The sequence below is a fragment of the Providencia sp. PROV197 genome (genome assembly GCF_028479625.1).
GTDB classification, from domain to species: Bacteria; Pseudomonadota; Gammaproteobacteria; order Enterobacterales; family Enterobacteriaceae; genus Providencia; species Providencia vermicola.
In genome coordinates, this window is the sequence record NZ_JAMPNZ010000010.1 from 1 (window position 1) to 57,671 (window position 57,671).

General features: G+C 37.6%; 55 protein-coding genes and 1 pseudogene (1 of these 56 running past the window's edge). 35 read left to right on the top strand and 21 right to left on the bottom strand.

Annotation, left to right across the window (positions count from 1 at the left end; genetic code table 11):
• Nucleotides 1-199: 199 nt before the first annotated feature.
• Nucleotides 200-739: a DUF2058 domain-containing protein gene (locus tag PR808_RS05240; RefSeq protein WP_206085172.1), complete on the top strand. Its 540-nt coding sequence runs from the start codon at nt 200-202 to the stop codon at nt 737-739.
• A gap of 147 nt (nt 740-886) precedes the next feature.
• Here PR808_RS05240 and PR808_RS05245 read toward each other — a convergent pair whose 3' ends face one another.
• Nucleotides 887-1,585 carry an RluA family pseudouridine synthase gene (locus tag PR808_RS05245; RefSeq protein ID WP_272538862.1) on the bottom strand — a complete coding sequence of 233 codons (699 nt, stop codon included), beginning with the start codon at nt 1,583-1,585 and terminating at the stop codon, nt 887-889.
• A gap of 178 nt (nt 1,586-1,763) precedes the next feature.
• Here PR808_RS05245 and PR808_RS05250 point away from each other — a divergent pair, with 178 nt between their 5' ends.
• The 7 genes from PR808_RS05250 to PR808_RS05280 all read left to right on the top strand — a co-directional run bounded on the left by PR808_RS05250 (nt 1,764) and on the right by PR808_RS05280 (nt 9,789).
• A complete protein-coding gene (locus tag PR808_RS05250; protein ID WP_206085170.1) occupies nt 1,764-2,249 on the top strand; it encodes a cold-shock protein in 486 nt (161 codons plus the stop codon).
• 772 nt (nt 2,250-3,021) lie between these two features.
• Entirely contained in the window at nt 3,022-3,342 is a 321-nt protein-coding gene (locus PR808_RS05255) for a helix-turn-helix domain-containing protein (RefSeq protein ID WP_206085169.1), read from the top strand.
• A 135-nt stretch (nt 3,343-3,477) separates the two neighbouring features.
• On the top strand, nt 3,478-4,086 hold the full coding sequence (gene ecpA / locus PR808_RS05260) for a common pilus major fimbrillin subunit EcpA (RefSeq protein WP_206085168.1): 609 nt from the start codon (nt 3,478-3,480) through the stop codon (nt 4,084-4,086).
• A gap of 92 nt (nt 4,087-4,178) precedes the next feature.
• Nucleotides 4,179-4,862 (top strand): hypothetical protein, encoded by a 684-nt coding sequence (locus PR808_RS05265; RefSeq protein WP_206085167.1) that lies wholly within the window; start codon nt 4,179-4,181, stop codon nt 4,860-4,862.
• A 19-nt stretch (nt 4,863-4,881) separates the two neighbouring features.
• Nucleotides 4,882-7,377 carry a TcfC E-set like domain-containing protein gene (locus PR808_RS05270; protein WP_206085166.1) on the top strand — a complete coding sequence of 832 codons (2,496 nt, stop codon included), beginning with the start codon at nt 4,882-4,884 and terminating at the stop codon, nt 7,375-7,377.
• Nucleotides 7,378-7,402: 25 nt separating this feature from the next.
• Nucleotides 7,403-9,019: a fimbrial protein gene (locus tag PR808_RS05275; protein ID WP_206085165.1), complete on the top strand. Its 1,617-nt coding sequence runs from the start codon at nt 7,403-7,405 to the stop codon at nt 9,017-9,019.
• Between the two features lie 92 nt (nt 9,020-9,111).
• A complete protein-coding gene (locus PR808_RS05280; protein ID WP_206085164.1) occupies nt 9,112-9,789 on the top strand; it encodes a fimbrial protein in 678 nt (225 codons plus the stop codon).
• 45 nt (nt 9,790-9,834) lie between these two features.
• Here the strand turns inward: PR808_RS05280 and PR808_RS05285 are convergent, their stop codons facing one another.
• The 10 genes and pseudogenes from PR808_RS05285 to PR808_RS05330 all read right to left on the bottom strand — a co-directional run bounded on the left by PR808_RS05285 (nt 9,835) and on the right by PR808_RS05330 (nt 19,510).
• Nucleotides 9,835-10,836 (bottom strand): fimbrial protein, encoded by a 1,002-nt coding sequence (locus PR808_RS05285; RefSeq protein WP_272538864.1) that lies wholly within the window; start codon nt 10,834-10,836, stop codon nt 9,835-9,837.
• A 13-nt stretch (nt 10,837-10,849) separates the two neighbouring features.
• Nucleotides 10,850-11,416: a fimbrial protein gene (locus PR808_RS05290; protein ID WP_206085162.1), complete on the bottom strand. Its 567-nt coding sequence runs from the start codon at nt 11,414-11,416 to the stop codon at nt 10,850-10,852.
• Between the two features lie 39 nt (nt 11,417-11,455).
• Nucleotides 11,456-12,070 carry a fimbrial protein gene (locus PR808_RS05295; protein ID WP_272538865.1) on the bottom strand — a complete coding sequence of 205 codons (615 nt, stop codon included), beginning with the start codon at nt 12,068-12,070 and terminating at the stop codon, nt 11,456-11,458.
• Nucleotides 12,071-12,080: 10 nt separating this feature from the next.
• Nucleotides 12,081-12,830 carry a fimbria/pilus periplasmic chaperone gene (locus tag PR808_RS05300; protein WP_206085160.1) on the bottom strand — a complete coding sequence of 250 codons (750 nt, stop codon included), beginning with the start codon at nt 12,828-12,830 and terminating at the stop codon, nt 12,081-12,083.
• A gap of 13 nt (nt 12,831-12,843) precedes the next feature.
• Nucleotides 12,844-15,375, bottom strand: a complete 2,532-nt coding sequence (locus PR808_RS05305; protein ID WP_206085159.1) for an outer membrane usher protein — start codon at nt 15,373-15,375, stop codon at nt 12,844-12,846.
• A 28-nt stretch (nt 15,376-15,403) separates the two neighbouring features.
• The gene (locus PR808_RS05310) at nt 15,404-15,949 is read right to left on the bottom strand and encodes a fimbrial protein (protein WP_241016864.1); all 546 of its coding nucleotides are present in this window, start codon (nt 15,947-15,949) and stop codon (nt 15,404-15,406) included.
• A 66-nt stretch (nt 15,950-16,015) separates the two neighbouring features.
• Entirely contained in the window at nt 16,016-16,579 is a 564-nt protein-coding gene (locus PR808_RS05315) for a fimbrial protein (protein WP_094960889.1), read from the bottom strand.
• An 82-nt stretch (nt 16,580-16,661) separates the two neighbouring features.
• Nucleotides 16,662-17,051 carry a helix-turn-helix domain-containing protein gene (locus PR808_RS05320; protein WP_206085158.1) on the bottom strand — a complete coding sequence of 130 codons (390 nt, stop codon included), beginning with the start codon at nt 17,049-17,051 and terminating at the stop codon, nt 16,662-16,664.
• Between the two features lie 938 nt (nt 17,052-17,989).
• Nucleotides 17,990-18,547, bottom strand: a complete 558-nt coding sequence (locus PR808_RS05325) for a tyrosine-type DNA invertase (protein WP_206085157.1) — start codon at nt 18,545-18,547, stop codon at nt 17,990-17,992.
• Between the two features lie 362 nt (nt 18,548-18,909).
• Nucleotides 18,910-19,510: pseudogene (locus PR808_RS05330) on the bottom strand (formate dehydrogenase subunit gamma).
• Nucleotides 19,511-19,658: 148 nt separating this feature from the next.
• On the opposite strand from PR808_RS05330, the gene PR808_RS05335 reads away from it, so the two are divergent.
• The 3 genes from PR808_RS05335 (at nt 19,659) to PR808_RS05345 (ending at nt 23,534) form a co-directional block, all read left to right on the top strand.
• Entirely contained in the window at nt 19,659-20,399 is a 741-nt protein-coding gene (locus tag PR808_RS05335) for a MurR/RpiR family transcriptional regulator (protein WP_206085156.1), read from the top strand.
• A gap of 193 nt (nt 20,400-20,592) precedes the next feature.
• Nucleotides 20,593-22,149, top strand: coding sequence for a PTS transporter subunit EIIC (locus tag PR808_RS05340; protein WP_219245279.1), 1,557 nt, complete (start codon nt 20,593-20,595; stop codon nt 22,147-22,149).
• A gap of 14 nt (nt 22,150-22,163) precedes the next feature.
• Complete coding sequence (locus PR808_RS05345) at nt 22,164-23,534, top strand: class-II fumarase/aspartase family protein (protein WP_272538866.1); 1,371 nt, start codon at nt 22,164-22,166, stop codon at nt 23,532-23,534.
• A 590-nt stretch (nt 23,535-24,124) separates the two neighbouring features.
• On the opposite strand, the gene PR808_RS05350 is transcribed toward PR808_RS05345, so the two are convergent.
• Nucleotides 24,125-25,927, bottom strand: coding sequence for an FUSC family protein (locus PR808_RS05350; protein ID WP_206085153.1), 1,803 nt, complete (start codon nt 25,925-25,927; stop codon nt 24,125-24,127).
• A 109-nt stretch (nt 25,928-26,036) separates the two neighbouring features.
• On the opposite strand from PR808_RS05350, the gene PR808_RS05355 reads away from it, so the two are divergent.
• Nucleotides 26,037-26,498, top strand: a complete 462-nt coding sequence (locus PR808_RS05355; protein WP_272538867.1) for a MarR family winged helix-turn-helix transcriptional regulator — start codon at nt 26,037-26,039, stop codon at nt 26,496-26,498.
• A 481-nt stretch (nt 26,499-26,979) separates the two neighbouring features.
• On the opposite strand, the gene PR808_RS05360 is transcribed toward PR808_RS05355, so the two are convergent.
• From PR808_RS05360 to PR808_RS05400, 9 genes are all read right to left on the bottom strand, one after another.
• Nucleotides 26,980-27,411, bottom strand: coding sequence for a hypothetical protein (locus tag PR808_RS05360; protein WP_272538868.1), 432 nt, complete (start codon nt 27,409-27,411; stop codon nt 26,980-26,982).
• A 23-nt stretch (nt 27,412-27,434) separates the two neighbouring features.
• Entirely contained in the window at nt 27,435-27,854 is a 420-nt protein-coding gene (locus PR808_RS05365) for a winged helix-turn-helix domain-containing protein (protein ID WP_206085150.1), read from the bottom strand.
• A gap of 311 nt (nt 27,855-28,165) precedes the next feature.
• A complete protein-coding gene (locus PR808_RS05370) occupies nt 28,166-28,639 on the bottom strand; it encodes a hypothetical protein (RefSeq protein ID WP_272538869.1) in 474 nt (157 codons plus the stop codon).
• Nucleotides 28,620-29,270 carry a hypothetical protein gene (locus PR808_RS05375; protein WP_272538870.1) on the bottom strand — a complete coding sequence of 217 codons (651 nt, stop codon included), beginning with the start codon at nt 29,268-29,270 and terminating at the stop codon, nt 28,620-28,622. The genes PR808_RS05370 and PR808_RS05375 overlap by 20 nt, the downstream gene beginning before the upstream one ends.
• Nucleotides 29,248-29,829: a hypothetical protein gene (locus tag PR808_RS05380; protein WP_272538871.1), complete on the bottom strand. Its 582-nt coding sequence runs from the start codon at nt 29,827-29,829 to the stop codon at nt 29,248-29,250. The genes PR808_RS05375 and PR808_RS05380 overlap by 23 nt, the downstream gene beginning before the upstream one ends.
• Nucleotides 29,804-30,553, bottom strand: coding sequence for a type III secretion system inner membrane ring lipoprotein SctJ (sctJ, locus tag PR808_RS05385; RefSeq protein ID WP_272538872.1), 750 nt, complete (start codon nt 30,551-30,553; stop codon nt 29,804-29,806). The genes PR808_RS05380 and sctJ overlap by 26 nt, the downstream gene beginning before the upstream one ends.
• A gap of 2 nt (nt 30,554-30,555) precedes the next feature.
• Nucleotides 30,556-30,852, bottom strand: a complete 297-nt coding sequence (sctI, locus tag PR808_RS05390) for a type III secretion system inner rod subunit SctI (RefSeq protein ID WP_272538873.1) — start codon at nt 30,850-30,852, stop codon at nt 30,556-30,558.
• Nucleotides 30,853-30,908: 56 nt separating this feature from the next.
• Complete coding sequence (locus PR808_RS05395; protein ID WP_272538874.1) at nt 30,909-31,241, bottom strand: EscF/YscF/HrpA family type III secretion system needle major subunit; 333 nt, start codon at nt 31,239-31,241, stop codon at nt 30,909-30,911.
• A gap of 23 nt (nt 31,242-31,264) precedes the next feature.
• Nucleotides 31,265-32,434, bottom strand: coding sequence for a PrgH/EprH family type III secretion apparatus protein (locus tag PR808_RS05400; RefSeq protein ID WP_272538875.1), 1,170 nt, complete (start codon nt 32,432-32,434; stop codon nt 31,265-31,267).
• Nucleotides 32,435-32,627: 193 nt separating this feature from the next.
• Between PR808_RS05400 and PR808_RS05405 the strand changes: the two genes are divergently transcribed.
• The 23 genes from PR808_RS05405 to PR808_RS05515 form a co-directional block, all read left to right on the top strand.
• Nucleotides 32,628-33,407 carry a helix-turn-helix domain-containing protein gene (locus PR808_RS05405; RefSeq protein WP_272538876.1) on the top strand — a complete coding sequence of 260 codons (780 nt, stop codon included), beginning with the start codon at nt 32,628-32,630 and terminating at the stop codon, nt 33,405-33,407.
• Nucleotides 33,397-35,094, top strand: a complete 1,698-nt coding sequence (gene sctC, locus PR808_RS05410; protein WP_272538877.1) for a type III secretion system outer membrane ring subunit SctC — start codon at nt 33,397-33,399, stop codon at nt 35,092-35,094. Before PR808_RS05405 ends, sctC begins: the two co-directional genes overlap by 11 nt.
• Nucleotides 35,085-36,182: a type III secretion system gatekeeper subunit SctW gene (sctW, locus tag PR808_RS05415; protein ID WP_272538878.1), complete on the top strand. Its 1,098-nt coding sequence runs from the start codon at nt 35,085-35,087 to the stop codon at nt 36,180-36,182. The genes sctC and sctW overlap by 10 nt, the downstream gene beginning before the upstream one ends.
• A gap of 15 nt (nt 36,183-36,197) precedes the next feature.
• Nucleotides 36,198-38,264, top strand: a complete 2,067-nt coding sequence (locus PR808_RS05420; protein WP_272538879.1) for an EscV/YscV/HrcV family type III secretion system export apparatus protein — start codon at nt 36,198-36,200, stop codon at nt 38,262-38,264.
• Nucleotides 38,265-38,281: 17 nt separating this feature from the next.
• On the top strand, nt 38,282-38,689 hold the full coding sequence (locus PR808_RS05425) for a type III secretion system protein (protein WP_272538880.1): 408 nt from the start codon (nt 38,282-38,284) through the stop codon (nt 38,687-38,689).
• A 16-nt stretch (nt 38,690-38,705) separates the two neighbouring features.
• Nucleotides 38,706-39,998, top strand: a complete 1,293-nt coding sequence (gene sctN / locus PR808_RS05430) for a type III secretion system ATPase SctN (protein ID WP_272538881.1) — start codon at nt 38,706-38,708, stop codon at nt 39,996-39,998.
• Nucleotides 39,995-40,438 carry a hypothetical protein gene (locus tag PR808_RS05435; RefSeq protein WP_272538882.1) on the top strand — a complete coding sequence of 148 codons (444 nt, stop codon included), beginning with the start codon at nt 39,995-39,997 and terminating at the stop codon, nt 40,436-40,438. The genes sctN and PR808_RS05435 overlap by 4 nt, the downstream gene beginning before the upstream one ends.
• Nucleotides 40,425-41,726 (top strand): SpaN/EivJ family type III secretion system needle length determinant, encoded by a 1,302-nt coding sequence (locus PR808_RS05440; RefSeq protein WP_272538883.1) that lies wholly within the window; start codon nt 40,425-40,427, stop codon nt 41,724-41,726. The genes PR808_RS05435 and PR808_RS05440 overlap by 14 nt, the downstream gene beginning before the upstream one ends.
• 2 nt (nt 41,727-41,728) lie before the next feature.
• A complete protein-coding gene (locus PR808_RS05445) occupies nt 41,729-42,655 on the top strand; it encodes a FliM/FliN family flagellar motor switch protein (protein WP_272538884.1) in 927 nt (308 codons plus the stop codon).
• Between the two features lies 1 nt (nt 42,656).
• Nucleotides 42,657-43,322 (top strand): EscR/YscR/HrcR family type III secretion system export apparatus protein, encoded by a 666-nt coding sequence (locus PR808_RS05450; RefSeq protein ID WP_206085134.1) that lies wholly within the window; start codon nt 42,657-42,659, stop codon nt 43,320-43,322.
• A gap of 14 nt (nt 43,323-43,336) precedes the next feature.
• Nucleotides 43,337-43,606, top strand: a complete 270-nt coding sequence (sctS, locus tag PR808_RS05455) for a type III secretion system export apparatus subunit SctS (RefSeq protein WP_206085133.1) — start codon at nt 43,337-43,339, stop codon at nt 43,604-43,606.
• Entirely contained in the window at nt 43,606-44,400 is a 795-nt protein-coding gene (gene sctT, locus PR808_RS05460) for a type III secretion system export apparatus subunit SctT (RefSeq protein WP_272538885.1), read from the top strand. Before sctS ends, sctT begins: the two co-directional genes overlap by 1 nt.
• A 20-nt stretch (nt 44,401-44,420) precedes the next feature.
• The gene (locus tag PR808_RS05465) at nt 44,421-45,509 is read left to right on the top strand and encodes an EscU/YscU/HrcU family type III secretion system export apparatus switch protein (protein WP_272538886.1); all 1,089 of its coding nucleotides are present in this window, start codon (nt 44,421-44,423) and stop codon (nt 45,507-45,509) included.
• Between the two features lie 128 nt (nt 45,510-45,637).
• On the top strand, nt 45,638-46,153 hold the full coding sequence (gene sicA, locus PR808_RS05470) for a type III secretion system translocator chaperone SicA (protein ID WP_272538887.1): 516 nt from the start codon (nt 45,638-45,640) through the stop codon (nt 46,151-46,153).
• Between the two features lie 12 nt (nt 46,154-46,165).
• On the top strand, nt 46,166-48,313 hold the full coding sequence (sctE, locus tag PR808_RS05475; RefSeq protein WP_272538888.1) for a type III secretion system translocon subunit SctE: 2,148 nt from the start codon (nt 46,166-46,168) through the stop codon (nt 48,311-48,313).
• A 16-nt stretch (nt 48,314-48,329) separates the two neighbouring features.
• Complete coding sequence (locus tag PR808_RS05480; RefSeq protein ID WP_272538889.1) at nt 48,330-49,652, top strand: type III secretion target, IpaC/SipC family protein; 1,323 nt, start codon at nt 48,330-48,332, stop codon at nt 49,650-49,652.
• Between the two features lie 2 nt (nt 49,653-49,654).
• Entirely contained in the window at nt 49,655-50,656 is a 1,002-nt protein-coding gene (locus PR808_RS05485; RefSeq protein ID WP_272538890.1) for an IpaD/SipD/SspD family type III secretion system needle tip protein, read from the top strand.
• Nucleotides 50,657-50,728: 72 nt separating this feature from the next.
• Entirely contained in the window at nt 50,729-52,285 is a 1,557-nt protein-coding gene (locus PR808_RS05490) for a hypothetical protein (RefSeq protein WP_272538891.1), read from the top strand.
• Between the two features lie 8 nt (nt 52,286-52,293).
• Nucleotides 52,294-52,548 (top strand): acyl carrier protein, encoded by a 255-nt coding sequence (locus PR808_RS05495; RefSeq protein ID WP_272538892.1) that lies wholly within the window; start codon nt 52,294-52,296, stop codon nt 52,546-52,548.
• Nucleotides 52,549-52,875: 327 nt separating this feature from the next.
• Nucleotides 52,876-53,664, top strand: coding sequence for an inositol monophosphatase family protein (locus tag PR808_RS05500; protein ID WP_272538893.1), 789 nt, complete (start codon nt 52,876-52,878; stop codon nt 53,662-53,664).
• 50 nt (nt 53,665-53,714) lie between these two features.
• The gene (uhpT, locus tag PR808_RS05505) at nt 53,715-55,112 is read left to right on the top strand and encodes a hexose-6-phosphate:phosphate antiporter (protein ID WP_206085123.1); all 1,398 of its coding nucleotides are present in this window, start codon (nt 53,715-53,717) and stop codon (nt 55,110-55,112) included.
• 250 nt (nt 55,113-55,362) lie between these two features.
• Nucleotides 55,363-56,748: an MFS transporter gene (locus PR808_RS05510; protein ID WP_272538894.1), complete on the top strand. Its 1,386-nt coding sequence runs from the start codon at nt 55,363-55,365 to the stop codon at nt 56,746-56,748.
• Nucleotides 56,749-56,818: 70 nt separating this feature from the next.
• On the top strand, nt 56,819-57,671 hold the 5' portion of the coding sequence (locus PR808_RS05515) for a LacI family DNA-binding transcriptional regulator (RefSeq protein ID WP_206085121.1). It continues 149 nt past the right edge of the window; only the first 853 of its 1,002 coding nucleotides appear in the window; it begins with the start codon at nt 56,819-56,821; its stop codon lies off the right edge, out of view.

Here is a 57,671-nt window from a genome sequence, read left to right on the forward strand (position 1 = left end):
GAGGAAAATCAATTCATTGATTTTCGGCTGATAACACAAAGCAGGAAAAACCACGCTTTTATCCTGCTTTGTTAACAACCTCAAATGGCATTTTTCACATTCACATACCAACCTCTTCCCTCGACTCGGTACACGCTCAAAAATTACAGGTATAATCCCCCATTATCTCACTGACAATTTTATTGATGCGGAAATAGAAATGGCAAAACTCACTTTACAAGAACAGATGCTACAGGCAGGGCTTGTCACCAGTAAAAAAATGGCTAAAGTTCAACGAACTGCGAAAAAATCACGGGTACAAGCTCGGGAAGCCAGAGAAGCGGTCGAAGAAAACAAAAAAGCACAGCTTGAGCGTGACAAACAGCTGAGTGAGCAACAAAAACAAGCTGCACTGTCAAAAGAATACAAAGCGCAAGTGAAGCAGCTGATCGAAATGAATAAAATTGAAATAGCGAAAGGCGATATCGCTTTTAACTTCACCGACAACAATGTTATTAAACAAGTGATGGTAGATAAAACCACACAAAAACAATTGATTAGTGGTCGCTTGGCGATTGCTCGTTTAATCATTGATAACAGTGATGTAAATGGCTACGCGATTATTCCTGCGGTTGTGGCCGATAAAATTACTCAAAGGGATGTGGATAGTATTGTATTAAATAATGCGTTGAGTGAAGAAGCTCAGGATGAAGATGATCCGTACGCTGAGTTCCAGATCCCTGATGATTTGATGTGGTAATACTCGTCATACTTCAAGCTGCAGCGTTGTTGACTGCGTTCATTCGCACTAGTCACATACTTATGTATGCTCCTAGCGTCTCATTCTCTTGTCGCCTAGCTGCAACTTGAATTATTTAGAGTATTAAAGTTTGGGCTATATAGAGTATTAGAACGGGCTATCATGAATAAAATGAAGTGGTTTGTGGCTGATCGGATGTATAAAACGTAGCTCGCTGGCGTGTAACATCAGCCTTGGTGCATGTTCTGTACCTGGTAAACACTCGCCGCCATATAAATCGCACCCCAAAATGGGATACCCCAAATATTGGCAATGAATACGTAGCTGGTGGGTGCGCCCCGTTTCAGGGGTGAGCTGCACTCGTGTTAATGGGACAGTTGTACCACCCACTATTTCTTGTTGAAAGCGTTCCAGTACCAAATAACGGGAACGTGCGGGTTTTCCATTCACTTTGCAAATAGACATCCGTGGAAATAACGCAGGGTCTTTTGCTATCGGCGCATCAATTATCCCTTCGTTATCATTCAAGTGCCCGCACAGTAGCGCTTGATAAACTTTAGCAACAGTACGTTGGCTAAACTGTTGGCAAAGTGCGGCATTGATGACTTTATTAAGGGCAATGATCATCAGCCCTGAAGTGCCAAAATCTAATCGATGGACAAGGGTACAATCTGGAAATAACTTCACCAGTCGATAATGTACAGAATCTAAATTCTGAGGGTTTTTCCCTGAAAGGCTGAGTAATCCCGAAGGTTTATTGATAATCAGTAAATGTTCGTCTTGATAGAGGACATCAACCTGCTCATAGCAAGGCGGGGCAATAAAGGTATCAATAATCGTAGACATCGACTTCTCTAAATAAAAAAGGGGAAAGAATAATAACTAATTTATCATCTGCCGTCGCCTTGGGGTGTTGTAAATTTATCATCCAGCTAAAAACCAAAGGCATGGTCTGAGCCTACATTGTGCTTTATACTGCCGTCAGAGAAACTGAGTTTAAAACGATTAATTAGGTGGTAATGCAATGAAAGGAACAATCACAACGTGGTTTGAAGATAAAGGCTTTGGATTTATCAAAGATGAGAACGGAGATAACCGTTATTTCCATGTGATTAAGGTTGCTAACCCTGAACTGATCAAAAAGGGTGCAGAAATCACCTTTGAACCAACAACCAATAATAAAGGCTTGTCTGCTTTTGCTGTTAAAGTGATCCCTGAAAGCAAGTATATTTTTATTGCGGGCGAGCGTTTGAAAATCACTTCAATTAAATCTTTCCTTGTATACAGTGAAGAAGTTCCCGCAGATGCGGGTATTGATAAAGCGAATACCGTGTTATCGGTAGGTGCGCTGATGAGCAGCATTCGTCCAAAAACGGAAATTAAACCTGGTGATATGCGCTCACTGAAAAAATTAGCTATCACTACGCTACATGGCACCACATTGACGTTTTCAGAAGATGAAATCGATATTGAAGAAACGGTAAAACGGTTGAATTCATGTAAGAATTAGTCCTTGGATAGAGCAGAAAATTGATGAGTACCAGAGCGCTATTTTATATGGCGCTCTTAGCTAGATAACGTTAATAAATTCCCATTGTTATAATATCGTTTGTTATTCTAGGTAAATCCACTTAATATCGATGTAGTGTGTTAAAGAGGCTGGCTTCTTTTTTGGGTTTAAACGCGTAATCGCCTAAATATCGATGATAAATTTAATTTACGCATACTCGTAATATTGGTAAAGGTAAATACATCACGAGAATAGGCTGATAGTCGCATTTTGCCTTACTTTTTCATTGGTTTATTAAGTTGAATTTTTATTTTTTTAGAGATAAATATTGGCTTGGCCATTACTTTTTATGGGTAAAACTAAAATCATCCATATTTATAGTTTATTGTTTCACTCATATTATGAGTTTTTATAATTAAAATTAATGTGTTTTGTGTCAATTTGTAATTCAATGTAACTTTATGTGTTTTAATCCTTATGAGAGTAATTAATCGTTCGGAATTACTCTCAATAATACACTCCATAAATTATAATATACTAATAATATTTAATTAATATATTTATCATATAGTTAATTATCCATTCCTTAACTTAAATACACATTAAATGTGTATATCAATCAGTTAAAGTGATCGATATTCATCATTTAATAGTCTATGCCTATCAAATAAAGCGATTCGATCGATATAAACGTTTTTACTCTTATTTTAATGTATTTATTATTAATAAAAGTTAAATGTTTAATTAATTATTTTATATTGGAGTGTGGTTAATGAAATCTAATATAATTAGTTGTCATGTCGGTATTTTTTTAAGACGTGCCCGTAAAGAAAGAAACATGACAGGAAAACAGATGGCTAAATTAATGAATATTAGTCAACAGCAAATCTCACGTTATGAAATAGGGACCACAGCTATCACGTTAGATCAATTAGAACAATTTTTGAGAATATTAGATAAAAGATGGATTGACGTACTTCGATTTCTTGAAGATGAATCAGTGATTGGAATAAAAACAGATAAAAACGAAAGTAAAAATAAATACCTTTCATGGAAAGGCTATTCTACTAAAAGCTTCATTAATAATTTCTAATTATTAGAACAGGCAGAATAAAATAATCAGGTTTTCTGATTATTTTATTGATTATATTTTATAAAAAGCACGGTTAAAAGTGTTTTTTATACTATGTAATTATTTTTTGATATAAATTAAATTAGAGAGAATAATATGTTAAATAAAAAAATGGCATCTGTTTTGCTATCAACAGTTATTGCTGCGTCTTTTGCAACCGTTGCTAATGCCGATACACGTACAGCTCAAGCGACTGCAACTTGGCAAGCAACCGCAATTAAAGATACAACAAGTATGTTAGTTGTTACTCCATTAAAAAGTTTAACGTTTAATTATGCTGAAGGCCAAAAAAGCTTTAACCAGCAAAATGGTGCGTTCGATATTGCAATTCAAGGGCAAGCAGGCGCTACAGACTTTAAATTAGCATCAAAAATTATTGCGAACACATTAGCAAGAACAACTGACGATTCTAAATTAACGGTTGGTGTTAAATGGAATGGTGAAGATCTTAATAAAAATACAGATTTAGTTTTAATTGATACATCAAAAGGCTTAACTTCTGGTTTAGATAACTTAGCTGCTGATGGTATCTATAACGGTTCTGAGCGTGCAACAGACCGCGGTGAATTCACCTTTGTTATTGCAAGCGCAGAAGCTGCTGGTGCAGCAACAGACTTTAAAGCACTGACCGATGGTACATGGGATGGTGATGTAAAAGTTCAATTTACCGCGACTTGGGACGGTACTTTTACTCCAGCTCCTTAATTATCCCTTTATTGGATAATTGAATACTACGATAAAGATACTATAGGGAAATAATATCTTTATCGTTATTCCTTTCTTAGAAATTTATGATTATGAAAAAAATAACATTAGCATTAATTTTATTATCATGGCTCCCATTAAAAAATAGCTTCGCTGTTAATGTGGGGAATATTACTGAGATAATACCATCCGATGAAGACACGATAGCGAAAGAAATTGAAAATACAGTTGATACAGCAAGGCTGGTAAATCTAACAATCGAAAAAATTGACTCTCCACTTGAAAATGGAAAGGTTATTCCTGTCAATGATCCTAATGAAATATTGTCAACACCAGCTAATTTAATTCTGCCAGGTAAAGCAAAAGATGTGTTTAAAATTATTTATCAGGGGCCAAAGGACGATAAAGAACGCTATTACAGATTGAATTGGAAAGATGACCCTATTGGTGAAAGTGGTGTTACACAAAGTTCAAAATCAGCATCAGCAACGACATCGGCAACAATTAGCACGATTTTAGTTGTCGCACCAAGAATTGAAAATTTTAATTACCAATATATTAATTCCCAAGTTGCGAATACGGGTAATAGTTCTTTTCGTGTTGTGGCTTCAGGACCGTGTTTAGCAGAAAAACAAAAATATGCAGTGGATGGTGTTTGTCGTGAGCGATATTACCTTATGCCACATTTAGCCGTTAAATTGCAATTTGTCGATCTCTCAAATAAAAAATCAAGCGTAGGTATTTGGCACAAAGGAGAGTTCATTGTTGTCAAATAATGAAGAATGGACTTAAATCATGCGTAAGAGTGCTATTGCTTTATCAATATTGAGTATTATATTTTCGAATTCGATTAATGCTGATGAAATGAAAAGTATTAAGATTGGCGGATATATTATTCCTCCTGCATTTGTGAGTGCATTGGAGGAAGGAATGTCTGTGCCTGTTTTTTTACGTCTGAATGATGAGGCTAAAAAAAGTCAGAGTGAAAGCAAAATTGCGGATGCAGTTATTGTCATTGATCAGGGTAAAATTAAATTATCAAGTCTTCATCTCATTGAGAATGATCAGGGTGCGAAACTCAATAATTTATTAGTTGATAAGCTTGAAAGTAAGCAAAATGCTATTTTTAATGAAAATAATGGGATTGTTATTGATAACAATGCCGTTCTTCAATTAAACATCTCTTCATTCAACCTATCATTAGATGTTGATAAAGCCGCATTTGCAGCAAAAGAGCATGCGAGACAATCTGTCTTAGGAAATTCTTCAGTTAATTCATTTTCAGCCGTCGCCAATTATGATTTAGGGGTGTTTCAGAGCCGAGTCAAAGACGCGAAAGATTCATCAAGTAGCTATTTTAATTTAGATACCTTATTTGCTGCTGCAGAACATCATTTTAATGTGAACGCCTCAGCGTACAGTATTGGAAAATCGAATTCGAACGTTGAACTTTACCGTGCAATGTATGAACGTGATTTTAATGGATTTCGCTTTGCGCTAGGTTTAATGAGCACATGGAATTTACAATCGATTGCCAGTTTAACCGCCCTTAGTAGCAGTAAAATTTATGCCGCTTCCATCGGGAATAATTCATCCAGTATGGTGGTGAATAAACAACAGTCATTAACACCCATTTATGCTTTTTTAAATAGTCCTGGGGAAGTGCGTATTTACCGTCAAGGTAAATTATTGAACATTCAAAATTTCCCGATGGGTAATTTTGAGGTTGATACGAGCGTATTGCCTTATGGTATTTACGAAGTCACTATCGAAACGGTTGTTGATGGGAAAGTTGTCACCACACAGCACCAAACAATTAATAAATCCTTCGGTGCGATAACGGGAAATTACGACAAGCTAAATTGGGAAATTTACGGTGGATATATTGATTTTGATAAGCGCCATTATGTGAGAGGTGAAGGCTCACCTAGTCAGACCCCTGAAAAAAGTTATTTAGCGGGTGTTTCTTTTGCTTATAACTTCCCAGTGTTATCGGGTATTCGTTTCCAAATGTCCAACTATGGGTTTGATAAGTTTGTTGTACAAGAAACCAGCGTTAACGCCACTTTAAATAACTATATTTCAGTTGCTTGGCAGGGCATGTTAGAAAATCATGGCAGTCACCGTAATATTGCGACGGTTTCGGTCAATATCCCCGAAGGGTACGGTTCTTTATGGGCATCTAAAGAAAAGACCGTCGTGACGGGCGATTTACCGCTTTATGATGCGGATAGCTATTCTTACGGCGGCACGATTAACTTTGACAAAATCATTGATAGAACAGGCTCGTTTACTATTAGTAACACCAAAGACCGCCGTGTCGGCAGTGATTCAATCAACTATGAGTACGCGAACACATTATTCTCGGGTCGTTATGGCACGGTAGGATTAAGAGCGGGTGTTCAGCGTTATCATTATGATAATCAAAACAGTACCAACGAAAAATACGTGAATCTTGATTTCTCTTTGCCGCTCTCTACATGGCTTAGTACTGGCGTTTCTTCGACAAACGGTAACGTAAAAGCCAATATTTATGCGAATAAGAATTTTGAAAATTCCGTGATTACCAATGCAGGTGTTTCAGTTTCAAAATTAGTTCGTGATAAAGATAATGGCGAGTCTGATTTTTCAACGTTGGGCTATGCGTCTTACGACACAAAATATAATTCAGGGACTGTGACGATTAATAGGCCTGATAATAACCGGCTCAATGGTAACTTAACTTCGCGCGGCTCAGTAGCCTATAGTGACGGAATGATCACGCCTAGCGGGCAGCAAGGTAAATCTGGCGTGATTATTAATTCAGATATTAAAGGTAGTGGCAGTATGGTCGCGAAAGTGAATGGCCAAAACTACCCAATTAGTGGAAAAAATACGTTTATTCCATTGTCTCCTTATTCTGATTATGACATCCAATTAATGAATGACGGCAAATCAAAAGACAGTTTTGATATTGTCTCTGGTCGAAACAAGTCCGTTACATTATATCCAGGAAATATTGCCCTTTATCAACCTGAAGTTAGGCAACTAGTGACCGTATTTGGTCGTCTGAAATCGCCTAATGGCGAATATATAAAATATGCTTCCATTCGAAACCATATCGGTCGAACAAAAACCGACCAAAATGGTGAGTTTTCCATGGACGTTGATGTTCGATACCCAGTGATATCGTTATTACAGGACGACCAACAGACTATTTGTGAAGCAGACTTAAACCTGCAAGGTGCACGCGGTGCATTGTGGGTTGGCGAGGTGACTTGTGAGCCTCAAGAAGCATTTGCTAAACGTTAATTATCTCTTTAAAGGCTAATTTAATATGCGATTATTATCGATAACAGCACTCTTTTTTTCATTCGCTGTTTTAACGCCGAATTCTTTTGCAGCAACCGCACCCCTGCAAGAATATGTCATTGTTGAAAACCAAGTTGATAATGAATTTTTTATTGTGGCAAATAGGGTTGATCCGCGTTTTTCGGGTTCCAATGTTTTCACAAAATATCAGCGTAATAGTCAATTAAGTTTAGGCTATATGGGATATACAGGTACACCATTTAGCTCAACGTATAATATAGGCGATATTTGGTTAGAAAATTCCCCTGTTAACCAACCCTTTATTGGAAACCGTTGTATGACGAACAACCGAAATTGCCCTGCAACCTCTTATTGGCCTGCTCAGCAATTACGGGATAATGGCGCATATAAAATACAGCAAACAGGTACGCCAGGTGAATCGGGTTATTCAAGGCCTATTTTCTCGGAAGCATTTTATCGTTGGTTAGCGGAAATCCCGCCAGGAACCGAATACACGTTTGATTTAAGAACATGTACAAGTCGTGATGATTATAATTTAAGTAATACAACGTGTATGACCAGCGGGGGGCGAACAAGTACGCAGCAACACTACATTCCAACCAATAAAAAAGGGAACATTATTTTGAAAGGCACTGGCGCCTTGCAAGAGGTGTTTGTGGACAGCAATGGGAATCCAACCATTGGGCTGGGTTCTAATTTTTGTTCCACAGGTATTGTGGCAAATGCTTCTGGTGTGATTTGTAAATTAGTGGAGTTAGAAACTAAAGGTTCATCAATTAGTGGCTCATTTACTGTCCGTATGTATATTGATAGTGCAAAGTTAGGTTTAGCGAGGGCGCCAGCTGCGGCATCTATTAAATATAAAGGAACTAACAGTACACGTTGGACAAATTGGTCTTCAACAACAAATATGTCTGAAATTTTTAATAATGGCTCACAGAATATTGAAGTCTTTCTTTCCAATGCGTATTTAAAATCGATTGTTGATGCCTCGCCAAATTCAACCGTGACATTGGCAGACAGTGTTTATACATTTGGTTTTCAATCTCCACTGCCACAGTCTGGTTTTTATGAATTTACGCCATCAAACTACTTAATAATTAAACCGAGAGATTATGGAATTAGCATTATTCCTGCAGACTTTAATCCAAATCAATCGAAAACGGGTAAGGTCGGTAGCGAAGAGCCGCCGATAGAATTTAATTATATTGTGACGACCAGTGGCCCAAGACAGGCAGACTCTATTACGGCAAAAGTTGAGGGGCCCCAAACAACATTAAAAGGTCAGTCGTACTGTTTATTCACTTCAAGTGATAACAAATTTAATGTCCCTTTTTCTGCCTACCTTTCATTTAAAAATGGCAGTGGGGTGAAGGAGTCATACCGCGCTAGTTGTGATAATAATGAAATTTCATTGAAAAACGCATTATGGGCGGAGACCCCCTGGGACCGGCCAAATGAAGATCTCGGTTCTTTTTATCGTACTGATTTAGACTTATCATTCCCAATGAATGACGCTAATTCGTTTTTCACATTAGACGGTATTGATTGGTTAGGGACAGTTTCAGCAAGTGGGACGATTACCGTTAAGGCGATTTGGACGGGACCTGATATTCAATAACTTTAATGGCTATTTTGTGGCTACTTGTAAAGACGCAAGTAGCTTTTTTATTGGTACCAATTCTTCCTTCAATTTAATAGCGGATTTTTATTATGAAACGCTTCTCTTTGCTTAAAATCCTATTTTTGATGGTGTTGTTTTCGTTTTACAACAACGCATTTGCGTTATATATCAACTCAGATATTTCTTCGATGGATTCGGGCCAAGAGTTTTTTTCTAAGCCATACGTTAATGATACGAAAAAAACGAATTTATATAATTTTAGCGCTTATAAAATTGATAGACCAGGTGGCCAAGAACAGGGTGAGCCGATACTCAATGGTGAAATTATCTTTACTCCGCTGAAGAAAATTTTATTACCAGGAGAGCAGGAGTTTTTTAAGATTTTTTATCGAGGGCAAGCGGATGAAACTGAGCGCTATTATAAGATTATTATTAGCGAAACGCCTTTGGATATGCGTAATGATGACGGGAAAAAAAAGCAGCCATTATTTTACCCAACGGTTAGCTTAGAAACCTATTTTGTCGTGAGACCTAAAAAACCTGACTTTAAATACAACCTTAATTCAAATGATGGGGTACTAAAAAATACGGGTAATACTTATTTTAGGGTGTTATTACATGACAGCTGTGATGCTGATGATGACTCGGAGCCTTACGTCTTTTATTTGTTGCCTAATCAAGAGTTTAACGATGTACGCTTAAAAAAGAAAAGCCGAAAATATATAGTTATTTTCGATAAATATTACTCGGTCGGGAATTGTGAATAATTAATGCAAAAGAGGCTTTTAATAAGTAAAAGCCTCTTTATAACACTATGGTGTAGACATAATAATTGTTGCTGCAGAGTTAAACTGGCCTTCGATGAGCTCATTTGGCGATAAATTTGGCTTCTTTACTAACGTAAACATTAATGTATCTCTCCCATGGCCATTTTCGATTTTTGAATTGAAATGCCCATTCATTGGGGAAACACGTTGTCCTTGATGATAAATCTCTACACCTAATCCTGGCATCATCGGGCCTTGACTGCCGATATCACCTGTTCTGACGAGTAGCGCATCTCCTGAAAAGGTTGATGTTTCACCACTTAAAATCATTTTTATTGGTGCTGTTAGGTTATTATCTTCACAGCTATATGTGATCTCAACATTACGCTGAAAACGGCTCGCACTACCCACTGTTGAAATACCTGATGCATTAACCGTTTCAAAATCAACAATAATGATTTGGTTATCATTGATATCACATGTCCCTGTTCCTACAACCACATCATTTCCAGCATAGAAATTCCATTTAAAATAAGCGTGGTCAATATGTTGGTTGCTGCCTACAAATGTTGCATATTTATGGAGATCAAGTGTCATCAATAAATCTCCTTTTCTGACTAAAACTGAAGGTGTAGGCTTAACATTCACTTGCAAATATAACTTAATTTGCAAGGGCTCAGAAGCGGTGGTTAAACGGAAAACTGGAATTTCTTGACCACTAAATGGTGCTAAATAATAAGCACCGCGTATAACAACACCAGCTTTTAATTCAGGATTATTTTTAAACGCAGGGCCTAAGTCAGCGCCTGTGACATTCAGGTAGTCGACATAGGCGGAGGGCGCTTCATTGCGGCAGGTCATAAAGTCGCTCACATCCGCGAATTCATTAATTCGATTAGGTACAGCAAAAATATCATTATCAAGAGGAACATCTTGTATGCTTTGTGTTCCGCCGCCAACCTCTTGGCCCCCATTTGTTTTACATTGGAATGCAAATATGGTCGGGGAGAATAATAAGGTTGCGAGAAGTAATATTAATATCTTCATTGTTACTGATACCTTAATCATAAATTAAACTAAAAATAGCGGTTGCAGTAAAATGGCCAAATGCAATGCTTTTATTTTTTATTGCATCGGGTTCCCCTTGCACATTCGCATTAAAACTTAATATATTTGTGCCATTCTCTAGATTGTATGCGGGCGTCGTACTATTAATGGGAATTTTTTTACCATTGTATTCTAAAATTTCAATTCCTATACCCGAAGCCATGCTGCCAGAATCTAATGCAAGGAGGCCTGGTAAATAGCTATTTTCGGTTCCAGTAAACTTAACTGTCACTGTTTTAAAGATACTATTATCACAGTCATCTAGGTGAATATTAAAATTTTCCAGTGGTGTTTTTTGGTTAATATAGAGATACTTATTGACGATAGTACCAAAATCTACAATGATATTTTCATCACCAGGCCTTACCGTGCAAGCTTCAGCGACAAGCTGTCCTCTTATCTTAATTTCACCGATTTGGCCATTTTTTGCATGGCTCGGCAATGAAAAAAATAACAAACTGAATAGCATGAAGAGTATTATTTTTTTAAATTTGTAAAAATTGAAATTTAAGTTATTCATATAAAGACCTTCAATGCTCTATCCGCTAATTGAATTAGCTTATTCATAGGTTATTTGGAAAGAAATAATGCTTCGGTATGCGCCTGCCTGTAATTTTTCTGCAACTCTGACGGGGGCTACGTAATAAGTTAAAATATTTTGCCCAGACGAAATAAGTTGTGGTTCGCTGTACTCACCAAAGGCGATTTCTTTTCCTTTTGGGTTGGTGATTTGTAATCCCAATCCAGTAACACCTTCTACGCTGGCAATGTTAGGGCGAAACGGAATGACAGGGGCAATAAACCGAATTTTCATCCCTGGCTGGGAAGTGCTCCATGTGACATTGCCCGATTTATCATTTCTTAGGGCGGTTGGTGTGTCGATACAATCCAGCAATTCAATATTAATCGGGGTTTTATGGCCTTGTGCGCCAATTGCTTTTAATGACGCAGTTTCAACATTCCCCAAATCAACAGATTGAAATGCAGAGTCCATCGATAAATGGCAAGCACTCTCAGTTAAGGAGCCGTAAACAAAAATTTTTCCATTGGTGCCTTCGACATCCCAATTTCCTGTGGCGTCATGAAAGGCATTCGAGGACGCCCCATATATGACAGACGGTGGAAATATCAGAGAAAGCCCGAGAAGTAAGGTAAGACTTTTTTGATTAATCATCTTTTCCTCTCTATTTATTTTCAGGAACAACCTGACATGTGCTGGCTTGGCATTTGAATTGCAATTTAGGACGGCCACCGTAGTCATTGATGTAGGTTAGTACTGGGTTCGCACCAACGGTGGAACTTGGGACACCTAAATTTTCTTCGCTAAATGGTGCGACCATAACGGCTTTAAAGTTTTGATTTACTGGTGAGTTGATACGCTCCGCAGCGCCAATAATGGTGATATAAAAAGGCGTTGGATTTTTAATAATATATTGGTCGCCTTGTTTAATCAGCTGTGTTTTTTCCTGCCAAGGGTTATTCAACATTTCCGTTTCACTTAGCATGATACTTTTCGGGCGGTAAAATAATTTAATTTTGCTTTGTAATGCTAATTGTAAAACATTCGGCTTATCACTTTTAGGTGGTATCTCTCTTAAATTAAAGTAATAAACGCTTTCTCTATCTTGAGGTAACTGGTTTATTTCAGGAAGCGCTTCAACACGAACTTGGCTTGATTTTTCGGGTTCAACTCTTTGCACTGGGGGTAATACTGCAAAAGGAGAGGTAACTTTCACTCCTTGAATATTTTCTACCCAGCCTTGGGCTAAATAAGGCAGTTGGTTATTTTTATTGGTAATAGTAATTGAAACGCTTTTTTGATCGCCATTAAAAATAATGCGAGTTCTATCTAAAGCAATTGCTGAGAAAGCGCTTCCGCTAACTAAACTGCTTAATAAAATAGTACTGATATATAAATTAGTTAATTTTTTCATAGCAATCACTCAGTTACAGATTATTATCTGTTTCATTACGTTTATTTGATAGTGGCTTACAAGGAATGAATAATCCTTGGCTAATTGTTTCTAAGTTCTCAGGAAAATGAATTTCACATTGAGCTGCGCCACCCCAATGAATAATCATGACTTCATTTGGATTGATACCACTGACGTAGGCATATCCATTATCAGTGACGATCCCTGTTTCTTTTCCTTTCAAATTAGTAATCTGAGCACCAAATGGCGGCGCAGAGCCGTCAGACATACGCATTGAAAGCATCATTTTTTCACCAGACAATACATTAAATTTACGGTAGCCAATTGCGCCTTCTGTTAATGTGGCCTGGACAATAGAATCAGTCACCTCGGCATTATTCGGTAATGCATTTAAATCGACTTTAACTTTACTGCGGTAGTAACTATTTAAGTCAGGCACGACCACTTTACCGAATGCATTCGATGCAATAGGGATACCACGGTCTGATACGGGGATTTTAGCTACGCCGTCAGTGTCTATGAGTAAACGAGTGCCGCCAATATTTGAAACTCGGTGAGCATCCGCACCTTTTAACGTCATAGTGAATCCGCCTTGAGCCCCTAATCCAAATGACGTGTAATTATTGTGAATATAGCTGGCATTTGCGGTTAACTTCGTATTATCGCCGTAATGAGTAATATAGGTGCTTGCGGTTCCACCTTTATTGGTTGACCCTGCGCTGACTTGGTAATTGGTTCTATCAGACAGCTTGTCATAATAAGTTGCCCGGTTAACGGTGTCGTCCCGTGTTGCTTGTAATGAATAGCCGATATTGGCACCATTTCCCCAAGGCATTGATGCTGAAATATAAAGACCGTCATCATTTGTTTCGTTATATTTATTGCGGTACGCCGATAATGAAATATTAATATTTTTCAGGCTTCCCCAATCTAAGGTTTTTGTTACCATTAAATTGTAGCGATTGCTTTCTGGCTTATCCCAATAGGTTTGGTGCGAATAATTTAAATAAGCAGTGATCCTTGGTTCTCTAAAATTTTTATTTAGAGAAATCACATACATTTCCTTATTACTGCCTTGGCGTTCGCCTGAATCTTTAGCCGTTAAAAAATCAGTTACAGTCATAAAACTGCGCTCAGAGAAGCGGTAACCTGCGAATTGGACTTGGCTATCATAGTCATCAAAGCGCTTCGAATAGTTTATCCGATAAGAGTTACCTGTCAGTTTTTTATCATTCGGAATATTTGCAATAGAATGCGTAATATCGAAAGACAAAGCACCAAATGCTAATAGATCGCGACCTACACCTACGTTGAATGCATTATAGTCTTGGCTATTTAATGAGCCTGCGAGCAATGACCAACCATTGGTGACTCCCCATGACATTTCACCACTTGCGAATGTGTCTCCGTTAACATGGTGATCCATATCGGTTGGTCGACCCATTGCTAATTTATATCGAATACTACCTGGGCGCGTTAAATAAGGGATATTAGCCGTTTCAACTTGATATTCTTGAACAGAACCATCCTGTTCTTCGATTCGAACATCCAGTTTACCCGTCGTTGCATCGCTTAAGTTTTGGACACGAAAAGGCCCAGCAGCAACTTGTTCTTGGTAAATAACTCGCCCTTGTTGACTAATAATGACCGTTGCATTGGTGGTTGCAACACCTGTGATTTCTGGCGCATATCCACGTAAGTTCGGTGGAAGCATTAAGATATCTGAGCGTAAGCTAATCCCAGTGAATCGAAAACTGTCGAATAAATCCGTATTAAAATAGTCTTCACCCAAAGTCAGTTTTGCTTTAATGCTAGTTAAAGCTTTATAAGCATAAAGTCGGCTCCATTGGAAATCATGCTCATTTTTACTGTTTGAGCCAGTTTCTCGTTGAGCACGTCCCTGCCAATCGCCCCTGAAGCGCCATGCACCGAGGTTAACACCCGCAACACCATTTGCCGTCACATTATAATTACTATTGTTATCATGAGGTTTATTGGCTCTTGCATTAATGTTGTAGTCTAAAATAGCTCCTGAAATCCCCTCATCCCAAAGAGAGGGTGGATCCCAGTTAGCGGTTCTATATTCAAGATAGGCTTGAGGAATACTTAGGTATAATGTTGCGTCAGATAAATCTCCCTGAGCTTGAAAGCCAGGTAAACTGAGTAAATCAAGACACTCATTATTATGCCACCACGTAATTTTCTTCAATGAGTCCGCTGTTAGCCCTAATTGTTGGACTTGTTCTTGTGTAATACATACAAGGCTTGCTTCAGGGTCATTTTCAGGCGCATAAAAAGAAAATCGTTGTTCAGGCAGAGTTTCTTTATTTAATTGTATTTTTAGAGGGTAAGTGCCAGGCATAATATAGCCAGCACGTGAGAATTGCTTAATATCGATGTTTTTTTTGTCTTCTAAATCAAATAATGCTGTATTAAATTGTATAGTATCAGCAGCATATAACTGGGCAGATAATGACCCAAAAGCGAACATTATCGTTGTCGTTATTATATTTATTTTGTGTTGTTTAAAAAACATAAAAAACATCCCTAAAACACCAATATAACTTTTAGAATTAATAATAATCGACCTTGAACCTTAATAAGGTTTGGTAATTACCCGCTTTAACAGGATGATAATTGGTGACTAATTGCATTTGATATTTCAGTATCATTGTGCCAGGGGTAATTCCTTGTGCAGGCAATGGCTTCCCTGGTGTAATGGAGTATCCCGAGATATCATGCAGTGCCAATTGCACTCCTTTTGCTTCACCCGAGAGTGTGAAAAAATCACCTTCTGATGGACCATCAAAAGTGACTTCGAGTGAATTCCATTCGTTATTATCTTTTGAATATTTTTCCCAACGGCAATCAACGAGCTTAATATTGAATTCTTTTATGGGGCCTTTCCCAACTTCGCGAATATAGCTTATTGGAAGAACCCCCATATTAATGGTCTGATCCCTTGACCCGATATCTATTGCACAGGCAGTATCGACTATTTCGCCGTTCATTGTGACTTTTCCCCATCCATGAGGTGATGCCGCCATTTGTGGCGAAAGAAATAATGTAAGAAGCAATAGAGACGATACATTTCTTGGCGAATAGATAAATCCTTTCACTTTAACCTCTGACTTAATTAGGTGACTAATAGAGGAATACAGGAGTATTCCTCTTTAACTAATCAATTAGTTATAAGTTAAGGTAAAGTTAGTTACGCCTTCGAATTTACCTAATGGAATTTTATCTACTGCAACGTTTGCACCTTGTACATAAGCGCTATAACGTAGAGTGTTATCACCCGCTTGTAATTGGTGTTCTTGTGCTGTTGCAACACCCATATCTAATGCTGCTCCGTTTGTATCAGTTAATTGAATACCGACGTTACCCGCAATAGTTGGATCGGTTGCATCTAAGCCAGTTACACCTAATAATTTAGAGTTGAATGCAGCACTAGAACCAGAGAATGTGATGCTGACTTTGTCATTATAGACTTTGTCATCTGCATCTTTAGGGAATACACAGTCTTCTAATTCAATGTTGAATTGTTTAGCACTAGAAGTACCGCCATTTGCTAAAACAGAGTTAGCGATTTGGCCTAACCATACAGTTTGGTCAATAGAGTCGGAACTAATTGAGCAAGGTGCATCGATGATTTCACCTTTAAATGTAACTTTACCATGCCCTTGATCAGCGAGTGCTGGAGAAGCGATAGCGGCAGAAACAAGAGCTGCTAAAAATACTTTTTTCATTTGAACCTCATTTATATATAACAACGTGATGATTACCCAACAATTAAGTGGGCATAGTTAAAATTTTATATTTTTTAAATAACTATTTGCTGTATAAAGAATTTAGAATAATTTCTGATTGCCGATTAAAAATATAATGGCAATTATCTTGCTCATCGAAGAGGTTTTCATTGTTATGAATAAATGAATTAGCATTAGGATGTTCTTCATTTATTTTCAATGTTATACTTTCGAAAAATGCACTAGGGTTAGTATCTAGATAGAATAAGATTGAAAATAACATCCCACAGTTAATGCTACATATTCCTCTTTCATATCGAGAAATTTGTTGTTGTGATATTTTTAATTTTTTAGCTAGATCTTTACCGCTTAGCCCTTTTTCTTTTCTAAGGTGGAATAACTCCAAACCAATTTGCTCAGTTAGTATTTTCTGAAAATTATCTATACTGGTTTTTAACTTGTTATTTTTCATATCTCACCAATAAAGCTTTATGTAATTTGGTTACACAGTCAGACCCGCTTGCAAAGTAAACGATTTGCTTTCTTTTTGCTCAGGAAACGCAACAAAATAAATCAAAATGTTGCGTTAAATTGGTTTTAGCTAATTTGTTTAATATATTGGAAGTGTCAGAATTAAAATCTTTAATTTATATTGTTTGTTAGTAAATCTGGAGTATTTATCTAGTGGGTTTTGTTGGCGAAAATATCACAGGTGGTAACTTTTTGTTGTAGATGACAATTTTTTACATAATTTACTGGTTACCTCTAAAATAAATAATACAAACAGAGTTTTATGCTGTTTGATTTTGGTTAGTCTCAGAATTATACTTATTAGGCATTTTAAACATTTTGATTTATTATGTTGCATTACCATTTGATTTTAAATCATTTTTTATTTAATTCATTGATTTTTATTTATTATTCAAAATATTTTTTATTATATTTCTTGTTGTTTGGTTATGATTTTATATTATTTTTACATTTGTCTGATTTAGAGGTTATTTATGAAATTAAAAGCTAAAACAATTTGATTTTAATTTTTTTATTTATTAAATATCTTTATATGATTCTCTAAATACGAGTTAAAATGTAATTTACACGTATATATATTGATAATATATTGTTAAATTCATGCGGTTGACTAATTACTCATATTTCGAGTATTTAAATTATGATAGTTGGTAAAAGAAGAATAAATAAAATTATTAACTAACCTTATTTTGGCGGGTTGAAAAATAACGTATTGATGGCTCTATTTAGTGGTATTCAAATTAATCATCACATCAAACATTCATAAGAATACCTCAGTTTTATAAAACCAATTGGTTAAATAACTGAGGCATTCTTGGTGTTTAATTCATTTTATAATATTGAACTTTAGTTCCATGTTGATACAAGTCATTAAATTGTCTATTGATTAGACCAAATGCCACTAAAACGTTTTTCATTACTTGCGGTATAAATTACTGTATGGGCAATATTTCGATGCCCTAAATAGTCTTGAATTAATCGGGTATCTCTACCGAGGTCAGCTAATGCATACCCACATGCATGTCTTAACATGTGCGGGTGAAGTTTGACGGGTAGCCCTGCGATTTTGCCGTATTGTTCAAATAAACGGTAGATCTGGTAGCGAGAGATTTGGCTCCCTTTTTGTGAGATAAACAAGCAATCTGAGCTGGACGTTTTCCAAGAATTTCGCTCTAACAACCACCGTTCTATTGCAGTAAACTCTTCAGGAATTATCGGTTGAACAGTGGATAAACCTCCTTTTAACCGTCTGATGTAGATTATTTTTTGTGCTAAATCAATATCTGCCATTGTGATGTGAGTAAGTTCGCTAACCCTTAGACCATGTAGGAAGCTCATTAATAACAAGCAATAGTCGCGATTGGGATATCTCCCCTGTTTGGTTGCATTTAATAGAGCGTTAACTTCTGTGCGTGTAATAAATTTGCGTTTAGTCATTATGATCTCATTTATACCTCGTTACATTTCGCTATATACCAATGATAAATTAACTAAAAATAATTAATTTTTCTAAAATTAAACACAATATGTCATAAGTACACGTGATGATACCTAAATGTGAGTGATTAATCATGGTGACTTTTCATACTCTCTCACTGCGTTAAAAAGTGTAAGAAAACAGAAAGAATGGAATTCTTGAAGGATAAAATTTATTTTTCTAAAACAGGTCTCACTCACTGAAATAAATTGATTTATGGGTGGATGTTGTTGTGTTGGTGCGGGGATATAAAGGGCATCTACGGGGAGGAATCTGCCAAGCAGTACCATAAATGACGCTGCTTGGCGGTTTTAATTTACGATTATTCTTTCTTCTCTTTTTCTTCTTCTAATACTTCGCGATACCAACGAGGATGGTGTTTCCTTGCCCATCCACGCGTCACCCAGCCTTCAACCATGCTACGGATAGAGCCTTTTACCCAAAAGGCAGCATAAGCATGAACAACAACCGTAATTATCAGGGCTATTGCAGAAAGTGAGTGTGCCAGTAATGCTGCTCGAATTATCGAAATTGAAAAATAATCAGCGAAATAAGGACGCCAAATAATAATTCCACTTACCGTTAAGACGATAAGGCACAGGCTGAGAACCCAATAAATCCCTTTTTGGCCAAGGTTATAATGGCCGATATCGCCAGCTTCCTCATTACGTAATACCTTGTGAATATTTTTAGCCCAAATAAGGTCTTGCTTATCCACAAAGTTATATTTTAACTATCTAAAAAACATAAAGATAAATAAAAATGCCATGAGGCTACCGACAAAGGGATGCAGTATGCGAGATAACTGGGGCGTCCCTAAAATATTCATAAACCAGTTTTATGAGGGAAAAAAAGAAACCTAATCCACTGAATGCCGTAAAGATAATGACGACTAACAGGTTACATTGCACCTTCTCACAAATTTACCTCCCTGAGTTCTACATAAAGGCCCTATTTGGCGTATAATCAGCAAATTGATTATTTTGTGCTATTTCATCATTATTAATCGTCATCAGGTTGTTGGCCCCTTCAGTACAATGGGATTTTTCGGCAAAATTGGTCAGGTGGGATATGTTGGAATTTTTAAAAAATTACGATAATTTAACGCTCAGTGAAAAAAAGGTATTAAAATATCTGAACGATAATATTGCCGATATACCCTACTTAAATATCAATGAGTTAGTCGCAAAAACCTATGTGTCGAAAACAGTCATTATTAACTTATCGCAGAAATTAGGATTCAGTGGTTTTAAAGAGCTTAAATTTCAAATTAATAATTATATTCTGTCCAAAAATAAAACTGAAAAAGTCACGCCCGCGTCCTACAAAAAACAACTCGAGAAAAACATTAATAAAAGTTTTACGCTGATTAATGAAGATCAAATTAATGACTGTGCGAATATTTTACATAAATCGCGAAATATTTTTATTGTTGCGAGGGGTACCAGTAAGGCCGTAGGGTATTATCTTGAGCACTTACTCTTTGCATTAGGTCTGCACTGTTTTTTTATTAATGACTACAATTTGTCTGATTCTTTCACTCGACTCGTCAGCAAAGATGATACGGTGATATTTATTTCACTTTCTGGCGGAACAAAAAAGATTATTGAGACTGCCAAAATTGTCCAATTGAAAGGCGCAAATATCATTAGTATGACAGCATTCAATACGAATGAATTAACCAGTTATACCGATAACACGCTTTTTTGTTTTGCAGACAGTTACGATACTAAAAGGGATGATACCAAGTCCCGTATTGGTTTTTTTATTTTAGTTGATTTACTTATCAATGAGTTAGAAAACCTACTTTAGGCGAATTTCTTAACTTACTCTTCCTATATTACCGCCTTTTTATTGTTATTTTTAACAATAATGCCGTTTCAAAATGACTTAGGTCATAATTTATGACCTAAGATAATTTTTAAAACCGGGACATCATTTCTTTTATAAAACCCCCAAGCTAGTATGCCTTTAATTCTAATAATAGAAGTCATAAGGAAAAAGTATGGCCAGAAGAAAGTTTGGTGAATCTATCCAACGCTTTGGGAGAACATTACTCCTTCCGATTGGTGTGCTTGCACCTATCGGTATGATATTGGGTATCAGTGGTGCGTTAGTGCAAACGTATATGATTGCACGCTTTCCTTTCCTCGGAAATGAAACAGTTAACGCTCTATTAGTTAGCATTCGTTCTATTGCAGGGGTGATTTTCGATAATATCCCATTGCTGTTTGCGATGGGGGTCGCTTATGGGATGAGCCAGAGAGATAAGGGGATTGCCGTCTTCGCGTCGGTAGTTGGTTACTTATCCTTGATCATTACCATGAATATTTGGTTGGTGCTCACCGGCAAGCTCGCTGATGCAGCGATTATGAGCCAAGTGGGGCAGATTAAAGTTCTTGGCATACAAACGCTGAATATCAGTGCGGCAGGGGGGATCATTACGGGTTTAATTGCCTCTTGGGCGACTGACAAGTTCTATAACCTTGAGCTTCCTACCGCGTTTGCCTTCTTCTCGGGGAAAAAATCGGTATCCATTATCATGATTGGTTTAATGATCATGGTTGGTGCGTTATTACCGTTTATCTGGGAAGTCTTAGTCCAAGGATTAATGAAGTTATCTGCTGTATTCTTGAGCCCTGTCGGCCCATTCTTTACGGCAGGTGGTGAACGTTTATTCATACCGTTTGGCTTACACCATGTCTGGAACGTGTTGTTCCGTTTCACTGAAGCGGGCGGTACCTATGTTATTGATGGACAAACTTTTGTGGGTGTTGTCCCTGCGTTAACTGAAGTGTTATTCAAACAAGGTCCTAACAGCGAATATTGGGCGATGATGCCAAGTTTGACTCGCTTTATGGCGCAACAGCAAATGTTAGTAACACTGTTCTTATTCCCTGCGATTGCGCTGGCAATTTACAGAACATCGAAGAAAGAAAACCGTGCAGAAGTGAAGTCGATGTTGGTGACAATGGTATTGACCGCGATGCTGGGGAACGTGACAGAACCGCTCGAATTTACCTTCGTATTTATTGCACCACTGTTGTATCTCATTTACGCGATTATCGTGGGTATCGGTGCAGTGTTACTTTCTTTCGCGGGTGTTGCTATTGGTTATATTCGTGGAACGGTATTCGACTTCACGATATTTGGATTGTTATACGAGCATACAAACTGGATATTCTTAGTCATCATTGGTAGCTGTTTAGCCGTGGTCACTTACTTTATTTTCTACTGGGCGATTATCAAATTTGATATTAAAACGCCAGGCCGTGAAGAATCCAGCAACCTGAAAAATACCTTAATTAAAGAAAAACGTTATGGTGAAATTGCAGAAATTTTAATCCAAGCGTTAGGTGGAAAACAAAATATTCGTAATGTAGATAACTGTATTACTCGTATGCGGATTGATGTTGGCGAAGTGAATCAAATTGATAAAGATTTAATGTTGGAATCAGGATGTACCGCATTCTTCTTTCCATCGGCAAACCATGTCCATGTCGTTTATGGGCCGAAGGTTGAATTCGTTCGCAATGCTGTTGATGAAGCAATGAAGAAATAAAGAAGGGATACGAAATGAGAGCATTATACGATTCTAAAAGTAAAACAATTGATGATCGAGGTATTAAAGCACTTTTATCTGATGAAGCGAAATATACAACTTGGTTAATGTTTGAATCTATGTTGGCTCAAGCGCAAGCGGAGCAGGGGTTTATTCCCCAATCCGCAGCTGATGAAATTAAAGAAAAGGCGATTATTGAAAATATTGATTTTGAAGAAATGAGCCGTATTTATCAAAAAATCGGCCATGGCTTCGTGCCTTTTCTGAAAGTATTAGTGAATGCTTGTTCAGAAGAGAGTGGAAAATATATCCACTACGGTATTACCACACAGAATATCCAGCAGAGTTCACAACTGTATATGATGAAAACGGTACACAATAAGTTTATGTTGTTGCTGAGTGAAATCATTGAAAACCTTTCTGGTTTGGCAGAAAGAACTAAGCATATGGTAATGCCAGGCAGAACCCATGGACGCCATGCGATCCCGATTACTTATGGCTATAAAGTGTCGGTGTGGATAAGCGATTTTATTGATTGTTATCAGCGCATGAAAGAGTGCGAAAAGCGCGTATTCACCATCATGATGGGGGGGGCGGTTGGTGCTTTTAACTCGATGCCAGGTATCGGTTTAGAAGTACAAAAACGCGTCGCTGAGCTAACAGGTATGCATGCGATGGAAGTGCCATCGAGAAACCTAAGCACCCATAAACTAGAATATATGGCGAATTTAGCGCTGATGGCGAATATCTGCCATAAGATTGGTGAAGAAGTTTACAGCACCACATTGGAGGAAATTGCTGAGGTTTCTGAAGGATTTACGAAGGGTACTGTGGGCAGTAGTACGATGCCACACAAGATTAACCCGAAATTAGCAAAAGGCATTATTGCAAATTCACAAAAACTGTATTCTTTGCCAAGTGTAGGGATGTACTCAGCGGTACGTCCTTATGAAGGTGACAGCAGTTCTTATATGTTATTCGATGGCTTAATTGAAGAAGCGTTAGAGTTAACGACAGAAATCTTATTAAGAACCGAAGAGCTTTCAAGAACTCTCGTTCCTCATGAAGATAGAATGCTGCATAACGTATTGAGAAATAAAGGGTTAGATAACACCGAATACGTAATGATGAAAATGGCAGAAAAACTAGGGAAAGATAAAGCCCATGAGCTGCTATACGAAGAAGCGATTAAGACTGCAGCAGATGGCGAGGATTTCTATACTAACCTTACCAAAAACAGTGTGATATCCGCTGCTTTTAGCAATGATGAAATTAAAGCGATGTTAGATCCACGTTCTTATATAGGTTTGTCTGTTGAGATAGCAGAAAAAGAAGCGAAACGTGGCCTCGTTATTTCACAAGAAATTAAACATAATTATAAGTAACAGTGATTAACGGTAATGGCAGAGCCACCTATTTAGGTGGCTCTGAGGCTGTTGACAAAGCAGGATAAAAACGTGGTTTTTCCTGCTTTGTGTTATCAGCCGAAAATCAATAAATTGATTTTCCTTATTAATATTCAAAACCTATCCAACCTGCAGTCAAACCTCATCGGTTTGTCAGCAGTCTGAGAGCCACCTATTTAGGTGGCTCTTTTTTTGATAGAAAATAAGAAGTTATCGCTGACTGTATTTTTTAAGGTTGTATTAATTGATAAATTTTTCATTTAACACCTTTTTCATTTATACATGAGATAGCGCGTTTCAAAATTAAGGGATGACAATTTTACTCTCTTAAATAAAGGTGAAAATCATTTATGTCTAAACAATATCGCTTTATTGCTAAAGCTGTTGATTTTCTATTACCCAGCCTTAAAAATGCGGATCACAGCTAAAAGTGCGATTTATATATATGCGACAGGTACTTTTGATATTGTCCCTTTAGGTTTAGAGTCAGAAGGACTTTGGTAAAAATTATCGCTAGAAAAATAGCGGGGTGTTTGTTAGGCAAAAATGCCGTTTAATCCCTCTTTTGCCTAATTGTTTTTCAAATGCTTTTTTAATTGAAAAAGTGCTTGTTGTCTTATTTCATTACGCTGTAAAAACCGAAAAATCGCAGCCATTTTTGTTGCTTCTAATCTGCTTTGTTGAATGCGTTTTTCAAGCACTTTAAGCACTCTCATCTTCGACTCTTGATGCGCAAACTGTTTCTGTAAAATAAACAGATTTATCCAAATACCATGTCGAGATGCAAAAAACTCCAGTGTTGATTCATAAGGTTGCCCATTTTTACCTGCAAGTAATAAGCCGCTCAATAAACGGTGCATCATCTGGGTATTCGACGGCTTGTTCCCTTGAATTAGTGTGGTGATTCCTTGCTTAAATTGCTGTTCTGAAAGATAAATTAATTGCTGGTAACGTTTTTTAGGATTGGTGGGGAAAATCCAGGCAAAAGCCGCCATGGCAATTAATGGGCCAGAGACTACCGCAATGGCATTGCCCACATTTTGCGCCAGTGAAAGGGAAAAAGGATAGCTGGGTTGTAGCAATATCAGTGAAACCATAATGTAGTCAAATGCGATTAGGGCTAATTTATTGTGTGAATAAATCACAACGCCACTAATGATGACTGGAATGATCAACAATGCCATTTGCCATGATGATGAGGCGAAAGGCCATAAATACCAAGTGCAAATTAATGCGGCAATCGCACCAAAAAATTGCCCCGTAAAGATGTATTTCATAAACCTTGCGGGGTAATCAATGGAGGCAAACAAGGCGAGCATGACTGATAGCCCCAGTGTTAAGTAGGCCAAGGCTTGCCATTGTGTCCATAACCATAAAAAGCCAACCGCTATAATGGCGATAAAAGAACGTGTAAAAGCATGCCAAGCAGAAATTTTATTTTGATGGAGTTTTAGCTTGTCATGCTGACTCGGGCGTTTGGTTGATTTTCCGAGAGCCGCATAATAAAGAGGGATTAAGAGCATTTTTAGTACGCCAGTTGGGCACAAAGACAAAAGATGTTTCCATTGTCTATCCGTAGGCTCTTGCGATGGAAAATAGAAAGGTGGCATCGATTGGAATTGTTCTAAATGTAGCAATATCTGGCTTTGAAAAATAAGCTTCTGCCGAGCTTTGGCGACTTGTTTGCGGTGGTAGCGCCAGCCAATACGGTTCGCTTCTAAAATGTCTTCATAGCTCGTCATTGCTTGCCAAAGTTGGTCAATATCCTGTTGCTTTATCGGGCTTTTTTGTTCCAAAGCTTGATGCAAAATTGAATAAAACTGCGTATCGACTTGATTTTTAAGGGCAATGACGGGCTCTTGTTCACGTTTTGGAGTAAACAAAAAATTGAATACGACCGCTGAAAGTACCCCGACAAGAATTGTCCATAACCTGTCCCAAGCAACCATAAATAACCCATCGGTGCTATGGACACTCAACATACTGACCATGACCGCAGAGTAACCCGCCAAAAAGGTGCCATAGGCGACGAAGCCTTTTTGTAGCTGACCGATGCCACTACACGCGCCTAACCATATGGCTAATCCCACAATAAATAACAACGGATTAATGAGATGCAGTTGAATTAATATCACCCCAGCTAGTACACCAATGACGGTGCCCGCAAAACGCCACCAACTTTTTTCGAGTAAATTTTCCCGCCAAGGTTGTGCTGAAGCCCAGACCGTCATGGCTGCCCATTGTGGATGAACTAATCCCAAATATTGAGCAATAAAAAGTGCAGCGATAGAAGCACAAGCGGTAATAAAGGCAAAACGAAAGCGTATTGGGTTAAACCCTAAGCGAAGCAGTAGATTTGTATTATGTGGCATAGATTATCGGTGAGTTTGGCGTGTTAAAAGGTTTAATAGTTGATAAAATCAACTAAAGGCAGTGTGATTATCGACTAATTAGTTGATAAAATCAACTAAAGAGGGATTTATGCGTACAGAACAGGCAAGGGTGTTTGGGGTGATCAGCCGAGCGGCTCATCATTATATGAAATGGATGGGGGAGCCTTATGGGCTCAATGCTATTGAATGTTTGATGATTTTGCATATTCATCAATATGATGCTTCGACACTCGAACAAATTTCGAAGGCGATGGTGGTGGATAAGTCAGTGACAACTCGGGGGGTGAGTAAGTTTTTGGCAAAAAATTGGATAGTAAAAACCCATAGTCAAACCGATAAACGGGCTTACCACATCTCGCTGACACCGCGTGGTCACACTATTGTGGGTGAATTAAATGATAAATTAGATAAGTGGAATGATTACTTAGCTACTGGTTTATCTGAAGGTGAAGCGCAGCAATTATTTGCCTCTTTAGAAAGCTTGGCAAAGAGGGCGGTAGAAAGTTCGGTAACGGATTTTCCTTTGATATGTGAAGGGAAAATGACGTGAGATGACATAAAAAAAGCCAGTTGGGTTTAGCAACCGGCTGAGTGGTTAAATCGAATTATTGTTTAAATACTGGGTTTATATGGGGCGCGGTTCATCCCTTCCCAGTGAAACTCTAGTTTGTTTGTTGCTGATTTATCACCGAATTTTAAATGAGTTTTTAGATTTCCAGTTCCATAATGGGGGTGAAGGTGCACATCAATGGAAAACTAATTTGGGTAATAATATTTAACCAAGTTATTATTTTATAGTTTTTGGGAATAGAATCCCGTGACTCGGTTTTCATTAAATAGCTCCGAATAGAATAAATAAAGAGTATGCTTAAGGTATATTTCAATGGAAAGGCCTAGGGATTCCTTTCCGCTAATGCAATATTAATAGAGTGATGATTAATTTATTATTTCATTTGATAGAGTATTTAATTAATAACCTTGTTTTTTTATGAAATCGTCGAGAAATTAAAATTACATTATAATTTATATGGTTATTTTATTTTTGTAACTGTCAGTGTGATTTTTTCCGATAAATCATCAGGTAACTTTGTTATTTTATTACTCATCATGATGAGTTCACTGTTTTTCTCAATTCGAATGCTAATACCTAACTTCGCCGTGCTGTTAGCAACTTTTTCGGGTAAATTGATTTCAAAATTGATGGTTTTATTCGCACCTTTAGAACGTAGTTGATAGTTTAATAAATTCTCTGTTGGTGATAGTGAAGTATCTATTGGGCTAATAGATATGGTTATCTCAGAGTTATCAGGAATGATTGATGATGAGTAAATAACTCCCTGTAGTTGATGGCTTGAAGAAATTTGAAGAACTTTAGGGAAATAGCTACAACCGAGTAATGTGCTAATAAATAATAGAGAAAATAAAGGTTTATATATTTTTTTTAGCGTTCTAATGATTGACATGATAATAACTCAACTTATTGAAATTAACGGATAAAGACTTTCTGAAAGAAGCATTTAATATATGCATATAATGTATTTCGTGGCTTATGCTTAGATAAAACAGGTATCTCTGATTTTTCGCCAGTATATAAAATACCAATTCTTGGTAATGTCATAATAAGATTTTCATCTAATTCAACTTTTTTAAATGATTGACGTAGTTGCCTAACCAACTTGTAATAGCTACTTTCAGTCACAATAGTTCCTCTTTTTTCCCAGATTTCATACATAACTTCTCTCTTGTTACTTGTCTTAGTAAGTAAAATTTTCAATAAACAGGATTCATTTTCCGTAAGATTCGTTAATGTTTTCCCTCGTGATAGGGTTCTTTTTAGCGAGTCATAAACGACTTGTTCAGATAATAAGACTGTTTGCTCTATTTGCTTGTCATTAAGGTTAATCATAGGTTTTCCCATAAATGATAAATTAGTAATAAGTGATATCTATCCTAACTGGCGATAATATATGCATCAATATAAAGAAACGATGATTGATAATAAATTAAAAAAATTAAGTCGTTTTTTTATATTGAGGTAAAGTGTAATGAAGGTGTGAATTTAAATCATTTATGGTGTGAATTTATATCATAAATAAATTTGTATTTTTTATTTTTTAAGAGGTAATAATGATTGCTTGGCTATATATTAAAACGCATGATTGAAAATTATTAATAATTATGGGAATACCCACTTAGCTAAAGTGGGTATTCCCACATTTAAATATAGTCAATATCAGTATCGTCATCATCAGATTCTAGCTTTATCTGCCCAATATTACGATTAAGTTGTGTTGATAGCGGGCTACTCATCAGGCTGATGGACATATAACGTTTTAGTGTTTTATTGAATCGTTCATAGAGTGAAGAAGGCGTTTCATCAGCTCGTAGTTTTAGCGCTTGTAACGTACCTGCTATGAAACTTTCTTTTTCTTGTTTTTTTAAATGTATCATGGTGTTAAAAACGTAACTGAAGAAATCTTTATCGCTGTTTTTTTGTTCTAATTGCCGAATGAAAGTATCAATTTTTATTTTTTCCTCTGGAGACATTTGAATATTCTCACTCGGTTTTTTTGTCGAAGTGGAAGCGTTGATTGTGTGAGATGAGGATGCCATTTTTTGTTGAATGGTTTGTGTTGATGATAAAGTCACACTTGATGTAAATAATGGTCGGTTATTGATCGGTAGGTTCATGTTTGCCTCGGTGAGTACTGAGTAATTCAATGAATTTTTGATAGTTAGCCTTGTGCTCTTTTAATAATTGGCAGCGGCTGGAGACCGAAAAAATTTGTGGCAATGTGTTCTTTGCTGCAATGTTTGGCGAGAAATAACAAATTTCATTATTGAACTCTAGTGCGATGGTGTCGCTAGAGCTATTACTCTCAATTGTAAGCTCTGGATATTGGTCACTAAAAATGTGCTGCATATTTGCAGGCAAGTGTATCTGGTGATGACGTGTTTTTTCTTGTTGCAAAAGAAAGTAGTGTGCAACAATTTCTTTGATTCGCATGTCACTAAAAAAATTTACAAGTAATGCTTCAAGTCGCTCTGAACTTTGTTTAACTTGGTTCTGAAAGGCATCTTCACTTTTATCTATACAGATAAGAAAATCGGCTAATAATTGTTTTATACCGTCGTTATACCCTTGCTGATAAGCAATTTGATAAATTTCTGTTTTTTCTGTTACCGCCTGCTGATAGAGGTCATTGGCCTTTTTTTGGGCGTATTCAATGACTGTTTTTTGGTATTTAGATGCATTCAATGGGCGCTTTTTGATCAGCACTTTTTCTTGAGCTGTGTCTTTAACTGGCGATAGTTGTTTCATTTTTTGTACTTTCACTGAGATAATGGCAAGTTTTTTCAATAATATTCCAAGGTAATATTGCCTGGTGACAATTAGGGATCATTTGCTGAACTTGCTGACTAAACATATATTTTGCACGCTGAACATAGGCGTGGCCGAAAGGGGCTAGGCACAGCAAAATTTGTGCTGCACCTGATGCAATTAATTTACTTTCTGTATTATTGTTTAACACTTCAATTGGGTTTAATGGTTGAAGAAAATAGTGCTGTAACATTTTGCTATTAGGTGGTTTTCCAAAAAAAAACTCTGATTGAACTTGTAATAAAGCACCTAAATGAACAGCAACAATCGGCAATTTCTTCCAATGTACTGATAACGCTTTGGGTAATAAGCGGGTTTGAGTGCTTGGCATCTGTAAGTCATATTGTTCAATAAGCTTTTGGTTATGCTGCTTTTGCAATAATGGTGGTAATTGGATGTAAATCAATCCATTAAACTCGGGATGAAAATAGTTACCAGGAGCAAGAAAGATATCTCCTTGCTCAATGAGTAATTTACTTAGCATCTGCATTGAGTGCATTCTCCATTTCCATTACTGGTGTTTTTTTATTATTGCGGTATTTCAAAACACAGGCCAATACACAAAATAAGAGAATAGCTAGACTAATAATTGCGCTAAGTATTATTGGATAAGTAGCGTCTTCTGAAGGTGATTTTATTTGGTACTGTAATGGTGGTCGGCTGACAATGACGACAGAAACGTTATCGTACGTCGTTTCTGCAAAACTATTATTTAAAAATAGTTTGATTTTATTCATCATCATTTTCGGGTCTTCACTCCCTGAATAGGTCACCAAGCTGGATATTTTTTGTACTTGTTTAACAGCGCCATTACCATTTAATGGATAGCTCACATGAACCCTTGCATTGACGACATTAGGAATAGAAAGCAATGACTGTTCAAGGCGTTGTTCAATCAAGGAAAGTAATCGAGTCCGTTCAGCCTGTGGTGAAGCAACCAGTGAATCCCCAGGAAAAGCTTGAATGATTTCAACGGGGTCTTTTGACGGTAAGTTGTACTGGCGCAGTAAGTCGACTGCTAGAACAAAATTTTCTGGGGAAACACGGATAGAATCCCCACTTTTATTATCATGTTTACGGTTGGCTTCAATACCATGTTCTTGCAGTACAGCAAGAACTTCATTACTTTGTCGTTGACTTAAGTTACTGAGTAGTAATTGATTGTCACAACCCAGTAATAAACTGATAAAACTAATTAATAACAGTTTTTTTAAAATATTCATGATTATTGCGCTTTTAACACTGTATCAATAGCAGAGACACTTTTATGGGTAAGTGTGCTAATCATACTCATGGCTAAATTATAATTACCAACTTGATTCTGTATTTCAATGAGCTGAGCGGGATTACTGACATCCACATTATTGGCTTTGTTTATTAGATTGGCTTTTTCATTACCAACCGCAGCAGTATATTCGGCAAATAAATTTTTTACTTTATCCTCAAATGAGCCAATAGATATTGGTGTAGTAACATCATCAGTAATATTAGATGGGCTAGAAAGAGATACTGGAGTGACCATAAATTATATCCTATAAAAATAAGAGCACCATTGTAATAGGTGCTTTTATTCAAAAATTAAACGTTACGAATAATCGCTTGAGCAGCGTCTTTAATTGATTTCATGACGTTACTTTGTAATTGTCTCGCCATATTATAGTTACCACTTAATGCGGTAATTTTACCGAGTACTAAAGGGTTATCGACCTCAACATTTGGGTCATCAATCATCTCCTTTAGCTGGTCTCCGATCTTCTTAGTGCGTGCACTAAGACCTGCAGAAGCGCGATACATCATTCCCCATTTACTATCTGCTGCATCTCCTACCTCTAAGTCAGAGTTAACCCATTCCCCTGTACTTACCACAGTACCATTAGTATCTTGTTTTTCACCTATACCCGGAGCTGGCATATAATTTTCCTTATTGATTTATGTTAAAGAGTTTTTGAATTAAATAACCAATGGTTATTGCCTAATAAAATATAACCATTGGTGTTTTTGATAAAAGATTTTCCTGCTAACTCATCATTTTCTAATGAGATAGAGAACTGAATTTGCTGTTCCCCCCATTGCTGATAGAATGAATTTACGAAACTAATTAATGATATGATTTGCTTATCATTTAGACTGCCATTTATACCGAAAATAGTTTTGTTGTTTTCGGTGATTTTATTCCATTTAACATTACTTTCTGTTAATCCTAGTTCGGCATTTTTTATTAATTCGTCTAGTTTTTTTATTCTAAATTCACTTTTTTGATAGCATTGGAAATAATTTAAAAATATTTTATCAATAATATCTTCTTCTTTTTTTGAAATGTTTTTTTCTATTATTTTAATAATAGGGTGACAAGGGTCATCTATATCTATTTTTAATAATTTAGGGATAATATCTGAGATCTTATTCTCTATTTCAATTTCAAGGTTGTGAATTTTTTCAATCTTAAAATGTCTACGATACTTTGATTTTAATAAGCGTTGCATGCTCCAGTCAAAGTCCCGCTGTGTTTTTACTAAGATTAATACCCCATTTTTACCGTCATCAGTGATTACTGCAGGGTGGTGGTTGCCACTAATAATATCCTCAATTGATTGTATTTTTTTATCCTTTGCCATCTCGGAATTGTATGGAATAAATAGACAACTGATGAACATAATAATGATTAATGATATACCCGCGAGCATTTTTGGATGGTATGGCGATTTTTTAAATTTATTCGCTCGCTTTTCTGGTTTAATAGCAATATCTGAGGATGACCCTTCAACAGGTGAGATAGCCCAAGGAGTATCAATATGTTTAATTGCAAAAGGGAATAAATCTTCCAGTACCGTTTCATGTAAGTTAATAGGGATAATTTTGCTTTGATCTTGAGTATGAAGGTCAATGGCGATTTGGCCTTCATAGGAAATAATTGAAAACGTAAAAGGTTCTTGATGACTCGGTATTGAATAAATGGTAAATCCTTCATCAGAAATATTCGTTCTATAATTATTTTCTTCACCGATAATAATAAGGTTAGCATCTAACGTTATTATTATTTCCTGATCGCGCATTTCCCCATTGGCGATTCTCATAATATAGGTTCGATTGTTCATATCTGTCATGCATGTTATCTCGATAAAAATAAGTCAAGCGCATTAAACAGAATAAATATCGAGCAGTCAGCTGAATAAATCTTACTCATTTGCACCTATAGTAGGCTGAATAGGGTATGAAGTATTCCATTTTATTCCTTTGTATTTTGGGAAGGTGTCCTGCAGTCTGCTCTAAAATCAACCAATAGATAGGGCTTATATAATGCCAAAGAAAGATATTGCTGCATTATTAGAAAATGGAAATCTCTATTTTTCTTTACAGGATAAATTATTTCTGGCAGTTAATTTTGCAGAGGGAGCGGCTTTTAGTTATAAATCTCCATATTCAAAATTAAATATTCAATTTGAAAAAAACGCTATATTTATCGCTAATGATGACGCGTTGGATAAATCAGCGAATCCTGACTGGGAAATTTATTCAATAGAATTGTCTGAGCTAATTGAAATCCTTGCTGTTATTGATACTGCAATGAAGCAATCTTTTCTTTCAAAAAAAGATAAGCTTTATTTAAATGATGAAATAACTCAAGAATTTATTCCATTAGATGAAGCGTTTTTTACAGAGATATCTATTAAAAATGTTGTTATCGATTTAGTTATTCGAGAGCAACCAGAGTTTGAAGTTTGGTGTAATACATTACGTAAATACGAAGCTTACGGCATGATGCGTTTTATTCTTTCTGCTGCGCAAAATGATAAAAATGCCAATATCAATCAGCTTTGTGCTCGCTATGGTGTATCTGCTTCTTATTTTAGGCAACTTTATAGAGAAAACTTTAATAAAACAGCGAAACGAAAAATAATGAGTGTTCGTATGGCAAACGCGATTTTGCAATTAATTGAAAGTGAAGGCTCAATTTTGGATGTGGGACTAGAAGCAGGCTACTGCTCAGCCTCTCATTTCACTAATGATCTTAAGAAAGAGTTGGGACTAACTCCTTCAGAGATTAGGCGCCTTGGAGCAAATTTATATGAGCAGTAAAAGAAAAGGAGCAATATTTATTGCACTCCTTTTGTTGAGTGTCAATGTTCATTCGGCTCAATCTGAAACCTTCATTGCAGAGCCGATGGCACAAGAAAAGAGCAATGATACGTTCGTGGCGAATAATATTGCCGTCGGTAAAGTTTTTGAGGCTGTCGCGGAGCAATTAAATAAGCCGATTATTTTAAGCAAATTAGCCGCACAGAAAAAAGTCACGGGTAATTTTAATCTTGCCAATGCTGACGAAATGTTCAAAGCCTTAACTCGTCGTATTGCATTGGTATGGTATGACGATGGCGCCAGTATTTATGTTTACGATAATAGTGAAATGCGTAGTGTGCTTGTGCCAACCCATAAAGTCAGCAGCGGGCAGGTACTTAATTATATTCAGCGTAATGGAATTTATGATGAACGTTTTCCTGTACGTTCCCAAGGTGCTGATAACTTGCTCTTTATTTCAGGGCCCCCTCTGTATGTTGAGCTTATTAAAGCGGCTACATTGTATCTTGAGAAACAACTAACTCAAGAAGAGTCAACAAGCAGTGAAGTTGCTGTTATTTCATTGAAACATGCCTCTGTCACCGACCGGACATATTCATCCCGCGGTCAGAGTATGACGGTGCCTGGCATGCTGACAGTTATTAGTACGTTGCTTAAAGATAGTGGCAATACGGTAGATGAAACCGTTAACATCCAGCCTGCAAAACTTAATGTATCTGGGGATTCAATTGATGAACTGATGGATGCGCCAATAGGGGAAGAAAGGCAGGAAAAAAAGCAGGTTATTGTTAACCGCTCTTCGGGTAAAAATGCGCTTTCATTGGTGGCTCATCCAGATAGTAATAGCTTAATTGTTAAGGGCAGCCAAGAGCAAATTAACTATGTAAAACAGCTTGTTCGTACACTAGATGTACGTCGCCGCCAAGTTGAACTCTCATTATGGATTATCGATATCACTCGTTCTGAGTTAGATAATTTAGGCGTGAGTTGGGAAGTAGGATCATATAAAGCGGGTCGAGGGGCGATAGCCTTTAACCGCAGCACATTATCCAATAGCCAAGACTTTCTATTACAGATAGATGCGTTAAGTAAAAAGGGAGATGGACGTATTGTGTCTCGCCCCGTTTTACTAACCCAAGAAAATATCCCCGCATTATTTGATAACAACACCAGTTTTTACGCCAAATTACAAGGTGAGCGTATTGCGACGTTAGAGCAAGTGACATACGGCACCATGATCAGTGTCATGCCTCGTATTTCAGCGGGTCAGCAAGTTGAAATGGAAGTGAATATTGAAGATGGTGCACAAAGCCATGGCAGTGATGGCAAGGCTTCCAGCGTTGAAGGGCTGCCGTCTATTAATCGCACAAGTATTAATACCGTTGCACGGATTGCGCAGGACAGTAGTTTACTGATAGGTGGTTACACTCGTGAGCAATATATTGAAAATGAAAGCAAAATCCCTGGATTAGGGGATATTCCTTGGATTGGCGGGTTATTTAGTAGTTCCTCAGTTAACCAGCAGAAAATGGTTCGCCTATTCCTTATTCAGCCTCGTTTATTGGATGAAAATGAAGCGTGGGATGGTCGGCAATTTTCAGAAAAAACACGTATCACTCAACGTGATAGTCAATTGCACGGCACGGTACAGTTTTTACAGCAATATATGAGTGAATCATGGCAATAACGCCGATGAATTACAGCAATCGGTTTTTATCCAACACTCAGGATAAAAGCCGTGCATCATCAAAGAGCAATAGTGATGATAGCGACGAGGTTGCTCGTGGTTTAGGTGTCATTGATAGTAGTAGTGAATACGCATCAATGGCTATGCTAGCTGCGAGCCATGTGCGTCGAGGAAACTCTCGAAAGGCACCTGATGAAGAATGGACTCGTTTTTCTGAACGCATTTTAGATAATGATGCAGATGAAAAAGTGATGAGAATCGAGGGGTTGCTAAATAAGCAGCTTATGACACCGCAGCAATTGCGTGCATTATTATTGCAGTTTTTCCCAGATCCAAGCGATTTATTAATGGCGCTAGCAACATTAATTCATCGAAGAAAGTTAAAGCAGGAGCAAATTAACAACCTCGAGACATTAAATGAGTCTCTTCTGAATGATGAAAATGCGCGTAGTGCTCAAGCTGGTGCAAATGTAGCCCTATTAGCGAAAGCATTTGCTGAAAAACTAAAACAAAGTGCTGGGAACCTGAGGGCTGTTTATCGTGAGTTTATTAATTATGATGGCCCTGTGGTTTATTTATATGAACAGTGGGTTGAAGAATTAGAGTTTCAAGAACGTGAAAATATGATGCGCTATCTCGCTAGAGCATTGGCATGTGATTTGCAGGCCTTGCCACTGGGAGATGTCAATGTCAGTGAATTTGGTAATTTTTTTATTCGGGTGGGACGGCTAAGAGAACTACAATCACTTGACCATATATTTAGTCAGCAATTTTTTTTATCAGCATGTTTTCAAAATAATATTGATATAAATAAGCCTATATTGGAAAAATCGCTTAGCCAAGTTTTTACCAGCGGGATCCGCGGGCAAACAATATTTGAAGAAAAAGTAGTTTCTTTTATTAATAAAGAACTTCGTATTGCTCATACCGAAATACGTGCTCAATTTTTGCAGTTATTACTATTGGCTTTTTCAATGATCCCTGTAGCGGTTTTTCCATCATTGGAAGAGAGAGAACAATTATTGGAATCTTTAAAAAAATATATGAGCAATATTGTGGCTAAAGAACAACAGAAAAAAAATAAATAGGAAATTTATCATTCTATGAAAAATATAACAGGGTTTTTATTACAGATCCGACAGCGACCTGAATTAATGGTATTGGTGATTATGGTGATGGTTATCGCTATGTTAATTATCCCATTACCAACGGTGTTAGTCGATTTATTAATAGGCCTGAATATTATGATTTCAGTACTTGTTTTTATGAGTTCTTTTTATATTACTCGAGTACTTAATTTTCAGTCGTTTCCATCCATTTTATTAATTAGTACATTATTTAGATTAGCTTTATCAATTAGTACAAGCCGCTTAATTCTATTAGAGGCGGATGCAGGTGATATTATTGCCACGTTTGGTGATTTTGTTATTCAAGATAATCTTGTGGTTGGTATGGTGGTCTTTGCCATTGTCACGATTGTGCAATTTATCGTGATCACTAAAGGTTCTGAACGTATTGCCGAAGTTGCTGCCCGCTTTTCTCTTGATGCGATGCCAGGTAAACAAATGAGTATTGACGCAGACTTACGTGCTGGTGTGATAGATGAAGCTACAGTTAAAGAAAAACGTAGTGATCTAGAGAAAGAAAGTCAGTTATTTGGTTCGTTTGATGGTGCGATGAAATTCATTAAAGGGGATGCCATCGCAGGGATCGTGATTATTTTTGTCAATTTAATTGGTGGCATTTCTGTTGGTGCAGCTCAACAAGGGATGGATATATCAACGGCGTTGAATACGTTTTCCTTATTGACGATAGGTGATGGTTTAGTTGCTCAAATCCCTGCTCTATTAATCTCGATAAGTGCAGGTTTCATTGTGACTCGGGTGGGTGGTAATGATAAAAACCTAGGGGAAAACATCGTTTCTGAGTTATTTGCTAATGATTTTACGATATTAATTACGGCATTAATTGTGTTATTCATGGGGTTCTTACCAGGCTTCCCAACCAGTATATTTTTATTCCTTTCGGCGCTGTTATTTGGGTTGTTTTCTGTACGTTACTATAAAAGCTACAAGAAAAAGCCACAACAAGATCTACAAGAAACGGAAAGTGTTAACTCAGATGTGACAGAAGGGGAAACTCAGCGCGCTAATCAGGAACTTGCAGAAGAATATATTCCTGAAACATTGCCAATTATTATTTCTGTTAATCAAGAGTACAAACCGCATTTAGAAAAGCATAATTTTCTAGCAAGAATGAAGAAGGATGTGTTTATTCGCTATGGATATCGGATACCCGATATTGCGATTAATTATTCACCTATTGTACCTGAGAACAAAATCGTCATTTTAATCAATGAAGTCAAAGCTGGTGAATACAGTATTTGCTTCCATGGCCATCGTTTATTAACACAAACAGAAGAATTAGTTCATCTTGGTATAGAGTTGACCGAATATACCGATGAATATGGTACGACAAGTTTTTGGTTTGCTGAGCGAGATAAAGAAAAGATTGAGCAACTTGGCCTATTTAGCCGTGATGATGTAACAGAAATGATTGATTGCATTAGTACCTTGATGCTACGCCATATTAATGAGTTTTTTGGTATCCAAGAAACAAAAAATTTACTGGATGATCTCGATAAGAAATACCCTGAACTGTTAAAAGAATGCTATCGACATGCCACGGTGCAGAAAGTCACTGAAGTTTTCCAACGTTTATTAATGGAAAAAATATCCGTGCGGAATATGAAGTTGATTATTGAAAATTTAGTGCAATGGATACCAAAAGAAAAAGATAGCCTGATGTTGGTGGAGCATATTCGTAGTGGAATGGCTCGCTACATTTCTTCTCGATTTGCGGTTGATGGGCGGCTCAATGTACTGATGGTCAATTCAGATTTTGAAGACACCATTCGTCAAGGGATCCGCCAATCTTCTGGGGGGGTGTATTTACACCTTGAACCAGAAACCAGTAATCAATTAATTCAAGCGGCGGAATTGGCCCTAGAAAATAGTTATTTGTCGATTAGAGACGTCAACATGCTAGTACCCGTAGATATCCGTCGTTTTGTGAAAAAAATTTTGGAAGGGCGATTTCCTGAATTAGAAGTGCTTTCTTTCAACGAAGTCTCTGAAACCGTGAAAGTGAATGTGATTAAAACAATTTAATTAATAAGGAGTAAAATATGAAATATCGATTTATAGAATCATTAAATAAATATTTATCTACAGAGGGACGTAGTGACTTAATTAACCCAGAGTTAGACTGCCATACTAATATCCAATTAGAGATGAATGATTCACCTGCTATTAATATCGATCTTTCTTCAGATGATATTATTATTTGGTGCGCTTTAACTCCATGTAATTATAGCCGCTTAGAATCAGTAAGCAGTTTATTATTAAAGTCGATAGTTGAATATGCACCACGTAATTTTCAACCAGGGCAACCTGCATTAAACTTGGTGGATGATAATTTTATTTTATCTGCGGTATTAAAAGAGTCTGCATTAAATGAAAACTCAGTATTCTCAGATAGTTTTGATGAATTCTTTGAACGTGCGAATGAATTGCGCATTCAACTTTCAGCCTAAATTATCTTGATAGATGATGAAAATTTTTGATATCTGCGCGCATCCTGCGCGCATTCACGGCTGTTTGATTGAGGCGCCTTTGCAAGGGGTATTCATTGGTGAAATCTGTTTCATTGAACACTCAATTTCTCATCCAGAGATCATTGCGAAAGCACAAGTGGTGGGCTTTAAAGAAGGTTTAACGGTATTGAGCTTGATTGGCCGAATACAAGGTTTAACACGCGAAGTCGTAATCCGTCCTAGCGGTTACCCCTTTGTATTTCCAGTAAGTGAGTCTTTGGCAGGAAAAATTTTTGATGCATCAGGTGAGCAAGTTGGTCAATTGGCTGAAAGTTCTAGGGAAGAAACAGGTCTCAATAGTCGCTTACAACGTATTGATAACCCGCCAATTAGTGTCACACAACGGCGGCCTATCAATGAGCCTTTAACCACGGGGGTTCGTGCTATTGATGGGCTACTAACATGTGGTTTAGGACAACGCATTGGTATTTTTGCCGCCGCGGGTAGCGGAAAAACGTCATTGATGAACATGATCATCAACCATGCTCATGCTGACATTCATGTAGTGGCTTTAATTGGTGAACGTGGTCGAGAAGTTATTGAGTTTATCGAAGAGTTAAAAAGCTCTCCTCATGCCGCCCAGACTATTTTGGTGTATGCCACATCGGATAGCCCTCCAGTTGAACGCTGTAATGCCGCATTATTAGCTACCACAATTGCTGAGTATTATCGGGATCTGGGGCGCAATGTTTTGTTATACGTCGATTCAATGACGCGTTATGCAAGGGCGTTAAGGGATGTGGCGTTAGCAACGGGGGAATTGCCAGCAAGACGAGGCTATCCTGCTTCTGTTTTTGAACAATTACCGATGTTATTAGAGCGTCCTGGACGTGTGAAGCATGGAGCTATCACCGCTTTTTATACTGTTTTGTTGGAAAGTGAAGAGGAGGCAGACCCGATTGGCGATGAAATTCGTTCGATCCTCGATGGTCACATCTATCTTAGCCATAAATTGGCGGGACGTGGGCATTATCCAGCAATTGATATCTTACAAAGTATTAGCCGTGTTTTCTCGAAGGTAGTATCCCCAGAACAGGCGAAAGCAGCTGTTGAAGTACGTGAAATGCTCGGCACATTACAACAATTACAACTGTACTTGGATTTAGGGGAATACAAAGAAGGTGAAAACAGTGATAACGATAGAGCGCTAAGCAAACAAGTTGAAATTGAAAAGTTTTTAAAGCAAGGCATGGGTGAATCGAGTGACTTTGAAAGTGTGTTCAATCAGCTCCATCAGTTAACAATATGAGTGTAAAGAATTTATTGCTGCTAGTTGAGCGCCGTTTAGATAAAACTCGGCAAGAGCAAGGAAGGCTGAATACAGCTATCTGTGAATTACAACAAAATTTGCTGAGTATAAAAGAGCGTACTCAAATTTTAGCGGCGCAGGTTGTTTTGTATGAAAAGTCCCAAGAATTAAAACCCGTTGAGTTTTGGGAACGACAGCGTTTGAAAGCGGCGGTATTGGCCGAGATTGCGCAATATGAGTATCAAAGCGATAGCATATTGACGCAAATCGAAAAATATCAGCAGTTAGCTGAACGAATAAAAGCGCAATCACTAGTATTACATCGAAAGTGTGAAAAATTCCAAAAATATCTCAAACAGCAGAGAGCTGAACAGTGCTTAAAATTAGAGCGTCAGCAACAACATGAAATAGAGGAGCTATTTGTTCATGTCCGTCATTAAACCTTTTCACAATGAAAAAACAATAGGTAGTGCCGCTGAATTACCAGTAAGAAGCGACCAGTCAGGACAACGTTATCGCCAGCCAACAGCAGCGAATAGAAATATACCTTCTCACCAAAAACTAGCGATGAAGGCCGCTAGTGTTTTTGAACAAAATACAGGTGCTAAATCAGAAGATAAAGGTCGTTTAGTGGGGGGGAATAATGACTCAAAGCTCTCATCTTTCACGGGGCAAGGAGTGCCGATATTACAGGAGGGACCGTTAGCTATTTCTTGTGGCATGCATTTATTTAACGGCGTAGTTGAACCTGAAATTCAAACAGAAACTCTTTTGGAGCTAGGTGATGAAACAGAGCTCTGCAACCAACAAGAAACATCAAGGGATTATGAATTGTTAGATGATGAAATTCCTTTACTCAATATGAGTGGCATCCCATTAGCGCCAAATAACAATATTGTTCAGAAGCCGAACCAGTTATTGATGTCATTGGCAAAAGAGAAAGGGAATTCATCTGAACTGCCTGATATTCATTATGTTGATGAGCAAATAATAGTTAACCCACTGTTATTGAAAAGAGAATCGAAAGGTGATTTTTTCGCGAAGAAACCATCGATGGTATTAGAGAATGAAGGCCATCAAGTGGGAGGAAATCCAGCAACAGAGCGATTAGCAATGGGTATGCAAGAAAGTAAACAGGGCATTGAACACTCAAAAACAGTTGCTCAGGAAGCTCACGTGAATATGCAACCCGAAATTACAGTTAAAGATCCTCAGTCCGATACTACCGCTAAATTAAGCTCTGCAATAATGCAAGAGCGCGTCATACAAGATTTGACGAAAAGTGAGAAAAACCAGTCCGTTTTACAAGAGAATGAAAATATTGATGTCATTAACATATCTCGAAATAGTCTAGGGCCTACGGAACTTGGAACCACGGTACAACCTCAGGCTCAAACATCAGTAGCACGTGAGTCATCTTCTGTGGCATCTCAGATAGATAAATGGGCAGGTCATAGCGCTGCAATTGCGGATTCTCACATTAAAGAGACTTTGCCGCGAACGTTAACTTATACCTTCCATCAATGGAAAAATACACCGTCTGTGACTTTTGAATTGGCGACAAAAACAGATTTTATTGCCACAACACAGAGCCGTGAAGTGCAACATAGCTTACAAGAAAATAAGTATTTACTCAGTGGTGAGAAAAATATTTATTTCAGACAAGACCAAGAACGTGGCCAGCAGCATAGGCAACAACAGGAACAGCATCAGCAAGAAGACGATTAAGTATGTTGAAAATTCGACGAGTTGGTCAGCAAGAAAAGCAACTAAAAATTTGGCAGCAGCAATATCACGTTGATGTGGTTAATTCTCTCACTCACTCAGGACAACGTTATTTTAGAGTGTGTTTACAGAATAAATTGCAGCGAGTAAACGTATTAGTTCAGATTGAAAAATGGTGTCAGCATCGTTGGCCAGAACTTGTTCATTACGCGTGGGGTAACTTGAGTGTTGATACGCTGTGCAATGTTTTTATGTTTGAAAACAAGCATCAACATTTTTTTGAGGGGCAGTTTACATGTTCTTCGGTAGAAATCATTGATGGTAATGATATTCAAGGATTCAGATTATCGGCAAAAGAAACCTGTCTCGGTGAGGTACTGCTGTGTACTCCATTTGATGGCCTAGCGGTGCGAGAGCAAGCCGATAATGGCATCACTAATGTCTCAGTATCGGCAGATTGGGTTTTAGGATACAGCCATATTAGCTTGTCACTCTTGCGTACTTTAGCGTTAGGTGATGCGCTTTGTATTCAACAATTACAACTGCATATGTTGGTTGGCGAACGTGTATTTGCACGGTTTCAAAAACAAGAAGAAGGTTTATTTATGATTGAAGAAATATTGTCTCCAGAAGATGGTGAAAATATTCAATTGGTGGACGATTATCAAGATGAAATTGAACGTCCATTTAATATGGCAGATATGAGTATTAAATTAACGTTTGTACTTGGCCACAGTGATATTCCTGTTACAGAGCTTGGTAATATACAACTTGGTTCAGTATTTTCCATTGGTGAAAATAAAGAACGAGAGGTAAAGATATACGCCAATAAGCAATTAGTGGCAGAAGGAGAACTGATTTATTTAGATGGTGAGAGTGAATTAGGCTTAGAAATTACCCGCATAATTAGTCTCGGTGATAAAAGGGTATAATATGCCAACGGTTCCACAAGAAATACCTTTATTAGCACTTATTGCATTTTCAACACTACTCCCCTTTATTATTGCAGCAGGTACGTGTTATTTAAAAATATCGATTGTATTAGTTATGGTGCGTAATGCGATAGGCGTACAACAGGTACCATCAACCATGGTATTAAATGCGATAGCTTTATTATTATCCATTTTTGTTATGATGCCGGTATTGCAAGATGTGAACAATTATATGCGTCAAGAAAGTGTTGATTTTAGCAATGTGGAGTCCATAGATCACTTTGTTGATGATGGACTGGGGCGCTATAAGAGCTATTTACAGAAATATTCAGAACCACAGCTAGTTAATTTTTTTGAGTCAATACAGCAGGGACGTAGCGAAGAAGAAATTCATGAGGATGGTACGCCTCCAACTTTATTTTCTTTATTACCCGCATATGCACTCAGTGAGATTAAATCCGCATTTGAAATTGGTTTTTATATTTACCTGCCTTTTGTGGTGATTGATTTAGTCATCTCCAGTATTTTGCTTGCACTCGGTATGATGATGATGAGTCCAGTGACGATTTCTATCCCTGTAAAATTAATTTTATTCGTTGCTATCGATGGATGGACATTAATTTCTAAAGGGTTGGTGATGCAATATATTGAATTAGCTCAGCATTGACGTGGAATATTGATATGGACGAAATCGTGTATGTTAGTAATAAGGCGATGTTATTAATTGTTATCTTATCTGCGATCCCAGTTATTGTTGCGACAGTAGTAGGGTTATTAGTGGGATTAATACAAACGGTAACTCAGCTTCAAGAACAAACTCTCCCTTTTGGTATTAAATTATTGGCGGTATTTGGTTCACTATTTATGATTTCAGGGTGGTTAGCCGATAAAGTGATGAATTATGCCACGGAGGCGATCCGTATGGCGATCCCTGCGGTAGGGCTACTGTAATGAGCCAAGAGTTAGTTTCGCTAGCATCCTATTTGTTTTTTTTGTTCCAGCAAGGACTAATTAAGTTAGCATTAGCTTGGTTAAGAATTGCACCTGTTATGTTTTTTTTGCCTTTTTTTAGCAATAAACTGCTAAATGGCGGGATTATTAAAAATTGTGTCGTGATTTATATTGCCTTGGGGTTGTGGCCTTTTTTTATGGGAGTAGATCTTCAAGGGGAGCAAGTAGGGTTAGCTGAAGTTTTTTTATTTGAAATCGTTGTTGGTTTAACATTGGCTTTTATTTTAGGCCTACCTTTCATGATTGCTAATGTGATCGGTGAATTGATTGACACGCAGCGAGGTGAAACGATCAGTAGTATTATTGACCCAGCAAGTGGGACTGAAGCTTCAGAGCTGGCTGTATTCTTGAGCTATATTGTGTGCATGGTATTTTTATCTCAAGGGGGAATGTACCAACTTTCAACTATATTTGCTCAGAGCTACCATTTACTACCACTGGGACAAGGTTTTTCCTCTTTTAATAGCTTAGCATTAGGGGAATGGTTAAATAGTATGGTTCTTAAAGGTGTGATTTTAGCTGCTCCAATAATTGTAACCTTATTTATTACCGAGGTAGCTCTTGGGTTATATTCCCGTTTTTGCCCACAGTTGAATGCATTTTCATTGTCATTAGCAATAAAGTCGACTATTGCGTTTATTGTATTTTTACTTTATTTCCAAAATGAAGTGCCAGATATATTAATGAATATGATTTCATTAACGCCATTGAATACGATTTTTCTTTCTAATTAACGGTATACAGTTTAATTATTATGGCAGAAAAAACAGAGAAGCCTACTGATAAAAAAATAAAGGATTCAGCAAAGAAAGGACAAAGCTATAAAAGCAAAGATTCAGTTGCCGCGATTGTATTAGTCGTTAGTGCTTTTATCTTTGATGGTATGACAAGTTTATCTGACTTGGGTCTATTAACAAAAAAGATATTACTGTCTCCAAATAATATAAATATTGATACATTACTTTGGGAATTCTTTATTGTTTTTATTGGTATTTTATTACCAGTTTTATTGGCGTGTTTTTTAGCTGGAACGTTGGTCTCATTATTACAGAGCCGTTTTAGGCTAGCGACAGAGGCAATAAAACTGGATTTAACAAAATTAAATCCTATTGCAGGGCTAAAAAAAATATTTTCTTTGAACTCGTTAAAAGAACTTATTAAAGCTATTTTATACTTGCTTGTCTTTGTTGTCTCCGCATTGGTTTTTTTCTATCTTTGGCGACATGACATTTTTATGCTTTATCGGACTACCATTGAAGGCATGATCCAGCAATGGGCAGATTTATCAACGACCTTTATCATTGTATTTTTAGCCGTAGCATTACTAATTATTATCGTTGATATGATTACTGAATTTTTCTTATTTATTAAAAACTTAAAAATGGAAAAACAAGAGGTAAAGAAAGAGCACAAAGACAATGAAGGTGACCCTCAGATTAAGAGTGCGCGACGAGGTTTACATCAAGAATTACTTTCTGAAGAAGTTAAATCAAATGTGCGTAATTCTACATTTGTGATGGCTAATCCCACACATATTGCAATGTTAATTTATTACGATTCGGATATTGCACCATTACCCTTTTTGTTTTCTAAAAGTAAAGGAATATATGCGAAGGCCATTATCAAATATGCACAGCAGCAAGGTATTCCTATTGTCCGTGATATCCCATTAGCTCGAAAGGTTTGGCGGTTATATAAAAAAGATAGTTTTATTGACGACTCAGGGCTAGAAGAAATCATGCAAGTCATATCCTGGCTAATTAGAGTTGAATTAGTCAAAATGGGTATTGATGTTGATGATGCATTAGGAAAATTAGCCGAAAATGGCGGCATTAAATTATAAATTTTTCTAAATGAAAAATAACAATATATAGATTAAATCGTTTTTTTAAAGCCACGAAGAAATTGATTAATTATGATGCAAAAAGATAACAGCATCATATATTAAATATTCAAAAATAAGGTAAATATATGAATAATATTCAACATGATGAAAAACAAGATATTGATATGGAAGAATTACTCGGAAATATTACGACAGCACTAATGGATGGTGCAACTTATAAAGATATACACGGTATTCCTCAATGCACAATGGATGGAATTTATTCTTATGCTTATGAGTTTTATCAACAAGGTAAATTAAAAGAAGCAGAGACTTTTTTCCGATTTCTAAGTATTTATGATTTTTATAATACTGACTATGTGATGGGGCTTGCTGCGGTTTATCAGTTGACTAAACGTTATGATAAAGCTACAGAGTTATACGCTTTGGCATTTGTACTGGCTAAAAATGATTATCGGCCGTTGTTCCATGCAGGGCAATGCAATTTGATGATGAAAAAAAGTAGTGCGGCATTGCACTGTTTTGAAAGCGTTGTAGCGAGTAGTGAAAATGCTGATTTACAAAAAAAATCAAAAGCCTATTTAAATTCATTAAAGAAAGACTCGCCAGAAAAAACGGATTCAACAGATTCTAGAATATAACGAGGAAATGATATGGTCGATATTACAAACCTTGGTAATAATGAACGAATAAAAAACATTTATACCTTTTTACAAAACAGTAACCCATTAGGGACTGGAGATGAAAGTGTTAAATCAGTATTAGCATTAGAAATAGCCTGTGAGGAGTTGACATCTACAGAGCAGATGAAAAAGCAGCGCAATGAAAATATTCCTAAATTATTAAAACCAAAAATGATGATGATGAAAATGAGTCCACAAATAGCAGGCTCAAAATCACAAAAAGGCTTTAATGGAACCGCATTACTTATTGAAACATTTTCAACACTGCGTCAATTATTACATGAAGGTAACTTAGGTGAATTAAAAAATAGACTTGAATTAATCAATGCCGAATCAGAGGCTTTACGTAATCAAGGTAGTGAATTACTTAATTCATTTGCAAATTCAGCAAAGGAAGCTGAGAGATACACTATTCAGACCCTAGAGGTTGAAAAAAACTTAAATCTCGCGAAAGAGCAGTTAAACAACATCACAGATAAGCAAAAAAATCTTCAACAAACCATTACGAATAATAAAGATCGTTTGGCTAATATTAAACTTGAATTAGCCGAAAATAAAAAAATATTAGCGCAGATAAACGCTTTAGAAAAGCCGATAACAGAAGAAGCCTATCAAGTTGAAGTTGCCGCTGAAGCAAAGATTGCAGAGTTGAATACACAATTTAATCAATTAACCAATGAACAGGCAACATTGGAAGCCTCATCTGTTTTATTAACTAATCAAAAAAATGAATTTAATTTAAAAATTGATACGTTACAACGTGATTTTGAAGGGTTAGCTGATAAATCTATCGAGTTAACTAAGATTTGTGACGATAACCGTAACAAACTAACTCAATTTATAGAAACTACCCCCCGAAATGTTGAGCTGGATGGTGATAAATGGGAAAACACGTTGGCATTGTTGACCTTGTTGACAGCTCAACTCAAAAAAGCGATTAGCGAAGACTCTGTTCGTAACATGAAAGAACAAGAAGAAGTCATGATGAAAATCAATGAGGCTTCTCGTAGAGACTCGGAAAAAAAAGCGCAAGAAGCGGAGGCGTCCGAACGTAAAGCGGCTGAAGCGAATAAAGCGGCTTCATGCACGAGTAAAATCTTTAGTTATATTTTGTTGGCTGTTTCAGTTATTGCCACGGTTGCAACGCTTGGGGCAGCGACGCCACTTACATTAGCCGTTGCTGCTATAGGGATTGCGATAGCGGTTACAGATATTGTATTAGAAGAAACAGGTCATAGCAGCCTAATGCAAATGTTAGCTGACCAAATTTCTTATGTTGTGACGAACATGCTGATTGAGTTTGGTGTACCAGAGGAGAAGGCTAAACAAATTGGCAGCATTGTTGGCATGATTGTCGCAGCAATTGCTTTTTTGGCACTTTCCCTGCTTTCAATGGGCTCTGCGATAAAAAGTATTCCGAGCATGATAAAAAACATACCGAAAATGATAAAAGGTATTATCAAATCAGTGCCTAAAAGTTTAACCAATGCACTCGGTAACATATCGACTAAAGTGGCAGATAGCGCTGATAGTATGGCAAAGCTTTCTAAACTCGCTAAATTGTCGGATAAATTTGATGAAGTAAAACATACTGCGAAAGCGATTAGCCAAATTGCAGATAAAGCGGATAAATCGTCAGACGTTGTGTCCATTGGTGGCCAAATGGTGAAGGTCGGTGACTCGGTCGCGGACAGTGGTGATAGCGTGGTAAGCCTATCCAAATTCGCTAAATTATCAGACAAATTTGATGATATTACTGATGTGTCTTCAAGTGCTAAGCATGTCGTTGATAGCGTAAATAAACAAAGTGTGGGCATGGCTCGTCTTGAAGTTGCAATGAAAGGCACTGGTGCTGTTATGAGTATTACAAATACGGCAGCAACGGGTGGACTACGTTTAGATGCTGCCGCGAATATACGTGATATGAAAGCAATGTTGGCGGGTATGATGCTGAATGATGCGTCAATTCAAGCATTAACAGAGCTGCTTAATGCTCTTATCAAAGCAATGTCAAAAGAAACAGAGAAGTTAAGTGAAATGTTCAACGGTATTTTGGGCTCTCTTCAGGAGTCGAATAACCAAAAAGTTGAAATGTTGAAAATGGCACGTTTTGGGTAAAAACTGAGAGGAAAAAATGGAAATTAATACTAATAAAGAAAGCATTATAAATATATTAGCCAATAACCATGCTTCGATTATATCGACAGCATTAAATGACTCGAGTTTAGAAGGCATTACACCTAAAAAAGTAGTGACGGTACAAGAAATCGATTTGTTAGCGAAACAAATCAGTACAGAAAAAATTGAACTTAAAGAAGCGATCGCAATAAAAGATATTAATGTGGAGCACATATTAGAGGCATTAACCTTATTAGGTGCTTCAGAAAGAATGGCATTACTGGGGGATGTTCATCAATTTATTACGATTACACCAGAAAAAATGCAGCAATTAGTGGCTAAAGTATTAGCAGAAGAGATAAACATTTCCGAGCAAGCTTTCCAAACAGCCCAATTACCTGATGAAATAGAAATAAAGCAAATAGGGCTTGCTGTACAGGTAATATTAGGAAGTTCATTACTTAAAGATGCTTTCAATAATAGCCAAAGCAATGTAGAACTTAAAGAGAATGAAATTAAGTCGACAGGAGAATTAAAATCAAACCAATTCATTGGGATTATTAGCAGTGATATATTATTAGCGTTAAGCTCAATTGTTCGTAAAGTATTATCTGAACTGAATATCTCCGATCGTCGAATTAGCGCCGATTTCTTATCATTAAATGCCAAAATGGTAGAGGCCGCTGCAGACTCTACCATTAAAGAAGGTGAAAAAGCATTTTATAGTTCATTGGCAGGGTTCTGTACTTCTTTTGCTGTGAGTTTGGGAAGTGGGTTGGTTCAAGCTAAATCACTGCACACACAACTTAAATCGACAAATACTAATTTGGTGAAGGCGAACCAAAATAGCGCTTTAACTGATAACTTGAAGGCATTAAGTCAAAGTGGGGCTTCGACGAAAAATAATACGATTAGCCTTAAAGGTAAAGATGGCAGCTCAATAGATATGGTGGACAGCCCAAGTTCAACTCAGAAAAACTTAGTAAATCAACGAAATGCAGAATCTGCACAAAAGACTAATAAGTTAGGGCTGGCGGAAAGCCAAGAGCATGATCGTATTGTGAATAAATCGAGAACATACAGCAGCATAGCAGAACAAGGCGGGCGCCTATCCGATAATGCAGGACAAATGGTGACATCAGGGACTCAAATTAGCGTTAAAGAAGAAGAAGCAAATAAAATGAAGCAACAGGCGACGGCTGATATCGCACGTACTATTTCAGCAGATAAAGATAAACAAGTAGATAAAGATAAAGACCTTGTGAAGCAAATGAGTGAGTATTTACGTGAAATTAGAGAGGCTAATTTGCGAACATTTCAGAGTGTTGTAAGGGGCTAACCATGGAAGTATTATTTCAACGAAATTATATTGGGTATCCAGAAGTAAAGAATGCAGCTGTTGTTGGAAAACAGGAAACGATAACCCACCAGAATGGAAATGAATTTGCCATAGACTTAGACGCAGATCCTTATGAACAAGGAATGGTGCTAGCGAGACAATTGGGTGGTTTGGAATTGAATGAAGCTTCTTATAGAAAATCAGTCTCATTTAACGATATTGAAAAGGAAATAAGCCATACAAATCTAGTTTCAAATATTTCCTCAGACTCATATAAAGCATTAAAACGTGAAAAACGAAGTGTATCAGACACTGTAATTGATGGTCGACCTCATATTAAGGGGTTAGAAACAATGATTGAGAATATTCATGATAACTATCAAAAACAGTATGGTGAATTAATTAAAGCATCGACTCAGTTTATGCAAGATATTAATACGGCGATTGGTAAGCTAAGTAATCATATGAAAGCGGGGAGCGATGGTAAAATTGAATTCTATGCGAAAAGTTTTATCTTAGATTTAAATAGTGCCGCTGCAAAGTATTCTGGGAGACCTTTTACAGGAAATCCAAATGATACTAATCACTTGAATGGCCATTTTAATAACTTTAGTCTTAATGAGAGCCAAGCGACACCCCTTCTAGAGTTACCATTAGAAAATGGCGTTTTCGAATTTTGGGAAAAAAAATTATCGGGTCAAGGTTTTATAGTTAAAAAAACAGGAACACATGTAAAAATATATCCAGATCTTAAACCTATTGTAGAAATATTTAATACTGTGCGTGGTCTTAATGGGTGGACAGATGGAGCACAAGTTCAGTCTCAGCAATTTCAAAGTATGCAAACAGCAATAGACAGCCAAAAAAATGCTGTTAATAATAGTGTTTCCCGGTTATTAGAAACATTTCGGCAAGATAATAGCCATTTTGAGACATTAACTCAGTTACTCATTCAACTAGTTAGAGACTTGAATCAAAATAATAGTGCTTTAGTTAATTTTTAATTTTTAATTTTTAATTTATAAGTACGACAATTTTTATTATTAAATCATAATTTATTGTGAGGGTATTGTATAATGTCAATTTCTCCTATATTAAAAAATGCAGTAACTCCTAGCATGGACATGAATAGGAATTTAGTCAATAACAGTAATTCAATAGCACATAATATTTCCTCTGTTCTACCTGCTAGTTCAACAAATGCATTACCATTGAACGGAGAAGGTAATATAAAAACCGAAACACCCAATATGAATAAAGAGGATTTGCATAATCTCAATGTTCACAAGCAGGCCTCTATTATTTCTGAGCTATTAAATAAAAGTGGTTATAATATCACGGCGGAAATAGTGATGAATGCATTAAACTTTGGTGGGATGGGAAATATAACTCAACAAGCTATGCATTACCGCCCTGAAAGTAGTTTGATTATTTTAACGTTACTGGAACCTCATGAAATGGCGGATGGGTTATTAGAGTCCGCCGCAAACATGGTTCAGAGTTTGAATCAAACAACGAATGATAATTTTAAAGCAACCCTTCAAAAATCATTGGAACAGTTCGATAAAAAAATCCAGAAATCTTTGTCTGGTATTAAAGGCAATCATTTTCTTGCTATGGGAGAAAGGTTTAAAGAGGTTTATGTTAGGCCAGAATTTAAAAATGTTTTAAAACCGCACTTATCAGTGGAAATGGTAGAACAGCTTTCAATGGATAATTGTTTACTCTCTGAGCAGAATAAACATAAGCAAGCAGAAATCTCGGTTTTAAATAGCGCTTATCAGAACGCAGGAAATGGCCCATCTGTTGATAAAGCTCATTATATGCACAATATGTTCAGTGTATTAGAAGAAAGCTTAGAAATTGTTAAGACACTAAAAGTGCAAGTTAATTGGGAAGAGCGAGCCGTAATACCGAAAGTAGAAAGCCAGCCGTTACCGTCACCACTAGGGGACGAAGTTGATGGCGCAAGGGGGTTGCCTCAATCCTCGGATTTGACAAGCAGTCATATATCAGGTAGTTACAACACAACAAATAACTATTACTTTAGTTCTCCACTCAGTGAAAATATCACGAAGATCAGTCATGAAGCTCCCGAAGTGGATCACTCGTCACTCGAAGAGTCTAAACAGACCAAACAGAGCGAAGCTCCCGTATTAGCACCTGTCAAAAATCAATTTATAGCGAAACTGTCGCACACGATATTAAGCCAACCCGCGAAAGAGCCAGAAGTTGATTACGAATTTCCAAAGGTGGATAACTCTATTTACCAGAGCAAGGGCTTTGTTGCCAGTACGCTGCGTGGCAACCAAGATACACAGGCAAAGGTAAAGCCAGAACGTCAATCAGCCAAACAAGAGGCCATACAGCAGTTTTTACCTAAAAATGGTCATCTTTTAGGGAGCTACTTAAGAAACGGCGAAGTGCCCACCAAAGTCACATTATCAACGGAGGGCGCATTAACACGTAGTCAATCGGATAAAGAAATTTATCGTGGTACACGTGAAGCAACAAAAGTGGTCGTAGATACAGCGTCTTATCTGCCGAATAGTGAGACTCCGGTGACATTAACGGAACGAGGCGCATTGACGCGCGATCAAAGCAAAAAAGATGCTTACACCACAGGCCAGTGAGGGGTTAAATGGATATTAAACCAAATAACATTCATTGGTTATGGCTGGTGGAGCAAATCCAGCAAATACGGACTTATTCAGGGATCACGAATAGCTACACTATGGACTCTGCACTGATCGTAGACGTACATATTGATTCGCTGGAAATGTTAGAGTTAATCACTGCTATTGAGCAATATACTGGGCAGGGAATTAATGATGAAGTCTGGATGAAGTGGCGTTATTTACGCGATATCGTCGATTACCTTTCAAATGTGAAATAACACCAAAAGCCACTGGGTATTTAAAAAGTGGCTTTTGGGCTTTTCATTTCTCTTTTAATTCGCTTAAGTCTTTTAGCTAGAGTAATCATAAAAAGATGATATTTTGAATTATTTATTTCTAATTTTTATCAATAGAAATTTAATAATTGATTTCTTAAATATAAAATTTGAGATTAGTCATCGTTATATCAATAAGCTAACATCGAAATTAACTATTTTTTATAAAATAAAATTAACATTAATTTTTCATGCCTTGAAATCGATCACAAAATAAATAGTTCAACAAATGTAATGTTCGAAATAATAATTTCAATTTAAGGGGTTGAAATGGACGCTATTTCGAGCAGGTATCAGTTCATTCAAAAAGTTGCTATAGACGCGGGGAAGCTGGCAGTTGTTTATTACCATCAACGTGGGCAATTAAATATTGAAAAGAAACAAGGTGATGGGCAAGATCTTGTTACAGTTGCGGATAAAAACACAGAAAATTTTATTCGCGAAAAAATTAACCATCATTTCCCTGATGACGCCATTTTTGGTGAAGAAGGCGGTTTTTCTCAAGGAAAGTCAGGCTATACCTGGGTGGTTGACCCAATTGATGGTACCAGCGCTTTTATTTTTGGCCTTGCGTCTTGGTGTGTTTCCATCGCATTGCTTGATGAGCACAAAAATACAGTGATTGCGGCAGTTTATGATGCCGTTCATGATGACCTATTTCATGCAATGCGAAACTATGGCTGTTATTGCAATCAAACACGTGTGCACGCGACCCCTGCCCATTCTCTAAATGAAGGTTTATTAGGTGTGGGCATTTCAACCAGAATGCCACCTGAAACTATTATTCCATTTCTAGATAAGTTACTCCATGCGAACGGCATGTTTGTACGCAATGGCTCGGCGGCATTGATGTTAGCTTACGTTGCGGCAGGTCGGCTGATTGGCTACTTCGAACCACACCTCAACTCTTGGGACTGCCTCGCTGGGTTGTTATTAATCCAAGAAGCAGGCGGCACGACCAATGATTATTCTTCGAATCCCGATTTTCTGATGAAAGGAGGTTATGTTTTAGCGTCGAGTCCTGATGTTTATCAGCAACTTGATGCGTTCCTTAAGTAGTTAAAAAATAAAATAATTAGAATAATTAAGAACGATAAAAGGGCAATAAAATGAGTTCTAAACTTTCCTTTTTTGATATTAAAAGACTCCCGATTGGCAAGGTCCCTCTCTCTGTACAACGTGATTTATGGCTACGTAAATTTATGGAACCCTTCTTGGTGATGTGCCTCGCCTACACAGGGATCTACTTTTTACGTTATAACTTCAAAGCAGCAACACCATTTATTATTGAACAAACGGATTTTACGTTAAGTGATTTAGGCACCGTAGGGTTCGGTTTCTCGATCACCTATAGCTTAGGGCGGGTATTACTTTCCTATTATATTGACGGGAAGAATACCAAGAAGATACTCAGTTTCTTGTTATTGCTGTCCTGCGCCTCTTCATTTGCCATAGGGATGTTCTTGCTATCTTCAGGGCATTCGCTGGGGATATTTATTTTCCTCTGGGCGCTGACTGGGTTATTCCAAGCACCCGGTGGGCCTTGCTCGAATTCAACCATTAACCGCTGGACGCCAAGAAAGAATCGAGGTCGTTATATTTCATGGTGGAATGCTTCTCATAATATTGGTGCAATCCTAGCTGGTCCTATTGCTTTGTTTGGAATGGAATACGCCTTTAACGGTAATGTGGCAGGGATGTTTATTTTCCCTATTTTATTTGCCGCTGTTATCGCAACTTTTGGCCTGTTTTTCGGGAAAGATGACCCGTCGGAGTTAGGGTGGAATACGCCAGAAGAGATTTTTGATGAGCCTGTGTCTAAAGCAGATACCGCGGCAGAAAGCATGACTAAGCGTGATATTTTTGTTAAGTATGTGCTGAAAAACCCAGCTGTTTGGTTTTTGTGCTTTGCGAACTTGTGTGTGTACACCATTCGGATTGGCGTGGACAACTGGAGTGTGGCGTATGTTAAAATGGCGCTCAACTGGGATGATATTTCTGCGATTGGTACAATCACGGCGCTCGAACTTGGTGGCTTTTTAGGCTCACTAACATGGGGTTATGTCTCTGATAAAATGGGGGGAAGACGTGCGTTGCTCGGCATGTTGTGTATGATTTCAGTGATTTTCCCATTGATAGCCTATCAGAACATGACCAGTGTCTGGGGAATCTATATTGCGCTGTTTTTTGAAGGATTCTTTATTTTTGGCCCCGTGATTTTAATTGGTATCTCCATTATCGGTTTTGCCCCGAAATGTGCGACAGCGGTGGTTAACTCCATTCCTGGCTTCTTTGGTTACCTGTTTGGCGACGGGATGGCAAAAGTTCTTGTTTCCCGTATTGCAGACCCAAAAGGAGATGGCATTTCACTGGGCGGTCTCACATTGCATGGTTGGTCAGATACTTTCTATTTATTATTTGCTGCAACAGCGGTAGGTATTGTGATGTTAGGCGTTGTGGCCATTTATGAAGAACGGAAAATTCGTTTAGATAGAGCGGTAGAATAACGATTTTTAGAGACTCAACCTCTTGTGCCTTAGCGGGCTCGAGAGGTTTCTGTTTTTACCTTCAGTCATTTCCCCCTGTATTTTCAGTCATATAAATTTCATATTTCTATCATCAAGTGATAACGCTCACAAAATAGGATCACCTTGTTTGCTTAATTCTACGCGCGTAGACTATGCTTTAAGTAAATAAAATCACAAACTATATTGTCTTGATTAATCGGCTTTGCGCCAATACCAAGGGTTTATGACTATGGTCACACAATCAAATGTTGAGACTAATCAACAAGCTGCACAAGAGCGGTTAAATACTCCAGAAGGGAAGAAAGATTTCCGCCGAGCGATTTTCTCATGCTGGTTAGGAACAACCATGGAGTACGCAGATTTTGCTCTTTATGGTTTAGCGGCAGGTATCATTTTTGGTGATGTTTTCTTCCCTGATGCGACGCCGATTATGGCATTGCTCTCAAGTTTTGCAGCCTATTCAGTTGGGTTTATCGCCCGCCCAATAGGTGCATTATTTTTTGGTTGGTTAGGTGATAAGCATGGCCGAAAAATGGTCATGGTGATCACGATTGCATTAATGGGGTTATCGACCACATTAATAGGTGCGATACCTAGCCACGCACAAATTGGTGTTTGGGCGCCAGTCTGTTTGGTTATTTTGCGATTTGCTCAAGGGTTAGGTGCAGGGGCTGAGTTATCTGGTGGTACGGTGATGTTGGGTGAGTATGCACCAGTAAAACGCCGAGGTTTGGTTTCCTCGATTATTGCGCTCGGCTCAAACAGTGGAACATTACTTGCCTCCATGATTTGGCTGATAGTGTTACAAATGGACAAGGAAAGCCTGATGTCTTGGGGCTGGCGTATTCCGTTCCTCGGTAGCATTTTAATTGCGTTAGCCGCATTAATTATCCGCCAACATATGCGTGAAACCCCCGTATTTGAACGCCAAAAAGAATTGCTCGCAGAAGAGCGCCGTAAAGCATTGGAATCAGACACCATCATCCATGCTGTTGATAACCGCTCATTTTGGCAGAAAACTCGTGCATTTTGGACGATGGTTGGCTTGCGAATTGGCGAGAATGGCCCGTCTTATCTTGCTCAAGGTTTTATTATTGGCTACGTCACAAAAATATTGCTGGTGGATAAATCCGTTCCCACCACGGCGGTATTAATCGCATCAATTTTGGGGTTTGCCATTATTCCATTCGCGGGTTGGTTATCTGACCGCTTTGGTCGTCGTATTGTTTACCGTTGGTTCTGCTTCTTGTTGATGCTGTATGCCGTGCCTGCTTTTATGTTGCTCGATTCCCGTGAACCAATGATTGTTATCCCAACGATTGTGGTTGGGATGGGGTTAGCATCACTGGGGATTTTCGGGGTACAAGCAGCTTGGGGTGTGGAGTTATTTGGCGTACGTAATCGCTATACTAAAATGGCTTTCGCTAAAGAACTCGGTTCTATTTTATCTGGTGGTACTGCGCCTCTGGTCGCTGCGGCATTATTGTCTTGGACAGGGCATTGGTGGCCAATTGCGATTTATTTCATAGGAATGGCGTGTATTGGCCTCGTGACAACATTCTTTGCACCAGAAACACGAGGTCGTGACCTTAACTTGCCTGAAGATGCCATATAAGTGGTATATAAAAGACCAGACGACTGCTATTCTTTGGAGAAAGTAAGGGTAACAGAATAAGGAATGCAGAGTGTCTGATGCAAATAGCCGTAAAGTGACGCGGGTAGATGTTGCCCGCGAAGCGGGAACATCGGTTGCGGTGGTCAGTTATGTGATAAATAACGGTCCCCGTCCCGTTGCGGAAGCAACAAAACAAAAAGTGTTAGCAGCAATCAAGAAAACGGGGTATCGCCCCAATGGGATTGCAAAAGCACTTGCATCAGGCAGTACGCAGACTTATGGACTAGTGATCCCCGATATCTCAAACCCTTTTCTGGCTTCGATAGCCCATGCACTACAAAGGGAAGCTTTTAAACATGGCCACGTTTTATTACTTGGGGATGCAGGTGATTCGCGAGCTCGCGAAAAAGAGCTAATTAATAATTTGTTGTTACGGCAAGTTGAAGGGCTAATTTACACCAGTGTTGATAGGCATCCTTATATTGACCTGATTCAGTCGTCAGGCACACCATGTGTGATGCTTGATAGGGTGGAAGCTTCAGAAGGTGTGAGTACGATCCAAGTGAATGAGAAACTTGCCGCTTATAAAATCACCCGCCATTTGATAGAGCATGGATATAAAAATATTGGCATTATTTGCGGTCCAAATGAGATGCTTAATACGCAAGACCGCTTTAGTGGCTGGCAAGAGGCATTGGCAACAGCAAACCTTCAAGTACAGCAAAAATGGATTTTAGCGGGGAAATATACGCGCGATTGGGGCTATCAGGCAATTTATCAAATGCAGCAGGTTGGGTTGCCAGAAGCCATTTTTGCAACAAATGAATTACAGGCTTTCGGTTGCTTAAAGGCGTTAGCGGAGCTAAAAGTGCGTGTTCCAGAGGATATTGCACTGGTTTGTTTTAACGGTACTGTTCAATCTG

Coding starts and splice junctions, on each gene's coding strand:
- PR808_RS05295 (WP_272538865.1), bottom strand. CDS start 12,070: ATGATTAATCAAAAAAGTCTTACCTTACTTCTCGGGCTTTCTCTGATA.
- uhpT (WP_206085123.1), top strand. CDS start 53,715: ATGAGTTCTAAACTTTCCTTTTTTGATATTAAAAGACTCCCGATTGGC.
- ecpA (WP_206085168.1), top strand. CDS start 3,478: ATGTTAAATAAAAAAATGGCATCTGTTTTGCTATCAACAGTTATTGCT.
- sctI (WP_272538873.1), bottom strand. CDS start 30,852: ATGGTCACTCCAGTATCTCTTTCTAGCCCATCTAATATTACTGATGAT.
- PR808_RS05240 (WP_206085172.1), top strand. CDS start 200: ATGGCAAAACTCACTTTACAAGAACAGATGCTACAGGCAGGGCTTGTC.
- PR808_RS05255 (WP_206085169.1), top strand. CDS start 3,022: ATGAAATCTAATATAATTAGTTGTCATGTCGGTATTTTTTTAAGACGT.
- PR808_RS05285 (WP_272538864.1), bottom strand. CDS start 10,836: ATGAAGATATTAATATTACTTCTCGCAACCTTATTATTCTCCCCGACC.
- PR808_RS05245 (WP_272538862.1), bottom strand. CDS start 1,585: ATGTCTACGATTATTGATACCTTTATTGCCCCGCCTTGCTATGAGCAG.
- PR808_RS05305 (WP_206085159.1), bottom strand. CDS start 15,375: ATGTTTTTTATGTTTTTTAAACAACACAAAATAAATATAATAACGACA.
- PR808_RS05405 (WP_272538876.1), top strand. CDS start 32,628: ATGCCAAAGAAAGATATTGCTGCATTATTAGAAAATGGAAATCTCTAT.
- sicA (WP_272538887.1), top strand. CDS start 45,638: ATGAATAATATTCAACATGATGAAAAACAAGATATTGATATGGAAGAA.
- PR808_RS05395 (WP_272538874.1), bottom strand. CDS start 31,241: ATGCCAGCTCCGGGTATAGGTGAAAAACAAGATACTAATGGTACTGTG.
- sctC (WP_272538877.1), top strand. CDS start 33,397: ATGAGCAGTAAAAGAAAAGGAGCAATATTTATTGCACTCCTTTTGTTG.
- PR808_RS05250 (WP_206085170.1), top strand. CDS start 1,764: ATGAAAGGAACAATCACAACGTGGTTTGAAGATAAAGGCTTTGGATTT.
- PR808_RS05370 (WP_272538869.1), bottom strand. CDS start 28,639: ATGAACCTACCGATCAATAACCGACCATTATTTACATCAAGTGTGACT.
- PR808_RS05480 (WP_272538889.1), top strand. CDS start 48,330: ATGGAAATTAATACTAATAAAGAAAGCATTATAAATATATTAGCCAAT.
- PR808_RS05495 (WP_272538892.1), top strand. CDS start 52,294: ATGGATATTAAACCAAATAACATTCATTGGTTATGGCTGGTGGAGCAA.
- PR808_RS05510 (WP_272538894.1), top strand. CDS start 55,363: ATGGTCACACAATCAAATGTTGAGACTAATCAACAAGCTGCACAAGAG.
- PR808_RS05300 (WP_206085160.1), bottom strand. CDS start 12,830: ATGAAAAAATTAACTAATTTATATATCAGTACTATTTTATTAAGCAGT.
- PR808_RS05440 (WP_272538883.1), top strand. CDS start 40,425: ATGTCCGTCATTAAACCTTTTCACAATGAAAAAACAATAGGTAGTGCC.
- PR808_RS05325 (WP_206085157.1), bottom strand. CDS start 18,547: ATGACTAAACGCAAATTTATTACACGCACAGAAGTTAACGCTCTATTA.
- sctJ (WP_272538872.1), bottom strand. CDS start 30,553: ATGAATATTTTAAAAAAACTGTTATTAATTAGTTTTATCAGTTTATTA.
- PR808_RS05320 (WP_206085158.1), bottom strand. CDS start 17,051: ATGAAAAATAACAAGTTAAAAACCAGTATAGATAATTTTCAGAAAATA.
- PR808_RS05420 (WP_272538879.1), top strand. CDS start 36,198: ATGAAAAATATAACAGGGTTTTTATTACAGATCCGACAGCGACCTGAA.
- PR808_RS05380 (WP_272538871.1), bottom strand. CDS start 29,829: ATGCACTCAATGCAGATGCTAAGTAAATTACTCATTGAGCAAGGAGAT.
- PR808_RS05375 (WP_272538870.1), bottom strand. CDS start 29,270: ATGAAACAACTATCGCCAGTTAAAGACACAGCTCAAGAAAAAGTGCTG.
- PR808_RS05500 (WP_272538893.1), top strand. CDS start 52,876: ATGGACGCTATTTCGAGCAGGTATCAGTTCATTCAAAAAGTTGCTATA.
- PR808_RS05355 (WP_272538867.1), top strand. CDS start 26,037: ATGCGTACAGAACAGGCAAGGGTGTTTGGGGTGATCAGCCGAGCGGCT.
- PR808_RS05485 (WP_272538890.1), top strand. CDS start 49,655: ATGGAAGTATTATTTCAACGAAATTATATTGGGTATCCAGAAGTAAAG.
- PR808_RS05360 (WP_272538868.1), bottom strand. CDS start 27,411: ATGTCAATCATTAGAACGCTAAAAAAAATATATAAACCTTTATTTTCT.
- PR808_RS05280 (WP_206085164.1), top strand. CDS start 9,112: ATGAAACGCTTCTCTTTGCTTAAAATCCTATTTTTGATGGTGTTGTTT.
- PR808_RS05290 (WP_206085162.1), bottom strand. CDS start 11,416: ATGAATAACTTAAATTTCAATTTTTACAAATTTAAAAAAATAATACTC.
- PR808_RS05345 (WP_272538866.1), top strand. CDS start 22,164: ATGAGAGCATTATACGATTCTAAAAGTAAAACAATTGATGATCGAGGT.
- PR808_RS05265 (WP_206085167.1), top strand. CDS start 4,179: ATGAAAAAAATAACATTAGCATTAATTTTATTATCATGGCTCCCATTA.
- PR808_RS05315 (WP_094960889.1), bottom strand. CDS start 16,579: ATGAAAAAAGTATTTTTAGCAGCTCTTGTTTCTGCCGCTATCGCTTCT.
- PR808_RS05445 (WP_272538884.1), top strand. CDS start 41,729: ATGTTGAAAATTCGACGAGTTGGTCAGCAAGAAAAGCAACTAAAAATT.
- sctW (WP_272538878.1), top strand. CDS start 35,085: ATGGCAATAACGCCGATGAATTACAGCAATCGGTTTTTATCCAACACT.
- PR808_RS05275 (WP_206085165.1), top strand. CDS start 7,403: ATGCGATTATTATCGATAACAGCACTCTTTTTTTCATTCGCTGTTTTA.
- PR808_RS05450 (WP_206085134.1), top strand. CDS start 42,657: ATGCCAACGGTTCCACAAGAAATACCTTTATTAGCACTTATTGCATTT.
- PR808_RS05335 (WP_206085156.1), top strand. CDS start 19,659: ATGTTGGAATTTTTAAAAAATTACGATAATTTAACGCTCAGTGAAAAA.
- PR808_RS05465 (WP_272538886.1), top strand. CDS start 44,421: ATGGCAGAAAAAACAGAGAAGCCTACTGATAAAAAAATAAAGGATTCA.
- sctS (WP_206085133.1), top strand. CDS start 43,337: ATGGACGAAATCGTGTATGTTAGTAATAAGGCGATGTTATTAATTGTT.
- PR808_RS05350 (WP_206085153.1), bottom strand. CDS start 25,927: ATGCCACATAATACAAATCTACTGCTTCGCTTAGGGTTTAACCCAATA.
- PR808_RS05340 (WP_219245279.1), top strand. CDS start 20,593: ATGGCCAGAAGAAAGTTTGGTGAATCTATCCAACGCTTTGGGAGAACA.
- PR808_RS05400 (WP_272538875.1), bottom strand. CDS start 32,434: ATGACAGATATGAACAATCGAACCTATATTATGAGAATCGCCAATGGG.
- PR808_RS05425 (WP_272538880.1), top strand. CDS start 38,282: ATGAAATATCGATTTATAGAATCATTAAATAAATATTTATCTACAGAG.
- PR808_RS05270 (WP_206085166.1), top strand. CDS start 4,882: ATGCGTAAGAGTGCTATTGCTTTATCAATATTGAGTATTATATTTTCG.
- sctN (WP_272538881.1), top strand. CDS start 38,706: ATGAAAATTTTTGATATCTGCGCGCATCCTGCGCGCATTCACGGCTGT.
- PR808_RS05435 (WP_272538882.1), top strand. CDS start 39,995: ATGAGTGTAAAGAATTTATTGCTGCTAGTTGAGCGCCGTTTAGATAAA.
- PR808_RS05365 (WP_206085150.1), bottom strand. CDS start 27,854: ATGATTAACCTTAATGACAAGCAAATAGAGCAAACAGTCTTATTATCT.
- PR808_RS05490 (WP_272538891.1), top strand. CDS start 50,729: ATGTCAATTTCTCCTATATTAAAAAATGCAGTAACTCCTAGCATGGAC.
- sctE (WP_272538888.1), top strand. CDS start 46,166: ATGGTCGATATTACAAACCTTGGTAATAATGAACGAATAAAAAACATT.
- sctT (WP_272538885.1), top strand. CDS start 43,606: ATGAGCCAAGAGTTAGTTTCGCTAGCATCCTATTTGTTTTTTTTGTTC.